This is a genomic window from Dehalococcoidales bacterium (assembly GCA_041652735.1).
Classification (GTDB): domain Bacteria; phylum Chloroflexota; class Dehalococcoidia; order Dehalococcoidales; family RBG-16-60-22; genus RBG-13-51-18.
In genome coordinates this window covers 57,190-114,860 of record JBAZGT010000002.1, presented here as the reverse complement: position 1 = coordinate 114,860, position 57,671 = coordinate 57,190, and the positions used below count along the sequence as shown (strand labels likewise).

Here is a 57,671-nt window from a genome sequence, read left to right as displayed (position 1 = left end):
GCAGGTGCAGGGGCGCTCCGGCGCTCCCCATACCATCGATATCCTGGCCACCTTGGACGACCAGATAACCCGTCACAATATCGCCATCGGCGCGCTGGCGGCGTCCCCGCCAAATACCGCGGTATCCATCGACATGCTCTTTGCCTTCGACAGCAAAATATACGATACCGGCATCGAAAATAAAATGGTCATCGCCGTGCCCGGCCTGACCCCGGAAGCTATCAGCTTCGCCAGGAGACAGGATATCAGGGTCTATTCTCTGGAAGAGCTACGGTCTTTCCTGTTCCAGAAAATCGTGGTCATCAAGGGGTCGGATTCGCTGGAAAACCCGGCTTTGAAACCGGGCAGCGTGCCGGGACTGGCCAAGCTCGGTCCCAAAGGCTGGCTGCGCTGGCTGCTGGAAAAGAAGGGCTACCAGGTAGATGAAAAGGTGAAGCTTACGGGGCGTTCCGGGGCGGAGCACATCCTGGAGTTTTACGCCCGCAAGGACGATGGTATCTCCAACTACCGGCTGACAGCCGCCGTTATCGCCAACGAAAGCCACCCGGAAAACGATGTCAACGAGGTCATCCGGTTCGATACCGCCGCTTATGACGCGGGCATACGCAACAAGGTGATTATCAGCGTTCACGAGCTCAGCGCCGAGGCCAAGCGCTTCGCCGAATACCAGCGGATAAAAGTTTTAGAAGCCAAAGACCTGGCGCAGTTCTTGAGCCAGTTCATGAAATATGACGTGCCAGCGGCGAACACCGGCGAAAAAAGGAACAGCGGCGCGGGTTCCCTGGTAAAGTAGACATGGTCAAGAACGGCATCATCGCGGCCCTGATACTGTGCCTGTTCGGCGTGTTTCTGGTTTTAATGCCTTCCCACCAGACGTATCTTTCTTTCATCCTGGGGGGCGCCAGCGCGCTGTTTATTATACTTCACTTTATAACCACCGCCGGGACCCGGAAAAAAGAGGCGGGCAGGGCTGCCTTCTGGATTCCGGTGGTGAGTCTTTCCTGTTTGTTCATTCTCATGCCCGCCGTCTTCGGGGCGGCACTATATTTCTGGCATGATTTGACCGTATACAGCTGGGTGCTGATTGTCAGCCTGACTTTTATGCTGTACTACAACTTCATCACCCTGCCGCTGGCGGTGTACCACAAGCACCGGGAAATAAATAGGACCAAAGAGGCCAAATATTATCCCTCGCTGACGGTGATGATTCCCGCCTATAACGAGGAGAAGGTCATCAGCCGGACGATAGAGTCCGTGCTGGAAGCCACCTATCCCGATAAGGAAATCATTATTATCGACGACGGCTCCAAAGACCGGACGGAGGAGATTGCCCGCAGCTACGCAAGCAAGGGCGTCAAGGTTATCCGGCGCCCCAACGGCGGCAAGGCTACCGCTTTAAATCACGGTCTGCTCTTCGCCCGGGGGGATATCATCGTTATTGTTGACGCGGACTGCCAGATATGCAAGAACACCCTGATAGAGCTGGTGCAGCCCTTCAGCAACCCGGAGGTAGCGGCGGTGGCCGGCAATATCAAAGTGCTCAACCGCTGCAACGCCATCACCCGGTGCCAGGCGCTGGAGTACATTACCGGCATTAACCTCTACCGCCGGGCGCTGGACGTTTTTGGGAGTGTTTCGGTCGTGCCCGGGGCGCTGGGCGCTTACCGGCGGGAAGCAATGGAAGGCACCGGCTTTTACGACTCCGATACCCTGGTGGAAGACTTCGACATCACCATGAAAGCCCTTAAGACGGGCAAGGTGGTACAGGCCAGTTCCGCCGCTATCTCTTACACGGAAGCCCCGCAGACCATAGGGGAGTTCGTCAAACAGCGGCTAAGATGGTACCGCGGCAATTTCCAGGCACTCTGGAAGCACCATGACGCCGCTTTCAATACCCGGTACGGCTTCCTGCAAAAGCTGTCTTTCCCCTACATGGTGGTGTCCATGACTTTCCTGCCGCTGGCCGGGCTGGCTTCACTGGCTGCCGCGGTTACCGTTTTGCTCAGCGGGCACGGCCTGATGCTGCTATTTACCCTGTTGTTTTTCTTCCTGCTGCAATTGATGCTTTCGGCACTGGCCATCAGCCTGGACGAGGAAGACCAGAAGCTGACGCCGTACGCGGTGTTCTTTGTCATCGGCTACAAACAGCTATGCGACTTCGTGATAATCAAGAGCCTGTTCGATGTGCTTTTCCACCGCAACCTCAAGTGGACCACGGTGCGGCGCATCGGCAGCCAGGCGCAGAGCAAGATATAGCTTACGTCCGGCATAAAGCTTGCTTTTACCATCCATTTTCGTGTAAAATTCAATGCGTAAACCGTATTAAGCGGAAGTAGTTCAGTGGTAGAATGCCTCCTTGCCAAGGAGGAAGTCGCGGGTTCGAATCCCGTCTTCCGCTCCATTTCCCCCCGCCCCATTTTCCACCAATTGTTTTTTTAATATTCTCTGTTTCTCCACGTATGAGTTGTAGGTAAATAGTTGTTTAATGTTTTATGTTAAGTTGGGAAAGGGAGAGTTTGACAGTATACAGTCGACAGTTAATAGTTGGGGAGAGGGAAGAACTCATCAAGCTTCTCCCCTGCCCTACCCATAGATAAAGACAAGGCGGAGCACCTGGATACCGGTTTGCACCGGGATGGTTGCGGTTAACGGCTAGGCGAAGAACTCGGCGGCCAGTTTCTTTTCTTTGGGCGCCGGGTCTTCCGCCGGGTGTCCGCAGATGACTGCCGCTACGATGGTGTGGGTGGACAGGATATGCAGCATCTCCATCAGTTTCTTGTCCTTCTCAATCAGCCGGGCCATGCCGATAAAGCAGGAACCCAGGTCTATGGACACGGCATAGAGCATGATGTTCTGCACCGCCAGCGCGGCGTCCGAGACCGCGAAGGGATTATCTTTAGGGGCGGTGAGGATAATGAGGAGCGGGGCGCTATAGAAAAAGCCGGGGCGGGCGCCGGGCGGGCCCTTTAAAGGCATACCCTCACTTTGCATGGCGGCGGCGATGCCGTCCGAAAGTTTCCCTATTAAAGCCTTATCGGTGATTACTTTGTATTCCAGCGGCTGGAGGTTGCGCGCCGAGGGGGCGTGTTTGGCGGCCTCCAGAATTGCAGCGACGGTGTCTTTGGATAATGCTTTGTCCTGGTAAGCGCGGATGCTTTTCCTGGCCTTGATGATTTCCATGATTGTTTTCATCTTTTCCCCTCTTTCTTCCTGTTTGAATGAGTGAACAAATAACCTTTTGATTTTTTTCAGGCTGCGCTCAGGACGGGCCTTTTTCAAAGGGTGACGCATTACCCCGGGATAATGAACGGAGAATATCCCCCCCACGCTAACTCTCTGCCGCGGAGGGGAGAGATAACTATAGTTTATGCCTCCCACTTTTCAATTTCAATCAGGCAGGAGTTGGGCGCCATGCCCGGCGCGTTTTTAGACAACATGCGGGAAGGTGTGAGCAGTGCCACGCAGCCTCCCCTATCGATGCTGCCGGCCTTACCCGGCTCCAGGGGGTCGTATTTAGCGGAGCCGTAGTAGGAATGCGCCACCCCCGGCCGCATGCGCTCCGTAACCTCGGCGATGCAGAGCACGGCAGCGCGGTCGTTGAACAGCTTGACGATGTCCCCGGTCTTGATGCCCCGCGCCGCGGCGTCCGCCGTGTTGAGACGGGCCGGGTGCCAGTAGTAGCCGTCTTTCAGGACTCGATGGCCGGGTATCTCCCCCAGCCACGTCGCATTCGCATCGTGGTGCGTGTGGAAGGTGTACCTGGGGTGGGGGGTGATAAGCTGGAGGGGGAATTTCTCCACCTCCGCCGAGTTATAGCCTTCCCAGCTGGGGATATAGCGGGGCAAAGGCGGCCGCTCTTCATCATCCGGCAGGTGCTTGGTCAGGCTTTGCGAGACGAACTCTATTTTGCCGCTGTACGTCCCCATCTCTTTGCCTTTGGGGGTATTGCGCTTGGGGTTAAATTGGTCCGGGGTATCGCATTCACGTCCCTCGTAAAACCAGCGCAGGCCGGGCGTAGCTTTATAGCTTTCCGGCAGGGGCACGACGAAGTAGCCCTTCTTTTTAAAATCTTCGAAGGAGATGTATTTTTTAAGGTCGGAATAATTGTAGACTTTCTCCACCCAGTCTTCTTCCGTATTGCCCTCGGTAAAGTCGTCCCTGACGCCGAGTCTTTCCGCCAGCTCGACGAATATCTGGTAGTCGGACTTGGACTCGAAAAGCGGCTCGATGCACTTTTGCTGATAGACGACGATGCGGTGGTTGCAGGCATTGGAGCCGTGGTGCGTGTAGCCGCCGGTATTGGCCCACTCGCCGATGTCCGGCCGCTCGAAGTTGGTGCAGGCCGGCAGGATAATGTCCGCCATATTGGTCTCCGTGCACCACCAGCAGTCCTGGTTGACCACGAACTCCAGCTTGGGGCTCTGGTACATTTTCACGTAGCGGTTGGTATCCGTCATGGTGCCCAGGTAAGAGCCGCCGTAGCGGTAGAACATCCTGACCTCGTTATAGCCGGGGGCGGGGTAGGTAAAGGGGATGAACTGCTGCTCCAGGGACTGCCCGCAGAAGGTCTCCCCCAGCCATTTTATAGGGGGATTCAGAATAGCCTCCGGCATGAGCAGGCGGTAAACGCGCTGCTTGACCGGGTTGACCGCCTGTTTTTTGGCGAAGCCGTTCAGGAAATTAGGCCCGAAGGTGCTGTAGCCGGGGAAATTAAAGTCGGCGGGATAAGGGGGGCCCATAGTGGTGCCCCAGATATTCACGCCGGGTTTGCCCAACCCCTGCATGGCCTGGAGCAGCACCATCAGGCGCGGCCACTCCGTGCCGTAAGCCTGGCGGCAGATGCCGGACTCGCCGCCGCGGGAGCCGCCGGCCAGCATGGTGCGGCTTTTAGCCCATTCGCGGGCCAGTCCTTTAATAACATGGGCGGGGACATCGCAAATCTCCGCCGCCCATTCCGGCGTGCGGGCGTCACCGAGTATGTGAGCTTTAAACTCCTCGAAACCGAGGGTGTGGGAATCCAGGTACTCTTTATCAAAGGTGCCTTCCGTCAGCCAGACATGGGCGATAGCCTCCGCCATGGCGGCATCCGTGCCGGGGCGGGGCGCGATCCATTTATCGCCGATAATGGTGGCGGTATAGTTGCAAAAGGGGTCGATGAAAATCTGCTTCTTGCCAAGCTGCCGCAGCCAGTAGCGCCACATCACCGACTCCTGCCCGCCGTAGATGCCGCGGGTGGAATCCGGGTCATTGCCCCAGTGAATCACCAGGTCGGTGTTCTTTAAAGCGTCCTCGAGCAGATCATACTGCTCCGGCATGCCCAGCCGCCAGTAAAATCCGTAGGTATGGGTGGCGCCCCAGTGCCAGCCTTCCCAGCTATCCGGGTTGTCCAGCACATCGGTAAAGCCGATCATATTGAAAAAACGCGCCCAGGTGGAGGTGCGGTAGCCCACATTTCCCCAGTTATGGTGGGAGGAGGCGCGGGACATGACCGCTTCCGGGCCATAGGCGGCACGGATTCTCTTCATTTCACCGGCCACGATGTCCAGCGCTTTGTCCCAGCTGATGCGTTTATAGCCGGACTTGCCGCGGTTTTCCGGGTGGCGCTGTCCCTGGGGATCGAAGTCTTCCCGGATGAGCGGGTATTTGAGGCGGATATCAGAGTAGATACGGGCTTTTTCCACCGAGGTAAAGGGCGAAACGCAGGCCTTGCGCAGCGGGGAAAAGCTACGGCCGGAAGCAACGATGGTCCAGGACGCGGCATCACTGTCTTTTAAAACCAGAGGGCTGATGCGAACGATTTTGTCGTCCTTAACGTGCACCAGCACCGGGCCGCCGTTGGTGAGATTGGTAAAGACTTTTTCCAAGATAAACACCTTTCTGATAAGACAAATATACGCCGGGATGATTTGGGGAGAAAAGAAAAACAGCCGGTGGCAATTATTGCCCTATTAAAAGTATAATAAAAAAACACGTTCAATATCAAACATTGCTCTTGATTTGACTTTTTATATAGTTAAGGATATGATAGTCATTTACCAAAATCACTTTCCTCGATTGCTTATTTATTAACAATGGAAGGAGTGAAAAATGACTGATTTGAAAAAATGCCCGTATTGCGCAGAAGAAATCAGGTCGGAAGCAATAAAATGCAGGTTTTGCGGAGAACGCCTGGATACGGTCACGCCGGCAATCAGTATCGAACCCGAAGATTTCAAAAAGCTTCCCTGGTTGTTTGTCGGCGCTTACGCTTTATACAGCGGCGCCAATTCACGCCTGGGCGCAGTTAAGTGCCGTATCGATGTTACAGCGATAGACCAGGAGAATAATAAATGGAAAGCGGCTTTAAAGACCGATATTATCAAGGGGAATTTTTTAGGGAAACCGACTGAGCGCTCCGAAGAAAATGATGATGTATGGTTTCCTATAGGCGAACTGGTTATCAGTTCCAAACAAATTACACGAACGGCTGAATACGAGGGCGTAGTACGTATCGGCGATGAAGTCCGTAAATGTATTGTCCAGGAGTATTCCAAAGGAATAAACACCAATCTTGTTTTCTGGGATAAAGAGATACGCTGGCCTTTGAGATTCCGGTGGATAACCCGCCAGGAAGATGAAAACTCCATAACCGATTGTGAAATATTACTGACAGAAACCAACATTCCGGTTTTAAAAAACCTGGTAAGTATGAACTCAGCCACGTAACTGTTGAATAGTATCTATAATATGTCTTGCCCGCAAACGGAGAACCGATGATACCAGAACTAAAGCTGCTTTCCTGGAACGTCAACGGCATAAGGGCGGTGAAAAACAAGGGGATATTCGGTGAGTTCCTCGGGAAAGAATCACCGGACATGCTCTGCCTCCAGGAGACCAAAGCCCGGCCGGACCAGCTGGACGCCGACCTTACCGAACCGCCGGGCTACCACGCCTACTGGGCCTACCCGGAGCGGAAGGGCTACAGCGGCGTGGCGCTTTATTCCAGGGAAGAACCGCTTAGTGTGAAGTACGACTTTAACGGGGGGGTGGATATGGAGGGGCGCGTGATCATAGCGGAATATCCGGCCTTCACCCTGTTTAACGTCTATTTTCCCAACGGCAAGCAGGGGCCGGAACGCCTTGGCTACAAGATGACATTTTATGACAAGTTCCTGGCCTGCGCCGACACCCTGAAAGCGTCCGGAAAAAAGCTGGTCATCTGCGGTGACGTGAATACGGCGCATAAAGAAATAGACCTGGCGCGCCCCAAAGAAAACGCCAGGGTTTCCGGGTTCCTGCCGGAAGAGCGGGCCTGGATAGATACCTTCGTCAGTCACGGGTACGTGGATACCTTCCGGCAGTTCCATAAAGAGCCGCAGCAGTACACCTGGTGGGACATGAAATCCGGGGCGCGGGCGCGGAACGTGGGCTGGAGAATCGACTACTTTTTTGTCAGCGAGAACCTGCTGCCATCACTAACTAACGCTTTCATCCTGCCGGGGGTAATGGGGTCCGACCACTGCCCCATCGGGATTACGCTGAAACAAGATTAGTTACAAGTGATTTTATACCATACAAGAGAAAACCGGCATCCAGTCGAACCCTGCCTGCGCTATTTACGTCAAGGTCAGCTTACGTCATCTCACCGGACTCCGATTTGCATCGGGATGGTCATCGTGTCGCTATAGTCCAAGACTTTTCAGTCCCCTGATAACCTCGTAGAAATCATTGAAAGGATAGTATTTCAGATATTCCGCCCGGCACTTTTCCAAAAGGTCGGCGGTGGCAAAGACGTGCGCGGCTTTACGGCACGGGTAGATGTCCGAGGTGCCGTTGCCGATATAGACCACCTGATAGCCTTCTTTAACCAGTCTCTCCGTATAGACTTCCTTAAAGCCGGCTTCCACCTCTTTCCCGTCCGGGCCTAAATACCTGACCTTCATGCCGTCCGGAGCAAAAATATTTTCCGCGGCGTGTATTTCCAGTCCGGAAACGCCGAGCTTCTGTAAAATAGCCTCGATGTAAAAGTTCAGGCCGTTGCTGACGATGATAGTTCGGTATTTCTTTCCCGCGCAATAATCTATAAGCTCCTTAAAGCCGGGTCGGACTATAACCCGGGGGCTATCGAGCACAAAATCCGTTAAAGTTTTTTCGTCTTCCTTGATCATACCGAAGACGACTTTATTGAAAGCGCCCACGGAGATATCACCGTGGCTGTATTCATCCAGGTACTGGCGCCAGCTGCCGTCCGCGTAGGTATCCAGCAGGTAAAAGCTAACATCATCCTCGGTGACGGTGCCATCGAAGTCTATTTGCACGGCGGTTTTCATCTACGGGTACACTCCTTATTACATTTGGCCGTTTTAGCTAAAGATGTTCCTTGACCTTCTCCGCCTGGACGCGGGTCATGCCGGCGGCGGCCACGATTTCCTCCACCGAGGCCTCACGGATGGCCTGGATAGTGCCGAACCGGCGCAGCAAAGCGCTCTTGCGCCGGGGACCCACGCCGGGGATGCCGTCCAGCACCGATGTAAACGTTTTCTTCCGGTGCAGGCTGGTATGATAGGTTATGGCGAAGCGGTGCGCCTCGTCACGGAGCCGCTGTAAAAGCTGCAAGCCGGGCGATGATTTGGACAATACCACCGGCAGCTTGCGGCGGGGCAGGAATATCTCTTCATGCTCCTTGGCCAGGCCGATGACGGGAACGGTCGTGCCGGTCTCGGACATAGCCGCCAGGGCGGCGTTAAGCTGCCCCTTGCCCCCGTCTATCAGGACGAGGTCGGGCCGGATAGCCCAGGTATCCTCTGCCGTACCGCTAACGATGTGTTTAAAGCGCCGCCGGAGCACTTCCTGGAGCATAGCATAGTCGTTCGCGCCCTCCACCGTTTTTATCTTAAAGCGCCGGTAATGCGCCGGCTTCGGTTTGCCTTTCTCGAAAACGACCATGCTGCCCACGGCGGAAGCACCCTGGATATTGGAAATATCATAGGCTTCCAGGCGCTGCGGCGGGCCGCTCAGCTTTAGTTCGCGCGCTATTTCCGCCAGCGCCGCATCCTGGGACTTCCCGGCGGTGATTTCTTTCAGTTTGAGCTGTTCCAGTCCCTGCCGGGCGTTCTCCGCGGCGATATCTACCAGCTGTTTTTTCAGGCCGCGGCGCGGCGTTTCGATATGCACCGCCCCGCCCCTTTTTCCCTTCAGCCATTCCTCGATGACCTCCCCGTCCTCCACGCCGTACTGGAGCAGCAGCAGTGGCGGAATCTGCGGGCTGGACGAATAAAACTGCTGGATAAAGCCGGTCATGATTTGCTGCGGCTCTTCCTGCCGCGCGCCCTGCATCATAAAGCTTTCCCGCCCGGTCAGCTTGTTGTCCCGCACGAACAGCACCTGCACGTATGCGTGGTCGCCGTCCTGGACGAAAGCGATGACGTCCTCCTCGCCGCGGATAACGGCGGCCACTTTTTCCCCTTCGATTACCTCCTGCATCGCCTGTATCTGGTCGCGGATGCGGGCGGCCCTTTCATAATCCATGTTATCGGCATAAAGTCCCATTTTTTCCTTGAGCACGCGGATGACGTTGTCCCGTTTGCCCTCCAGAAAGAGGGTAACCTCTTTGATGACCTGGCCGTACTCCTCCGGGGTAACGCTGCCGGTACAGGGCGCCAGGCAATGCCCCAGGTGGTATTCCAGGCACGGCCGGGATACTTTGCCGGTGAGGTCTTTGGCGCAAAAGCGCAGGGGGAAGATTCTCTTGAGGATGCGCAGCGTGTTTTTGACCGAGCCGGAATTGGAAAATGGCCCGAAGTAACGCCCCCCGTCATTCTCATAGCGGCGGGTGACATAGACGCGGGGGAAGCTTTCGCGGGTATCTATCTTGAGGTAAGGGAAGGTCTTATCATCCTTGAGCATCACGTTATAGCGCGGCCGGTACTGCTTGATGAAGTTAAGCTCCATGATCAGAGCTTCCTTCTCCGAGCTGGCGATGTAAAAATCAATATCGGCAATCTGTGCTACCATGCTTTGAATCTTGGGGGTATGATTGCGGTTGGACTGGAAATAAGAACGCACGCGGTGATGCAGGTTGATAGCTTTGCCCACATAGATAATATTCCGGGCGGCGTCCCGCATGAGGTAAACGCCGGGGCGGTGGGGCAAACGCTTGAGCTGCTCCTGAATCAGACCGCTGACCAAGTTAATACCTCGCCTGTCATACAGCCTAATTCTAGCATAGGCGATACCGGGAGCAAAGAGACTGCCGTGCGGCCCGGTTAAAGCCGCCCGGCTTCATTCCATATACTGTAAAAAGTACTAATATAAGATAGTTTCCCCCGCTTGCAGCCTGGGGATATAGGTGTTGATGGTGTTTACGGAAATGGTAAACCCTATGCCTTCAATACCGATCCCATACATTTTGGCGGTTACTATACCGACCACCCGACCGCGCATATCGAGCATCGGCCCGCCGCTATTGCCCGGGTTTACCGCGGAGTCAGTCTGCACCCAGGTGATGTTGCGCCCGCCGTCAAAATCCATTGACGAAACGATGCCGCTGGTAACGGTCAGTTTGGTACTGAACAAAGGATAGCCAAGCACGACCACCTGCTGTCCCAGGCTGGCGCCGCTGAAATCACTTATCTCCAGGTAAGCCAGCCCGGAGGCCGATATTTTCAGCAAAGCCAGGTCACGCATCAGGTCCCGGCCGATGACCGTCCCGTTGTATTTAGTGCCGTCTTGCAGGTACACGCTGATGGTCTGGGCATTGCTAACCACGTGGTTACTGGTCAGCAGCAGGCCGTTGGGGCTGATGAGAAAGCCGGAACCGGAGCCCAGGTTGGTCTCTATTCTTACCACCGCGTCCCCCACCAGCGCCGTTATTTTCTGGGCCGTCATCGGCTGATAATCGGCGGTAAGCGGGATGCTGATGGATAATTCAGAGACCGCCACCCCCGCCTTGCGGGGCATATATACAGGGGCATAATCCAAGGCTTGATTATGGGTAAGTTGAGTGATGTTGCTGCCATCAGCGTTGGCGATGGAAATTTCCGATTGATTGTCATCCTGCCAGGAGTGGAAAACTATTTTGCTCCCATCCGGTGACCAATAAGGGTAGCAACAGCTGTAGTTGACGTACGTTACCTGTGTGACCTGGGTCCCGTCAATATTTACGGTAAACAGCTCCCACTGATTATTTACTATTGATTGGTAGATGATTTTCTGTCCATCGGGAGACCAGCGTGCATTAGCATCAAAAACATTGTTGTTAGTTATACGCCGTAACCCGGTACCATTGATATTTTCGACGTAAATCTCCCAATTGCCGTCACGGTATGATTCGAAAGCTATCATAGTGCCGTCCGGCGACCAACTGGGAGAGATGTCCCAATCTATATGGTCCGTCAATTTGGTAACATTACTGCCGTCTACATCCATTACATATATATCCGGTTGATCATATCCTCCCAGCACATTTTCAAACACGGTATAAGCAATTTTTGTGCCATCCGGCGACCAGGCGGGTTCATATGCCTCTTGTCCAGATGTCAGCGGGAAAGCCCATTTCCCGTCATCATTGATAACGTTGATGCCACCTGATTCATCGGCGTAGGCAATAAGACTCCCTCCGGGTGATACGCCGGGATAGCTTGAATCAACGTGAGATGTGGTGATTCTTTTCTGGTTATTCCCGCTGATGTCCATGATATATATGTCAAAGACTCCATCATCATTACCGGCGTCAGACATATAAGCGATGCGGTCCGGCTCCACGGTTACGTCCACCTTCGCCGAGCGGGTGACGCCGGACAAAGCAGCTTCGGCTTTAATGGTATCCGTGTACATACCCGGCAGGGTGCCCGCGGTAAAAAGGCCGCTGCTATCTATCGCGCCGCCGCCGTTAATTACACTCCAATCCACATCCAGGCCGGAAATGCGGTTACCGTAACGGTCGGCCCCCACCGCCACGAACTGCTGCGTCATGCCTATGCCTATATCGGCGGGGTCCGGGGCAATATATATTTCGTCTAAAGCCCCCGCCGTAACGATAACCCCGGTGGCGGCGGTGCGGGTGATATTGCCCTGGGTTACCTCTACCTCTACAGCGTTTTCATACTCACCGGTTATTTCCCCGGCTTTCAGGCTGGTGCCGGATACGATGGAACCCGCTTCTGCATCAGCGACATTCCAGGATATTTCCACATTATCCAGAACGTTGCCGTATTTATCCACCGCTACCGCTTCAATGCGCTGGGTTTCACCGGCCGGCAAGGAAATGGGTGAAATGGTTACCGCGTCCAGCGGGTCAGGATTGATAGTCACCGTGGCAACACCGCTGACCGTCTTGTTATTATACCCAGCGTTAACTTCTACGTCCGAATTAAAAGTACCGGCCCGGGTGCCGGCTTCAAAACTACCGTCCGCGGAGATAGTGCCCGCCGCGGCATTCCAGGTCAGGCTGGCTTCCGCGATAGGATTGCCGTAAGCGTCTTCCACCGCGGTGGTAAATTTCTGACTATCGCCGATATCCAACTGCACCGTGGCCGGGGTAATCTGTACATGGTCCAGCGGCCCGTGAGTAACGCTGATGGATAAAGTCATGACGCTGGTCTTGGGGTCTTTATCGCCCTTCATGGCCGTCAGCGTAACCGTATAGGTGCCGGCTTTTGTATATTCGTGGGTAACGGTTTCCTCCGCCTTGGTGGTAGTTGCGGAGTCGCCATCGCCGAAGTCCCAGTTGTATTTATCAACCTTGCTGAACATACCGGTCTTGGTACCGTTGGTGAACTCGACCTTCAGCAGGGCCGTGCCGCTATCGACACTGGCAGTGAAGGTTGCCTGGGCCACCCCGCAGCCGACCGTAACCAGAACCAGTGACAGGAGAAGTAAAGTAACCCCGAAAGAACTCAGCCTCTTTCTCATTTTCCCTCCTCGCATATCTTCATCCGGCTGTTAATGCGCCGGGGGTTTTCCTACGAAACAGGCATATCGGGCGATTCGGGTGTTTTAGGTAATATCAACAGCTTTTGATATTCTTGGAATTGGTACGTGAATTTTCGTTCAATTATAGTCACATAACGTAGGATTGTCAACAAAAATTCAGGGTTTCAGGCAGAAATAACTACTTGAAGACAGTGTCGATATTGAGTTTAGCTTTACAGCAGGTGTTCCAGCAAGATGCGTATGCCGATGCCGATGAGGATAATGCCGCCGATAATCTCCGCCCTTTTACCGATAAGCGCCCCCAGCTTTTTCCCCGCCAGGAAGCCCAGCAACGTAATAATGAGGGCAACCAGACCGATGGTGACGCTGGCCAGGGTAAGGTTTACTTCCAGGAAAGCGAAGCTTAGCCCCACCGCCAGCGCGTCCAGGCTGGTGGCGATGGAAAGCGTCAGCAGCAAGAGCCAGCGGGTAATATCCGTGCGGGATTCTTTACCGGCTTTTTCATGGAACGATTCCCATATCATGCGCCCGCCCACGAATAAAAGCAGACCGAAGGCCAGCCAGTGGTCGTAACTGGAAATAAAGTCGATGACGGTGCGTCCCGCCAGCCACCCGATGACCGTCATGGCGGCCTGAAAGATGCCGAAGGAGAGAGCTACCCTGAGACCCTGCCACAGCGGCAGCTCTTTCTTTCCGATGCTGGCGCTCAGCGCAACGGCAAAGCAGTCGGCGGAAAGGCCCAGAGCGATGATGACGATGGAAAGAAAGCCGGTACCGGACACGTGTCTATTATGCCATATTACCGGTCGCTTTAAAACGTCAAAGCATTAACCAGGTCTTGCGGATTATTTTCAGGATATCTTAATCAGCCCTTGCCTGATAGCCACCACCACCGCCTCAGTGCGAGCATTGGCGTTAAGCTTTCTCAAGATGGAGGTGACGTGGTTCTTAATCGTCTGCTCGCTGATACCCAGCTCCGCGGCTATCTGTTTGTTCAAATAGCCCTGGGCGATGTATTCCAGTATCTCTATTTCGCGGGGGGTGAGGGGCGAAATATAGGCTTCCGCCTCCGTCTTGGAGGTAAGCTCCTGGAACTGCTGCAATACATGTTCCGCCAGCTTGGGGCGGTTGGTCAGGCTTTCGTTAATGGGGTGCTCTCCCCGGGCAACGCGCCGGACAGTCTCGACGAGTTGCTGCTCGGTGACTTCTTTATTGAGATAGGCCACCGCTTGCGCTTTAAGCGCCAGGAAAAGCTGGTTATCATCCGGGTTGGAGGTCAGGATGACGACGCCGATATTCGGCGAGCGCTGCTTGATACGGCGCGCCAGATCCAGCCCGGCCTCGGACGGCCCGTCCAGGTCCAGCAGCGCCACGTCCGGCGGCAGATTATCAATAGCTTTGAGCACATCATTATTAACGCCGGTAGTCCCCAGCACCACAATATCGTCGGTCTCCAAAAAAATGTTCTCCAGGGCTTTTAAAAACAGCGATTGCTGGCTGATAATAAATATTTGTATTTTGCTAATATTGTTGTTCATGATTTTTTCCTCGATCCGATTTGGTCTATCTAAACCATTTTACTTCCTCGTCTGTTTTTTTGCTATCTTTATCTGCCTTTCAAAGATAGCCACGAAATGCTCGGCCATTTTCGGGTCGAACTGGGTGCCGGATTTGCGCTGTATTTCCTGTAAGGCGATTTCATGCGTTTTCACCTCAGAATATGACCTTTCCGAGGTCATGGTAGCAAAGGCATCGGCGATAGTCAGCAGGCGTGCTTCCATCGGTATCTCATCGCCTTTCAGCCCGTCCGGGTAGCCACTGCCGTCATACCATTCGTGGTGATGCAGAATAGCACCGATGCAGGGTACCAGCGGCGGGATATTCTTTACCATATCAGCGCCGACCTGCGGATGGCGCATCATCAACTGATATTCCGCCGGCGTAAGTTCTTTCAGCTTATTCAGCAACTCGCTATCCAGTGCTACTTTGCCAATGTCATGCAGGAAAGCGCAGTACTCAATTACTTTCATTTCATTAATGTCCAGGTTCAGTTCCTTGCCCAGAGCCACCGCGTAATCCTTCACCTTCTTGGAATGGCTGAGGGTATAGTAACTCCTGGAATCAACTAAATCAGAGAAGGCCCGCACAATGCCGGAGAACTTGCTGCAAAAACTGTCTTCAGTATCTTCGGGTTTATTTTCTACTTCCACCCCATCCGGCGGACCGGAGGCGTACAGGCACAGGTTGCCGCCGTTGCGTTTCGCCCGGTAAAGCGTTACATCTGCCGAGGCGATGATATCCGTGTGGCTGATGCCATCATCCGGCCAGTTGGCCAGGCCGATACTGGCGGAAACGGGGATTTTATCCGAGTTAGTCCCGGAGGCGATTTGCTTGCGCACCCTTTCCACCACCTGCATGGCGGCTTCGATGGTAGTTTGCGGGAGCAGGACGGCGAATTCATCGCCTCCGTAGCGGAAAGCGTAGTCCGACGTCCTGATGGCGGACTTGATGTTGCGGCCTACTTCCTGCAATAAACCGTCACCAGCCAGGTGGCCGTAGGTATCATTGAAGGTCTTAAAAGAGTCCAGGTCCAGAATAGCCAGCGAGAAAGAACCGCCGTAGCGCGAGTGACGGCTGATTTCACTGTCAATCATTTCATCCAGCGAGCGTCGGTTGTACAGGCCGGTCAGCTCATCGATACGCGCTTTCTTTTCTGCTTTAACATAGAGCTGCGAGTTTTCCAGCGGCATGGCCATCTGCGCCGCGAGCTGCTCCAGCAATTTGATATGACGCTGGGTGTAGCAGTTGGGCGTCTTGCTGGCCACGATGAAACTGCCGATAACCACACCCTTGGCTATCAGCGGCAGGTACGCCGTATTCCGCAAGCCCTGGGCGTAAAAATGCTCGCTGGTATTGAAACACCTTTCTTTGGCGAGGTCAGGCTCGATAAACGTTTTCTTCTGGGTGACCACCCAGCCCGTGCCGGTCCCCTCCATCGGGACTCTTTCACCTATCTGGTAGGCTGAATTTTCCGGCGAGGTCAGCGCCATGCACAGGAGATTTTCGTCTTCAATAAGCACGATGGTAGCCCAGTCCACCTCCACCACTTTCTTGAGCTCGCCGGTAAAGCTGCCGAATATTTGCTGTATATCCAGGCTCGAGGACAAGATGGCGCTGGAATTGTTGATAACCGAAAGCTCTTCTTCACGTTCTCTGAGTTGCTCTCTCAGGTATTCCTTCTCGATGCTGACCGCCACGCGGCTGGTGGCGTTCTCGACGATATTGATGTCTTCCAGGGAATACCGTCCGTTGCGTTTCCCCCCCAGCACCAGAACGGATACCAGGCGGTCGCGGCTGATGAGCGGTATGAACATGGAGATATTTCTAACTTCAATTTCTTCTCTTTCCTGGGGCCATAAACTCAAAAAGGCCGGCAGAATGTCCAGGTTTTCCCTCTGCAGCGTTTTTTGTTCTCTCTCCAGGTATTTGACGATGGGATTGTTCGACCGCAATTTAAAGTCGGCCAGCTGATTGTTCTCCTCCTTGGGCTCGGAGAACTGACACTGGTAATAGTCATTCCCGGAATCAGGGAAGAGCAGACACGCCTCCTTAAGGTTGAGGGCTTTTAATATCAGTATCAGCAGCTCGCCGCCCTGCTCCTTGAGGCTGAAGACATTGTGTATTTTGTTGGTAAACTCGTTCAGTCTCTGGTGGTAGTCATAAGCGGAGCCCTGGAAAGCCCGGCTCAATATCCTGAAAATACGGCCTCTTACCTTATAAATCAGGATGGAAATGGCAAAGCCCAGTACCGAGGCTACCACTGAAGCGACGATATCAAGGTCGAATTTGAAAATACTGTGGAGGCCGATCAGCATTAACCAGTAAAGGGTTATACCAAAAATGGAGAGGCACAGCCAGGCGGTGCCCCGGCGTATCACTATCCGGATATCCATCAACTGGTGACGGAGTACCGCGTAGCTCAATAAAAAAGCGACGATGAAGTTCCCGAAGTTGCTGATGGGGTATTCTTTGCCGTAAGGCAATAGATGGACGAGGGTAAAAAAGGCTAATACCGATATGCTGATTATCAGCGTCAAGGCCTGATTGTGTAGAACCGGGTTATCCAGCGATTTTAACATTTTGATAAACACATAAAGGTTCCGTATCACCAGCACCATTAAAGGCACGGCAATAAAAACAACGCCTATGCCGTATTGCGGATATACTTTTTCGCCTTCAGTGGTAACGCCGTCCAGAATCACACCGGAAGCGGTAAGCGCTATAATCAGTAAAAGAGAACCGTAAGCAAATATCAGCCAGCGCCGGTACTGCTTGTTAAAGAAAGAGGAAGTGAACAGATGGAACTGCACTGACATGATGACGAAGAACATTACGGTGGCTTTCCAGATTACTAGATTGGCGCCGGGGAAGATATCACCGCGGAAAAAATAGGTCAGGAGGTTCCACACCATGGCACTGATGAGGAAGATTAAAAAATAGGCGTGTCTCCTGGTCCAGGGACGCGTACCGGCGGTAGTGAAAAGAAGGGGTATATACGCGAAGGCTGTTATTAGCGGCGCCAATGCATATGCGTTCATATATGGGAATTATCAGCCCAAATGTGCATACTGTCAAGGGGTCACTAAAGTAGGAACACCAATGTAAGGGGCACTAAAGTACTAGGCTACCGGCACCGTTTCCTCGCCCTTTTTTTCCGACGTTCTTACCCCTGTTTTAGTCACGATAATGGTCTCTTCCGCTGCCGGCGCCAGCATGGCCAGCACTTTATCCGGGGGGTTGATGTGGGGCGGCTTTAGGTGGGCCAGGTCAGCGCCCTCCGCCTGTCTTTTGGCGGTGTACTCCGCGAAAGTGCCCTCCGGCAATACATTGACGTTGATTTCAAAACCAACCATGTCCATGAGGTCTTCATGGGTGGCGGAGGAGGTAAAATCATCTTCACCCTGGGTGAGGCTGTTATATATGGTAGCGGTCAGCTCATTTTCCTTTATCCGGGAACCGTTCTTAAGCTCGATGTACAGGTTGAGCGACTGCTCTCCCGGGATTTTGTAAGCGAACCAGTCCTCATACTGGATGCCGGACTTTTCCAGGGCCTGCCAGATGGATTTTTCCGTGAAACGGATAACATTGAAATCGATAATATCGGTTACCCTTCTTTCGAAGGACATCTGCGGCGTGGCAATGCCCAGCTCATTATTATGTAAAGACTCAATCCTGACCATGTCCCCCAGCCGGTACCTCACCATGGCCCCGCCGTGGAAACTGGTGATGATTATCTCGTAAGCTTCGCCGGCTTTCACTTCATTAAGCAGCAGCGTCTTCGGGATATAGGTGCGATCCATTTGCAGCTTCAGCTGCTCGTCTTCCGGTATGAACTCCAGGAAATTGAGGTTAGGAATAAAGGTCATATTTTTATAGTCCCAGGCCTGGACGGCGATAACCCCGCCCTCGGTGCAGGAATACAGGTCCAGGGGGCTTCTCCCCCAGAGCTGCTTTATTTTATTCTTGTAAACCGAGCTGTCTATGCCGCTGCCGATAATGCCTCTTATCGTCCACAGGTCTTTAGGCAGCATGGGGCGGCCGGCCAGCATGCTTTTGGCCTTGCCCCTGGCCAGCCTGAACATGGCTTTGGGGCTGCCCAGGTACGGGCGTATATCTATCTTGCCGGAGCCGTTGCGTATCTTTTCTCCCACTTTCTCCAGTACCAGGGAAAGCCCGAAGAAATAGTCCAGCCCGTCCGCCATGGCGCAGGCGAAGCCTTTCTGTATTCTTTCCTCGAAGGAAAGCGTATCCGTCTCTTCCAGGGGCGGCATATATTTTATGGGCGATTGTTTGGTGAGCATATCGGCGAAAACGCCGGAGATATAGGGCTTGCGGGCCACGGAATATAGGACTTTGATGGTCTCCGGTATGTGGGAGGTATCTCCCCAGTAGCTGGCGCAGGAAATCATCCCGATGCCGTATAGCGCCTTGCTCAGCTCCCAGGCATAATCGGCGGTGAGCGGTATCCACTTGCAGGGGTATTCCCCGGAGCGTCCGGCGCTATGCCCCCAGAGCAGTGGTTTCTCCGGCAAAATGTCTTCCCTTTTATCCAGCAGCTCCGGCGTGTAATCTTTATAGCTGGTGAGCGGCACCCGCTGCCGGAACTCCGCCACCGTCCGGGGCTTAACTCCCCGCATTATTTTATTGCCCAGAGGGCTTTTGTTCAGCAGCTCAATCTGCTGCAGCATCAGATTTTCCTGGATATCCATGAAGCTTTCCATATCCAGGCGGAGAAAGCCGCAGCACATCTGCCACAGCTCTTCATGCTTACCCTGGCGCAGTAGGTCAATTGCTTTTATCATAATTCACTCCCCTGGCCGTAACGCGGTAAAAAAAGAGACAAAGGCCCCATAGTTAACAAATGTCACTACAGAATCAGCCTATGCTATCGGGGGCGGCTTGGGAAGTGATTGAGTACTAGAACATAGTTCTAGTGAATCTAAACAAGGAATAATGCGGGGATAATTGAAAGCGGGAGGGGGGAATCCGGCTTACTGGTTTTCGGTTTCTTCATCGGGGCCGAGTAAGGATTCCAGCTGCTGGTTCAGCGCCTGGACGTCCGTGTTGTGCTGCCCTTTGCCCATGGCCATGCCGTAGCTGACGAAGAACTGGAGGAAATTGTGGAGGAGCTCCATCATCTGGCGGGAAAAATACTCGAACTCTTCCCGGGAGATGCCGTTTTTCTGCTCCAGTTTTTCTCTCAACTGGGCTTGAATAAGGTAGTTGACGAACTCCGTGCGGTTCATCTCACCGCGGTTTTCGTCTATCTGCTTGACGACGTCTTCCTTGACGATCATGATTAAATCGTCTTCATCAAGTAAAAGCGTTCTTTTCATGGGCGGATGCTACCTCATTATTATTCCCCGCCGGCGGGGGGCTTACATTCATTATTACCATCAGTCTAGCATCCAGGCATAAATATCCCCGTAAAATAAATAAACGAAACATAAAGATTTGCTTAAAGTTTCATTAATAGTTGGCGGAGAGTGGAAAGAAACATCGAGGACCAAAATAAAAAAACCCGGAGTCGCGTTTATCTCCAGGCTATGATGACTTTAAGGAGCGTACCGTTTTTACATGGGGGGTTCCGCGGCATCCAGCATGTGCATCAGGGCGTCTATGGCTTTAAGCAGTTTCAGGCCGTTTTCCGTCACCTGGTAAGCAAACATGGTATTGTCCATGCTGACCCGGTTAACGAATCCCTGGTTCACCAGATAATCCAGGTACTTTTGTATCTGGCTGTAGCTCAGGTTGGCGGTGTACATTATTTCCGTCTTGCCCGCGCCGTTTTCCCCCACCCGCAGCATGTCCGCGATAATCTCTATATTGGAGCGCCGCCGCCCTACCGCCACCCTCTGGCCCGCCGCGCCGCCGATAATCTGCCCGCCGTTCAATATCGCCCTCATACAGGACTATTGTACTGCGGTACATAAGTACTGTCAATGAAAGCAGGAGGAATAATAGCTTGAAAGAAGCGGCGGCGGCGCTTAAAAGAACTTTAGATACCAGTCCACAATCTGGCGCTCGAAGATCAAAGCTATGATAGGCCCGATGGCCAGGAAAGTGCCGTAGGGAATGACGTCTTTGCGGCCCTTTTTACCGGCGGCCAGCAGGTATATGGCCACCACGCCCCCGATAACCACCCCGATAAGCATGGAAAATACCACCAGCGGGAAACCGCTGACAAACCCGATGAGCGCCACCAGTTTGACGTCACCCATGCCCATCGCGCCCGGCCGGATGATGGCGATCAACAGGAAAAACACGAGTATCACCGCGCCGCTGGCCAGGCCGCTGTATAAGCCGTTATCCGGGTAAAATATCCGGCCCGGGAAAAAATCCGCGCCCGGCACGAAGGAGTTTACCGCCATGATGACCAGGGCGATGCCCGCCGCCGGATAGGTAATCCGGTTCAATATCAGCTGGTGCTCCCAGTCTATGAACATGATTACCAGGAAAACGCAGCCCCAGAAAACGGTAATGCCGAACCAGGCGCTTAACCCGTACTGCCAGTAGGCCAGGAAAAAGAGCAGCCCGCCGGCCGCTTCCACCGTTAGCATTCTTAGGGGCAACCGGGCCCGGCAGTAGCGGCAGCGCCCGCGTAAAAAAAGGTAACTGGCGATAGGGATAAGATCCGTCAGCTTGAGCGGGTGCTGGCAGGCGTCACAGTGAGAAGCCGGAAAGTTCAATGACTTGCGCCGCGGCAGGCGGTCGATGCAGACATTGAGAAAACTGCCCGTGGCGATACCCACCAGGGTGAAGAGGATGGCCAGTTGGATTATCATATATTTTACAGGTCATTGCTCCGCCCGCAATGACGTTTCTCATCTTTCGTTACATTGTGACGGGTTTCGCCGTAAGAGTCAACAGCAGCCCTCCCTCTAATTTTGCGGAAAGTCACTCTTTACAAATCAGGGATAACCCTCAATCAAAATAAGGGTCAGTATTATAGTCGTCCCCCGTCAGGATTTTATAAGCTATATCTGCATGTCACTTTACTTACCACAATTACCACCGGGCCGATGATAGGACTTTATTCCCATCATGGCGTGGGACTAATACGTCATTGAAGTAAAAATCCATTGTGCTAAGCTTGAATTAGAGAAATAAATAAAAAAAAAGGCGAATCTTGCAGGAGGTACTCAGAATGAAAAAGTTTCTCAAAAAGTTCCGCTATGGACAAAAAGGCTTCACCCTTATCGAGTTGCTGGTGGTCGTAGCCATTCTCGGCGTGCTGGCAGCCGTGGCCGTGCCTAACGTGGGCAAGTTCATCGGCAAGGGCAAGGCCGAGGCCAAGGAGACCGAGCTGGCCAACGTGGTCACCGCCGTCACCGCCGCTATGGCCGACGCCATTGTCGGTACTATTCCCGGCGAGGCTCCTTTTTCTTTCGGCAACGGCGACTATGATACCACAACCCCCGGAGTAGATGTAACCGTCGGTACGGGCATCACTGTAGGGCAGTATCTCGCCGGTGGGGTTAATAAGGTTACCGGCGCTTACTCCATCGCCGCCGATGGCACCGTTACCCAGCTCTGGTTCACCGGCGACGAAACACCCACCACCGGCGACTAATGACAATATAGAAATAATGTAGCCAAAAAGCCAAAGAGCCTGCCAGCCGATCATTCTGAATACCGCTGGCAGGCTTTCCGTTGTCATTACGGGGAGTCCCGCTCACCCTGAGTGAGCGACTTTGTCGCCATCCCGTATGACGCAGGAATCGGGACCTGTCGAAGGGTCCAGCGCAGGCTGGAATCCATCTTTGGAATACGTGAATGCCCGGTAATCATAAATGAATTCTGGCCGGAGTTTACACTGAACGGAGTGAATGCGCCAGAATGACAACCCTTGCGGCCATCCCGCCGCCTTATCCACCCCCGCTCACCCTGAGTGAGCGACTTTGTCGCCATCCCGTATGACGCAGGAATCGGGACCTGTCGAAGGGTCCAGCGCAGGCTGGAATCCATCTTTGGCATACGTGAATGCCCGGTAATCATAAATGAATTCTGGCCGGAGTTTACACTGAACAGAGTGAATGCGCCAGAATGACAACCCTTGCAACCATCCCGCCGCCTTATCCACCCCCGCTCACCCTGAGCCCTGTCGAAGGGTCCAGCGCAGGCTGGAATCCATCTTTGGAATACGTGAATGCCCGGTAATCATAAATGGATTCTGGCCGGAGTTTACACTGAACGGAGTGAATGCGCCAGAATGACAATCCCTTGCAACCATCCCGCCGCCTTATCCACCCCCGCTCACCCTGAGCCCTGTCGAAGGGTCCAGCGCAGGCTGGAATCCATCTTTGGCATACGTGAATGCCCGGTAATCATAAATGGATTCTGGCCGGAGTTTACACTGAACGGAGTGAATGCGCCAGAATGACAACCCTTGCAACCATCCCGCCGCCTTATCCACCCCCGCTCACCCTGAGCCCTGTCGAAGGGTGAGCTTGTCGAAGGGTGAGTCTGTCGCAGGGTCCAGCGCAAGCGGGAATCCATCGCATCCTCTCCCTTTCGTAAAGTCGCAGATTCCGCATGAAATCGGAAAGGGATAAGAGGGAGATTTAAACCCGCGTCACCATCCCCTTCCTTTTCTCCGCTAACCCCTATATACTAAAAACTGTCAACTCTAAACCGTAAACTCTTAACTATTAACTATTAACTATTAACTGTTAACTCTTCCTTATACCCGCTTACCATAAATTAAAAAACAATTACCCCGGAATTTGTAGCTGGCTTAACATATAACAAAAAACAATTATTACCTACGCCTTATACGTGGAACATTAACAAAAAATATAAAAAACAAATACAATTATTTCCCGGTATTCCCCCTGCCCTGTTTACTCTTTCGTGTACATATCCAGCTCCGCCAGGCAGTCCACGATTCTGGGCAAAGCGTAGGAGGTGGCGTGGGGCGGAGCGTTGCAGCAGGTCTTGACGAGCAGTTTGCCCCCGCAGGCCTGCTCGGCGGTATCTTTGATAATCTCCGCCAGCCGGGGATAGGCCTTTTCCGTCAGCGCCCGGGTGCCGTAGCTGTCCTGGTGGGTATCCATGCCGCAAATCCAGAAAAGCATGTCCGGTTTAAAATCCTTCACCCTCTCCGGCACGTTCTTCCGCACCAGAGCGATTTCCTCTTCATCCGAGTAGCCGTGCCCGAAGCAGAGCTTGGTAGCACTGGCCGTCAGGCTGCCCGGCTCGTAGTCCCAGCCGTAGTCGTGGCAGAAGCAGATGTGCAGCACCTCGTCATCGTCCTTAAAGATATCCCTGACGCCGTCGGCGTGGTGCGTGTCCGTGTCCACGATGGCGAAGCGTCGGGCCCTGGATTTTTCCCTGGCGTGGGGAATAGCCAGCCCGGTGACGCTGAAATAGCAGCCGCCCCAGGCGCTGTCCCGGTGGGCATGATGGCCGCCCACCCCGGCGATAGCCAAGGCATTGTCCAGCTCGCCGGAAAGCACCTTTTCCGTGGCTTCCAGCACCCCGCCGATGGAATACAGCGAGCAGCGCCAGTACTCGCCGCGCTTGACCTCATCAATCCACTTTGGCGTGTGAATGCGGGCTATCTCTTTTTCCAGCGCCGGGCGGGACTCATAGTACTTGACGTTGGGACGGGAGAACAGCCCGGCCTTCTTAATGCCCATAAAGCCGTCCGCCACGCCCATAGCCAGGCTGGAATAGGCTTCTTTGCCGCAAATATCATGGTAGAATACACCGGTCTTTTTCATGCAAGCACCCCCTGTTGAAATTATAGCAAATTGGGGGGTAAGTAGGGAAAAGAGCACACTGTCATGCTGAGGGAGCGCTACGACCGAAGCATCTCGGAGAGGCGGAAGGGGAAAATCCTAAGCTCTAAGCTCTAAACTGGGGAAACTGCACACTGTCATGCTGAGGGAGCGCTACCACCGAAGCATCTCGGAGAGGCGGAAGGGGAAAATCCTAAGCTCTAAGCTCTAAACTGGGGAAACTGCACACTGTCATGCTGAGGGAGCGCTACCACCGAAGCATCTCGGAGAGGCGGAAGGGGGGAATCCTAAGCACTAAGCTCTAAACGGGGGGAAAAGAGGGGTGTTTAGGATTTAGATATTAGCTATTAGATATTTAGCTGAACTGCGTGGTCAGCACCGGCTCCGGGCTGTTCTTCTTGGTTTCCGGTTTTTCACCGGTAAGCCGGATGATTTCATCATGGTCGTTACAGAAATCAAAGACCTGTTGCTGGGTGATGCTGCCGGCGCGGTAGAGACGGACCAGCGACTGGTCAAGCAGCTCCATACCCTGCTGGGTGTTCATGCGGATGGTGTTGGGCAGCTGGAATGTCTTGCCTTCCCTGATAAGGTTCCGGACGGCGGCGTTGGCCAGCAAGACCTCGATAGCCGCCACCCGGCCGGTGCCATCGGCTTTAGGCACCAGCGCCTGGCAGAATATGCCCAGCAGCAGCGAGGCGATACGGGTCTGGGCCAGGGAACGCTCGTGGGGAGGGAACATGTTGGCGATACGCTCCACGGCCTGGGCGGTGCTGGGGGCATGGCCGGTAGTCAGGACAAGGTGGCCGGTCTCCGCCACGGTCAGCGCCGTCGAGGCGGTTTCCAGGTCACGCATTTCACCGACGAGTATGACATCCGGGTCCTGCCGCAGCACGTGCCTTAAAGCCTCGGCGAAAGACAGCGTGTCACGCCCCAGTTCGCGCTGGGTGATGGTGCATTTTTTATTTACATAGGTGTATTCGATAGGGTCCTCGATAGTTATCACGCGGCGGTTTTCCTTGCTGTTCAGGTAGTCAATCATCGAGGCGAGCGTGGTGGACTTGCCGCTGCCGGTAGGGCCGCTGATAACCACCAGGCCGCGCGGCCGCATCACTAGCTCTTTACAGACCTTGGGCAAGCCCAGGTCCTCCGGGGTGGGAATCGCGGCCGGCAATAGACGGGCGACCACGCTGGTGGTATCCTGCTGCTTGGCGGCGTTAAAACGCACCCGGCCGACTTCCGGGACAGTGCGCCCGAAATCCAGCTCCAGGTTATTATGAAAATCGGCCATCTCTTTCTCAGTAGCAACGTGTTTCAAAGCCTCCTCGATATCATCGGCGGAAAGCACCGGCATATCCGTCGCCGCCATCAGGCTGCCGTGCACGCGGTACAGCGGCGGGCTGGACACAACCATGTGAAGGTCAGAGGCATTTTTTTTCTTACCGAGCTGTAATAAAGCTACAATGTCTGTCAATTTCTATTCTCCTCCAGGATGCAGGTAAGGGAATAATCCACGTAAGTTTCTTCTTCATCCTCGCTGAGTTTAATTGAAGCGATGGTTATTTCCGAGAACCTGCCGGTATCTTCAAGATTCCGGACAAACTCCAGGACTTCCTGCTCGGTAGACGCTTTGCCGTTAATGCTTAACTCGCCGCCGTTATGGTTGACAGCCTCCAGGTACAGGTCCGGGACCATGTTATCAACGGTGGCGCCGATATCCGTGTTCATCAATTCCCCGGTCTTGTTCAGGCTCTTGAGCGCGCTGGAGTACACCTGGTAAGCCTGTTCCGCGTCAGTCAGCTGCGCCTGCGTATCCGTGATGGCCTGCAATATCGTTTTCTTGTCACTCTGCTTTTTTTCCAGGATGAACTGGGTATTCTGGAGCTGGCTCTGGGCGGTATTGATATCCGCCGCAGCGTTTTGCACCATTACCGTCAGCAGAATGATAATACCTATAGCGATGCCGGTGGCCGGTATCGCCATCAGGCGGCTCATGGGCACCTGCTTGGGTAAATACGGCTCCGGCAAGGTGTTGAAATTGGGAAGCAGCACGCCGCCCTCTTTGTATATCTCTTTAAGGGCCAGTCCCGCGTTAACCAGATACCGCGAGGGGTCAAGCTGCTTGATGCATTTTAAGGGGGAAGTGAGTAATACGGGTGTGAAACCCAGGTCATGGGCCAGGGACTCATAAATATCCGTTTCATCGGCCATTTCACCGGATACATACATCGTGGTACCCGGCTGAATCTGGTTTTCATTATTATTGGAATTGAAGAACTGGACCGTACGCTTAACGTCTTCTTTAACCATGTCCAGTTTTTCCTGTGTCGGCAGCGATTCCTGGGGGAAGGAGACGGTACGTATCGGCTGGGGCATGCCCTGCTGCATGATGATAATGTCGAACTCTTTGGACTGCACGTCAACGATAAGCGCGGTGCTTTCCTTGGCCAGCCTGGCCAGGGCCAGGGGTTTAATATCCATCAGGTAAGGCTTACAGCCGGCCTGAGCGAAAACCCGCATTACCATGTCTGCTATCTGGCGGGGCATGGCCACCAGGAAAGCCTGAATTTTTCCCTGGGTGGTGGAAACTATCTGCCAGGATATATAGAGCTGTTCCAGCGGCACGGGCAGCACCCGCCTGGCTTCCCGGGTGATGGCTTCTTTCACCATCGGCCGCGGCAGCTCAGGCAAAATGACGGGGCGGGTCAAACAGTGCAGGCCGCTAATGCCGAGAATGATTTTCTTTTCATTGACCTTGTTGGACTTGAGGAGGAAGGAGATTTTCTCGGCCAGCTGATTCTCTTTTTCCGGAGTATCGATATCAGCAAGACCAATGTCCAGCGGCATATCCGCCAGCTTGGTAATGCGCCGGCCACGGGTAACCATCAGGCGGATGCTGGTATCGTTAATGTAAATGGATGTGGAATTATTAGCCATATCTAGCTTCCCTCATACGTATAAACGATGAAGTTGATACTGGCCTCGCTCAGCTCATCGGTTTCAATCGCGGCGACCTTTATCTGGACGGACTGGATAAAGCCGGTGCTGAAATTGTTATTCATGCCGGCGATAAAGTCGATAATATCCGTCAGCTCACCCGCGGCGGTGGCCCGGAGAGAAATCACCGCGCAGGGGACGCCCTGGTAGTTGTCCGAGCCTATCTGGCTGGTGCCCATGACGGTAACTTCAACGCCGTAGTACGCCGCTATTTCATACAGCTTATCGGTGACATCCACGCTGTTAATCTGCTGGCGCAGCTTGTTTTTTACTTCCGCCAGCTGCTGCTCGGTGTCTTCAAGCTGCTGGGTAAGCTCTTCCATCTGTATCTGGAACTGGGTGGTATCCATGTTGTTCACCCTCATTTGATACGCAGACAGATCTGTGCCCAGTTTGCCCTGCTCTTTGACCTGCCCGGAACGGGTGATGCCCAGTCCCGCCAGCACGACCACGAAGATACCGGCGGAAAGTATTATCAAGCCCGGCTTGCTGAATTTTAAACTTTTTATTTTCTTAATCATAATGTTAACTAAAATGTCTGCCCGTACATCGAATACATAGCCGATACCATGGAAAGCGCGATAAGGCCGACAACCCCGCCGATAAATATGGTCATCACCGGCTGAATCATGCTGATCAAACTCTTGGTCTTGTCCTGCGCTTCAGCTTCATAGTTATTGGCGACCGCCTGCAAGGAGGCGTCCAGACTGCCGGTCTCTTCCCCCACCTTGACCATCTGCACCATCATCGGCAGGAAAAGCGGGCTCTTGGACATCGGCTTGGCCAGCCCTTCGCCTTTGAGCATCTCCGTCTGCACATTGTAAAGCGCCTGCGCCATGACCCGGTTGGTACTGCCCTGAATTACCAGGGGCATTATCTCCGTCAGCGGCAGGCCGGCGGTATAAAGCAGGGAAATGCTGCGCGAGCAGCGGGCAAGCTCGTTAAGGTGCCGGACTCTGCCCAGTATCGGAATACGGAGCATGATACGGTCCAGGTTATATTTGCCGTCTGATGTTTTGAAATAAATCATAAGCAGAGCGGCCGTGATAAAAACACTGAGAATGATAACCATGAAATATTGCTTGAGAATCACCGAGGCGCTCAACATCATCCTGGTGAGAGCGGGCAGCTGCGCCCCGAGGTCGCTGTAAAAGCCGGCGAATGCCGGTAATACGAAGAACATAAGCAACATCACCACCGCCATCGCCACGAACAGGGCGACAGCCGGATACATCAGGGCGCCCTTGATTCCCTTGCGGGTCACCTGTTCCTTCTCCATATATTCCGCCACCTGCCGCAGCATGGTTTCCAGGCCGCCGGTCTGCTCGCCGATGCTCAGGGTACGGCAGCTCAGAGGATTAAAAACCTCCGGGTGGCGGTTCATGGCCACGGAGAGCTGGTTGCCGGCACGGATATCGGAGATGACTTCCATAACCACTTTCTTCAGATTATGGTTGGATATCTGGTCTTTTAAAAGCTCCAGCGCGGTAACGATGTTGACGCCGGACTCTATCAGCAGGGCGAGCTGACGGAAAAGCATGATGATATCCGTAGTTTTAACGGGGAACAGCCCGGCCGTCAGATTGCCCAGGCTGAAGAAAGGCATGTAAGGGTGCAGGTTAATCAGGCGGTAGCCGGCAAAGCCGAGCATCTCGGAAATGGCTTCCTCGCCGACAGCCGTCAGTTTCCCTTTAACAATTTCGCCCGATTCACTACAGGCTACGTACTGATAAATCATCCGTCTTTCTTGTTTTTCCCTTGCTGATTCAGGTCTCCGTTATTTTATCAGACCACGGAATAGGTATTGCGCAGGACTTCCGCGGGGGTGGTAATGTTTTTCCGTACCTTTCTCATGCCGTCTTTCAGCAGCGTGTCCATGCCGTCTTTGATAGCCTGAGTTCGCAGCTCGCCGGCGTTAGCCCCTTTTACCAGGAGGGATTTGAAGGCATCGGAGGTGCAGAGTATTTCAAATATACCCGTCCGTCCCCGGTAGCCGCTGTTGGCGCAGGACTTGCAGCCGGCGCCGTGGTAGAACTCGCTCTTCTCCTCCCCTATTTCCTGGCTGTAAATAACGTTCTCTTCCGGGGAGGCTTTCACCGGGCGGGAGCACTTGGGGCAGTTACAGCGCACCATGCGCTGGGCCACCACGCCGATTAAAGCGGAGGAGACCAGGAAAGGCTCCACACCGAGGTCGAGCAAACGCGTGACCACGCCCACCGCGTCATTGGCATGGATGGAGGAAAGCACCAGGTGGCCGGTAAGGGCCGACTGGATAGCGATATTGGCCGTCTCCGCGTCACGAATCTCACCGATTAATATGACATCGGGGTCAAGCCGGAGAATGGACCTCAAGCCGCTGGCGAAAGTGACGCCGGCGCGCTGGTTTACCTGTATCTGATTGATGTTGGAGAAGCGGTATTCCACCGGGTCTTCCACGGTGATAATATTGCGTTCCGACTGGTCCAGGGAGTTAAGCGAAGCATACAGCGTGGTGGTCTTGCCGGCGCCGGTGGGGCCGCTGACCAGAATTACACCGTAGGGGACTTTGAGCATCTTTTCATATATGACCAGACTATCCGGCAGGAACCCCAGCTCCGAAAGATTCAGGCTGGCCCTGGACTTGTCCAGGAGACGAAGCACCGCCATTTCCCCGTATACGGTAGCGATGATGGCGACACGGATATCTATCATCCGCCCCTTGGCCTTAACGGAAAACTGCCCGTCTTGCGGGCGGTGATGTTCGGCGATGTTCATATTGGCCAGAATCTTGATGCGGGAAATAAGCTGCGTCAGGGTGGTGAGGGGAAGGGAGAACATGTCATGCAGCGTGCCGTCAATACGATAGCGCACCCGCAGGTTATCTTCACCGGGGTGGAGGTGGATATCGGACGCCCGGGCTTTCACGGCTTCATCGATAATCAGCGTCAACGCCTGGGCCACCGGAGCTTCCGTATCCGTGTTGATCACGAACTGATTGTTGGCCTTGCTGTCAGCGGCGAAAGGAATACTGGATATCTGCTTCTCTATCTGCTCGTAGTCTTTGTAATTGAGGTCGATAGCTTCATTGACTTCATCCGCCGGGGCGGCTTCGGCCTCGATGCGCATCTGGCTCCAGCTGGCCAGCGCTTCCAGGGCGAGGATATCGGACGGGTTAGCCATAGCCACCCGCAGGATATTGCCTTGAATATCCACCGGTATGGCCAGGTGCTTACGCGCCATCGTCTCCGGAATGAGACGTAAAGCCTCCGGCTCAGGTGATTTTCTGCGTAAAATGTTTCTGGCTTCTTCGATAGGTACTACCATAACAGGAATGCCTTAATGAATTTATACGTGATTACTACTGAATCCATCATATCTATATTTCGTACGGTAAACAATAGCCATTTGGTAATAGTACCGGTGAGCGTATTTTGCAGGTAAAGATACGCTTCCCTGTTCCAGGGGTTACTAGAGTACCGGGTGCCGCCATTACATTTTTCTGCCGGCAGTATTATAATGTTTTAGACTTAAAAAATATCCCGTACTTATCAGCAGGTGGTTTCGCCCTTTTTTATGTTAAAATATTATGTTAAAATAGGGATTGAAAACCTGAAAGACAAGGTCGGCGGATAATCCGGCCGCGAGGAGACATGATGAAAGAGCCAATCGAAAGCTTTCTGCATTACCTGGCAGTGGAGAAAGGATATTCGGAACATACCATATCCGCCTACCGGAACGACCTCACCGGGCTAACGGAATTTGCTCTGAAGCAAGCCAACCTTCAGCGTTCCCCCTCCTGGGCCAATTTCACGCGGCAGGAAATGCTGGGCTATATGCTCGACCTCAAGGAAAGGGGCTACGTGGCTACCACCATGGCCAGGAAGGTAGCGGCGTCCCGCTCTTTCTTCAGTTTCATGGTGGCGGAAGGGCAGATAAAGACCGACCCCACGGAAAATATGAGCTCCCCCAGCGTGGGCAAGGCGCTGCCCAAGCCGATACCGCTGGCGCAGGTGCGTCTGCTGCTGGAACAGCCGGCCAAACTCAGCACCTCCGAGGCCCGGCGGGACCGCGCCATGCTGGAACTACTTTATGCCAGCGGCATGAGGATAAGCGAACTGGTGGCGCTCAACATGGGCGATGTCAACTTCGAGGGGGACTACTTCGTGCGGTGCCTGGGCAAAGGCAGAAAAGAGCGCATCATACCCCTCTACCAGAATATCGCCGCGGCGGTAAAAAAATACGTTGACGAAGACCGTCCCAAGCTGGCCCACGGGCATAAAGAGACGGCGCTTTTCCTTAACGCACGCGGGGACAGGCTGACCCGGCAGGGGTTCTGGCAGAAGCTGAAGGAATACGCCAAGTCCGCCGGCCTAAGCCCCCAGATCAGTCCGCATACCCTGCGGCACAGCTTCGCCACGCACATGCTCAGCGGCGGCGCGGACTTAAGGTCGGTGCAGGAACTGCTGGGACATGCCAACATTTCCACCACCCAGGTCTATACCCACCTGACCACCGAAGAAGTGCGGCGGTCTTATGATAAGTCTCATCCCAGAGCTAAATAGAAAATAACCGGAGGTAACGGATGCCCGCAAAATCAAAACACGGCAGAGGCAAGCATCCTCACAAGAATAAACTCAGACAGCGGCCCGCCGGGACCGGCCTGCCGCAGCAGCAGGTCACCCAGGATGCCGTCAAACCGGTGGCGGCGCCCGTCCGTACCGTGAGCACGGCCGGAGCCAAGGCGGCCGCGCCGGCTGCCACGATAGATACCTCATACATCGTCGGGGAACTAAAGCGTATCGGCATTCTCACGGCTATTACCGTCGTCCTGTTGATTGTTTTAACTATCATCTTCAAGTAGTTTTTCACGGCGAGTATGATGGATTTTGCAGCAGCCCGGGCCGGACTGATAGCGCATCTTGGTTCCGAGATTAAAGACGAGCGGGTGCTGGCGGCCATGTCCCGCATTCCCCGCGAGCTATTCGTGCCGGAGCAAAGCCGCAGCCTGGCTTATGAAGATAGCCCGCTGCCAATCGGCTGGGAACAGACTATTTCCCAGCCCTTTATTATCGCCCTGATGACGGAAGCGCTGGAGCTTACCGGTAAAGAGAAGGTGCTGGAGATAGGCACGGGCAGCGGCTACCAGACGGCCATCCTGGCGGAACTGGCGGCCAAAGTGATATCCGTGGAACGCATCCCCGCCCTGGCGGAGTCCGCCGGGAAAGTGCTGGACCGCCTGGGCTATAACAACATCGAGATATACCCGGCGGGAGAAAGGCTGGGCCGGGAACAGGACGCCCCTTATGACGCCATACTGGTAACCGCCGCCGCCCCGGAGATACCGGAGACGCTTATAGCGCAGCTGGCGGAAGGCGGCAGAATGGTAATACCGGCTGGCCCGCGGCATGTCCAGGAACTATATAAGGTAATCAAGGAAAGAGACGGCCAAACCGTCCGTAAGCTCGGCGGCTGCCGTTTCGTGGCATTGATAGGCAAAGACGCCTGGGAAAATTAACCGAATAGCTTGCGGAGGACGACGATGGATGTTTTAGACGCCATTAAAAACCGGAGAAGCATACGGCACTATAAAAACGACCCGGTAGATGACGCCAAGGTCCGGGCGGTCCTCGAAGCAGCGCACTGGGCCCCCTCCTGGGGCAACTTCCAGTGCTGGCGCTTTATCGTAGTGCGGGACGCCAAAACCAAAGCAGAGGTCGCCGGCTGCCTGATGAAAGAAAAGGTAGACAACGAGTGGCTGGAAAGCGCCGCCAGTTTATCCATCAAGCAGGCCCCGGTGCTGATAGTAGTCTGCGCCGAGAAAGCCAGGGCCGGCTGCAACGCCGAAGGCACCCCCATTACCGATAAAGGCGAGTACTGGTTCATGTTCGATATCGCCCTGGCTACGGAAAACCTGGTGCTGGCCGCCCACGCCATGGGGCTGGGTACGGTTATCGTGGGGGGGTTCGACGCTGTCAAGGCGGCTAAAATCCTGGAGGTGCCGCTGGAATACGCGGTGGTCACGATGACGCCGATGGGCGTGCCCAACCATAAAGGTCAGGTATCCCCGCGCAAGCAGCTTTCAGAAGTGCTCTTCAACGAAAAATACGGCCGTTAGCCATATACCTATTAATAGTGAAGGAGAATCACATGGAAGTATTCGAGGCTATTAAAAGCAGGCGGAGTATCCGGAAATACAAGGCCGACCCCGTGGACGACAAGAAAATAGACGCCATCCTGGAAGCCGGGCGCTGGGCGCCTTCCTGGGCGAACACCCAGTGCTGGAAGTTCGTGGTGTTACGCGATGCCAAAGTAAGGGCGGCGCTGGGCGAAAGCCTGAGCAATATAAAGCTGCCGGACAAGGAAATACCCAATCCCGGCACCCTGGCCATCAATACCGTGCCGGTGGTTATAGCCGTATGCGCGGAAATAGGCAAGTCCGGCACCAAGCCGGGGGCGGGGGGCGGCGGCGAATACGTTACCGATAAAGGCGACTGGTTTATGTTCGATACCGCTCTGGCGGTGCAGAACATGGTGCTGGCCGCCCACGCGCAGGGGCTGGGGACGGTGATTATCGGGGCTTTTGACGCGGCCAAGGCGGAGAAAGCCATCAATGTGCCCAAGGGCTACCGTATCGTCACTTTCTTCCCGGTAGGCGTACCGGCCCAGGAAGGCAAAGCCCCGCCGCGCAAGGAACTGGCGGATATCGTCATCAAGGACAAATTCGGGAAATAGGAGTGCTTGACCGCTCATCCTGAGCCTTGTCTAAGGATGGATTTTACAGTCGAGACCTCATGGTCCAACGTGCTCATCATGAGCGTAATTATATAATTCATAGTTTGTCGACAGGATATTGCCGTCCGTTGCTTCGCTTGCCGCGCGCGGGTGACTGCGGTTATAATAGTACACGAAAACTATAGAGAGCAGGTGGATTCATGCCTAAATACGGTCCGGATAACATTCATAACGTCGTTCTTCTATCCCACGGAGGTGCCGGCAAGACATCAATATCCGAGGCGATGCTGTTCAACGCCGGTGTTATCAACCGTATCGGCAAGGTGGATGAGGGCTCTTCCACATCCGACTATGAACCGGACGAGGCCAAACGCCGCATCAGCATCAACCTTTCCATACTGCCCATGCCCTACCGGGACAAGAAAATCAATGTCCTCGACGCTCCCGGCTACACCGACTTTGTCGGGGAGGTAAAGGCGGGGATGCGCGTCAGCGAGAGCGCGATAATCGTTATCTGCGCCGCTTCCAGCGTGGAAGTGGGCACGGAAATGACCTGGGGCTACTGCGAAGAAGCCAAACTGCCGCGCCTTATCGTGGTCAACAAAATGGACCGGGAGAACGCGGACTTCGCCAAGGTGGTCAACGACGCCAAGAACAAGCTGGGCGCCAAGTGCGTCCCGCTGCAAATACCCATCGGCGCACACACCAGCTTCCAGGGAGTGGTGGACCTGCTGACGATGAAAGCCTATACCGGCTCCCCCACCCAGGAAGTGGAAGTCCCGGCGGACATCAAAGACCAGGCCAAGGCCTACCGCGAAAAACTGGTCGAGTCCATCGCGGAAAATGACGATACATTAATCGAGAAATACCTGGGCGGCGAAGAAATCGGGCTGGACGTGCTCAACGCCACCCTGAGAAAAGCGGTTATCAGCGGCAGTATCGTGCCGATGCTGGCCAGCTCGGCGCTGCAAAATGTGGCGATTAACCGGGTGCTGGAAGCCATCTGCGACTACCTGCCGCTGCCCAAGGAACAGAAAATTTCCACCGCCAGCGGCGAAATAGACCCGTCGGACAGCGCTCCCTTAGCGGCGCTGGTGTTCAAGACCACCGCCGACCCCTACGTGGGCAAGCTGACCTATTTCCGCGTTTATAACGGCGTTATCACCAGCAACTCTCAGGCTTACAACGCCAACCAGGGCGCGGTGGAACGCATCGGGCAGCTTTATTTCATGCGCGGCAAGACCCAGGAACCGGTAGCCGAGGTCAGGGCCGGGGACATCGGGGCGGTAGCCAAGCTGAACGTGACCGCCACCGGCGATACGCTGTGCGCCCAGGACAAACAGCTAAAGCTTACGCCCATCGTCTTCCCCACCCCCATTTTCCGCGAGGCGGTTTATCCCCGGACCAAGACGGACATAGATAAAATGGGGTCGGGTCTAACCAGGCTGGCGGAAGAAGACCCCACCCTGAAAGTACACCGCGAGCTGGGCACCGGCGAGATGATTATGTCCGGCATAGGAGACACGCACCTGGCGGTAGCGGCGGAGAAAATGCAGCGCAAGTTCGGGGTGAACGTGGACCTGGCCACCCCCAAGGTGCCTTACCGCGAGACTATCACTACATCGGCCAAGGCGGAATACAAGCACAAGAAACAGTCCGGCGGCCACGGGCAGTACGGCCACGTGCTGCTGGAGCTGGAGCCGCTGCCGGAGCGCGGCGAGAATGAATTCACGGAGAAAGTGGTGGGCGGCAGAGTGCCCAGGAATTTCTTCCCGGCGGTGGAAAAGGGCGTGGTGGAAGCCTACAGCGAGGGCAGTCTGTGCGGCTACCCGGTGGTAGGCATTAAAACGACGCTTTACGACGGCAGCTACCACGAGGTGGACTCATCGGAAATCTGCTTCAAGATAGCGGGAGGCGGGGCATTCAAGAAAGGCATGTTGGAGGGACGGCCGATTCTGCTGGAGCCGATTATGAATTTAAAGGTCACCGTGCCCAACGACCTCACCGGGGACATCATCGGCGACCTCAACACCAAACGGGCGCGCGTCTTGGGGATGAACCCGCAGGGCGATATCAATACCATCGAGGCGCAGGCGCCGCTGGCGGAAATCCAGCGCTACACCATCGACCTGAAGTCCATGACACAGGGACGGGCTTCCTATACCGTGGAGTTCGACCATTATGAAGAGGTGCCGGCTAATATCACCCAGAAACTGGTAGCCCAGAGACAGGCGGAGAAAGCGGAAAAGACCTAGTCCGTCACTCTAGCTGATTCAGAATAAACGAGGCGTCCCGCCCAAAACGGGGCGCCTTTCTTTTCAGGCGGCGGCCAGATCTTTGAGCTTCTGGATAAATGCCGGCAGCACTTTCTTCCAGTCCCCCACCACCCCGAAGCGAGCCTGCTTGAAGATATTGGCCTCTTTATCTTTATTGATAGCGACGATGGTCTTGGAGCCGGAGCAGCCGCTCATGTGCTGGCTGGAGCCGGAGATAGCCACGGCGATATAGACCTCCGGGGCGATTATCTTGCCGGTCAGGCCGATTTGCGCCGTGTCCGCAATCCAGTTATTGTCGCAAGGGGGACGGCTGGCACCCACCGCGCCTTTCAGCAATCTGGCCAGCTCGTCAAGCTGTTTGAAGCCGTCAGCCCCGCCGATGCCCCTCCCCCCGGAAACGACCACCTGGGCGTCTTCCAGCTTGATGCCGGCTACCTCTTCCACCACCCTTTCCGTGATTTTTGCCTTGATAACGGCGGCGTCTATCTCCACCGGCAGGTTAACCACTTCTCCCTTGCGGGCGGGGTCCGGGGCTAGAGCGGCCATCGCTTTAGTGCGGATAGTCACTATCTGGGGGTCGGCGGCGGCGGTAAAGACAGCCTGGGCGTTGCCGCCATAGACCGGCTTGGTCTGCAAGAGTCGCCTGGTATCAGCGTCAATCGCCAGGTCGACGCAGTCCAGGGTAGCGGCGGCGCCCAGCCGGAAAGCCAAGCGCGGCGCCAGTTCGCGCCCGGAGTCCGTCTGCCCCATGATGACGATAGCGGGTTTTACCTGATTGACGGCTTTTTCCAGCGCCGCCAGGTAAGCGTCCGCCTGATATTCTTTAAGCTGCGGCGTATCGATGACATAGACTTTATCTGCGCCCTGGGCGACAGACTGCGGGGCGACAGCGGCGATGCCGCCGCCGATGATAACGGCCGCCAGCTCCTGCCCCAAGTCGTCCGCCAGCTTGCGGCCGATGCCCAGGGCTTCCGCGGCGATGGGCAGGATTTTATCGCCTTTTATTTCACAGTAAACGACTACACCCTTAAAGTCAGACATGATTGGTTTACTCCTACCGTTAATATACGATATTAAAGAACTTTAGCTTCCCGCAGCCGGACGGCCAGGTTAGCCGCCATTTCTTCCGGGGTATCTCCTGCGGCGATTTCACACTGGCCCTCATGCACCGGCTGGAACAGCTTACGCAGCGCTGTCTTGCGCCCGGAGGCGCCCGCCTCGGCAGGCGCGATGCCGATATCCGCGGGTTTCCAGACCAGCGGTTCTATTTTCTTGGCGGTCATGATGCCCTTGATGGTGGGGTAGCGGGGCTGGCCGATTTCATTGCTCACGGTGACCACCGCCGGCAGGGATGTCACTACCACATCATAGCCCTCCGAGTTTACCCTCTCCACCCTCAGTCCATCGTCCTTGGCCTCAATCCGGCGCGCCAGGGTGACACAGGGCAAACCGAGTATTTCCGCGATAGCGGGGCCGGTCTGCCCGGCGTTAGTGTCCGAAGCCTCACGCCCGCACAGGACTAGATTATAGTCGCCCTTCTTTTGAATAGCGGCGGCCAGGGCCGCGGCGGTAGCGTAAGCATCGCCGCCAGCGTAGGCCTCGTCCTCAAGCAGGATAAGCTCATCGGCGCCCATGGCCAGCGTTTTCTTGACGACCTCCCGCAGCAGGTTAACACCCAGGCTCAAAACGGTCACTTTACCGCCGCCGGCTTCCTTAAGCTTTAAGGCGGCCTCCACGGCAATCTCGCCATAGGGGTCCAGCACCGGGGGCACGCCGCGCATTTCCGCTTTATTGGCGGCGGCGTCTATTTTAAAGCTGGCCGGCGGCGCCTCGGGGTCGATTACCTGCTTAACGCAAACGATAATATTCATGTTAACAGTGTTTTCCTTAAAGATTTTTACCGGGGAATTCCAGAATAATGTAACATCGCCGGCAAGGCTATGTCAAACGTAAATTTATCAGGCGCGCGATGCCGGCCAGGTCGCGGCTGATTTCTATCTGCCCGGAGGGCAAAGCCTGCCGCAGCATGGTAAACACAGCGTCCGCCTGCCCCTGCCCGATTTCCAGAATGAGGTGACCGCCGGAATTAAGCTTTGTCCCCGCCCCGCTACCAAGCTCCCTTATTTTGTCCAGCCCGTCCAGGCCGCCGTCCAGCGCCAATAAAGGCTCAAAGCCGCCCAACGATAAGTCGGCTTTATTAACATACGGGAGGTTGGCTACTATTATGTCAACCGGCTGCGGCAAAGGTTCCAGCAAATTCCCCCTCAAAAAGGTAATCCTGTCCCCTGCCCCGTGTCCGGCGGCGTTTTGCGCGGCTACCTCCAGCGCTTCCGGCGAGATATCCGTGGCGTAAATGCTAACCGACGGGACATTAACCGCCAGGCTGACGGCGATAGCGCCGCAGCCGGTGCCGATGTCTGCGATAGTTTGAATTGAACGGGCGCGGCAGATTTCTATTGTTTTTTCCACCAGCATTTCCGTTTCCGGTCGGGGGATAAGGACGCGGGGGTTAACGTTAAAGTCCAGCCCGTAAAACTCGCGGCGGCCGGTGATATAAGCGGAAGGCTCGCCCTGAAGGCGCCGCTCAATTAATGCCCGCAAATCTTTTTCCTGAAGGGGGGTAAAATCCAGAGCAAGCTCGGCGAAGAGACGGGCTCGGCCAATGCCCAGCACATGTCTCAAGAGGATTTCAGCCTCAAGGGAGGCATCTTCGATACGGGCGTCAGCAAGCAGAGAGCGGGACAGGGTCAGCACCTGCCGGCGGTTCACACCTGCTGTCCTTCAAGGTGCAGGGACTGTTCCTCGGTCAGCAGGGCGTCAATAAGCTCATCGAGGTCGCCGTCCATGAGGCGGGGGAGGTTATGGAGGGTAAGGTTGATACGGTGGTCGGAGATGCGGTCCTGGGGATAGTTATAGGTTCTAATCTTTTCCGAGCGTTCCCCGCTGCCCACCTGGGAGCGGCGCTGGGAGGTTATCGCTTCTTCCTGCTTGCGACGTTCCATGTCCAGCAGGCGTGTGCGCAGGACGGAGAGGGCTTTGACTTTATTCTGGAGCTGGGAGCGCTCGTCCTGGCAGACGACCACCATGCCGGTGGGCAAATGGGTGACGCGTATGGCCGAGGCGACCTTGTTAACGTTCTGGCCGCCGGCGCCGCCGCTGTGGAAAATGTCTATGCGCAGCTCGTCCGGGTTGATATCGATATCCACTTCCTCCGCCTTGGGCAGCACGGCCACGGTAGCGGTGGAGGTATGAATGCGGCCGGAGGCCTCGGTAACGGGAACGCGCTGGACGCGGTGCACGCCGCTTTCATATTTCATGCGGCTGTACGCCCGCTTGCCCCGCACCTCGAAGATGATTTCCTTAAAGCCGCCGAAGCCGCTTTCACTCATGCTGATGACATCTATTTTCCAGCCCAGGTTCTGGGCGTAGCGGCTGTACATGCGGTAGAGGTCGGCGGCGAAAATAGCGGCCTCGTTGCCGCCGGTGCCCGCCCGGATTTCCACGATGATGTCCCTCTCGTCATTGGGATCGCGGGGGATAAGCGCCACCTTCAGCTCTTCCGTCAGACCGTCCAGCCTGGCCTGGAGCGCCGCCGCTTCCTGCTTGATGAGCGCCGCCATTTCCTCGTCCCCTCCGGAGGCACCCATCGTTTTTACGTCTTCCAGCTCTTTAGCGGCTTTCTTATATTTGCGGAACTTGATGACTACGTCCTCCAGCCCCGCCCGCTCCCGGGCCAGCGTCTGCACCTGGGCCATGTCCGTGGCTATTTCCGGCTGCGCCAGTTTTTCTTCTATCTCCCGATAGCGCTTTTCTATTTTTTCCAGCTGCTCAATCATTTTATGTCTCTCCAAAGATTATAGCATAGAGACAGATGCCTCTCAAAGCTAAACAAATTGACATATTTTGTTTTGATAGACTATAATCAGACGGATTAATTATACCTGAGAAAAGCCATTGAACTATTTGCTTCAATCATGATACCAAGCTTGCACCCGATTCCCGTTCTTCCCGGGGTAATCCCCGACCTCATACCGTCCATTCTTAACTCTAAAGGAGATGGTCTATGACCATTACAGAAATTCTCGCCAGGAACGCCAGGCTGATACCCGGCGCCACCGCCCTGGTGGAAATAACGCCGAGCAAGGGCCTGAGAAAGTCGGTCACCTGGAAAGAGTTCGACGACCGGGCCAACCGCGTAGCCAACGCCCTCATCAGCCGGGGCATCAAAAAGGGCGACGTAGTCATGCACCTGATGATGAACTCCATCAACTGGCTGGAAGCCTACTTCGGCATTTTGAAAACGGGCGCGATAGCCGCCCCCCTGAACTTCCGGTTCATCAGCCGGCAGATTAAGTACTGCACGGACATCGCCGCGCCGAAGATAATGATGCTCGACCAGGAATTTATCGACAGAATCAATGAAATACGGCCGGAGCTGAAAACGGTGGAACACTTCATCTTTTCCGGCGAGAAAGTCCCGCCGGACATGGAGTCTTTCGAGCAGGCCTTGGCGCAGGCGTCAGCGGCCGCGCCGGAAATAACGCTCAGCGGCGATGACGAAGCCGGTTTATACTTTACCTCCGGCACCACCGGCGACCCCAAGGCGACGCTGCTGTGCCACGGCAACCTGGAGCACACCGCGGTGAACGAAAACGCCGCCCACCACGAGACCCGCCACGATACCTTCCTGCTGCTACCTCCGCTTTACCATACCGGCGGCAAGATGCACTGGTTCGGCAGCCTTATAGGCGGGGCCAGGGCGGTAATGACCACCGGCACGGAGCGGGTCACCGCCAGAGTTATCCTGGATATCATACACGCGGAAAAGATAACCCTGTGCATGTTGCTGGTGCCCTGGATACAAGACATCGTGGCGGCGCTGGACAAGGGCGAGCTAAAGCTGGCCGATTACGATTTCAGCGCCCTGCGGCTGATGCATTCCGGCGCGCAGCCCATCCCGGCGGTGCTGATACGGCGCTTCCTCAAATACTTCCCCGATATCTCCTTCGATGAAAATTACGGCCTGACCGAGAGCTCCGGCCCCTGCATGCACCTGGGACTGGAAAACCTGCACAAGCTCGGCTCCTTCGGCTATCCCAAGCTTAACCTGGACGCCCGGGTGGTGGACGATAAAGGCAATGAGGTGCCGCGGGGAACGGTGGGAGAAATTATCCTGCGCGGCGGCAACGTGATGAAGTGCTACTACAAAAACCCGGAAAAGACCGCCGAGACGCTCAAGGACGGCTGGCTTTACACCGGCGACATGGTCAAGCAGGACGAGGAAGGCTTTATTTTCTACGTCGACCGCAAGAAAGATTTAATCATCAGCGGGGGAGAGAACATCTACCCGGTAGACCTGGAGTCCGTGCTTATCGGCCAGCCCAAGGTCAAAGACGTGGCGGTCATTGGCGTGCCGGACGAAAGGTACGGGGAGGTGGTGGCGGCTATCGTGCAGGCCAGGGAGGGCGCCGCCCTGACCGAGGAAGAAATGCGGGCTTATTACGAGCCCAAGCTGCCCAAATACGCCTGGCCGCGCTTCATCCTGTTCGATAACGTGCCGCGCAATCCTACCGGAAAGATAGAAAAACCCAAGCTGAGAGAAAAATACGCTGACATCAAATGGAATACCAAAAGCAAATAAACTGAAAATATTTTGAGAGGAGACAGAGATGGACTTTAAAGAGTGCGTAAAATTCGCCAATGATAACAAGACCTGCTACCTGGCGACAACAGAAGGCGACCAGCCACGCGTGCGCTGCATGGGGATGTGGTACGCGGACGAGACGGGAATCTATTTCCAGGCACAGTCCGTAAAAGCGCTGCACAAGCAAATAGAGAAGAATCCCAAGGTGGAAATCTATTTCCAGGCCAAGGACATGAGCAAAATCATGCGGGTCTCCGGCAAGGCTAAAATCGTGACGGACAGCAAAATCAGGGCCAAGTGCATCGAGGAGCGGCCGTTCGTGAAGAACTTTGGCATTACCGAGCCGTCCAACCCGCTGCTGGCCGTGTACCATGTTTACACCGGCGAAGCCTACTTCTGGACGATGGCGGACAGCATGAAAGAAGCCAGCCTGCCCCGGATTAAGTTCGGTAAATAAAATATATCGCCGGGTTTGGTTTTCCCGGATATCAAGGCGAACTAGATACCATTGGACAATATTGCCTAAGCAGTCTATAATCATTAATGACCATGTTCTCGAAAACAGTTTGTCATAGAGCAGGTGGAATTATCCCCTGCTCTATTATTTTTTCATAATCACTCAAAATAAGCCGCGCGTACTTTAATTAAAAAGGATAAAGTCCGGCGGAAATCATAAAAGGTCGGCATAACCGTCTAAAAATATACAGGTAATAAGAGAGGAGATATGTCACTACCAAACATCTTCTGGGTTGTACCTGCCGCGGGCGTCATCACCATCATCTTCGCCATCTTTCTAATCCGTAACGTGATGAAGCGCCCCACCGGCACCCCCAAAATGAAAGAAATCGGGGATATCATCTTCCAGGGCGCATGGGCGTTCCTTAAACGCCAGTACAGCACCATCGCCATGTACTCGGTGGCCATCGCCATCATCATCGGCGTGCTGGTGGGCGTCCTGGGGCATACCGGCGTAGAGCAATATGGCTACTCCGGCCTGGACGTAGGCTGGCGTACCGGCGTCGCCTTCCTGGTGGGAGCTTTATGCTCCGGCCTGGCGGGCTTCATCGGCATGTATATCGCGGTGAAGTCCAACGTCCGCTGCGCCGCGGCCGCACAGCGCAGTCTTAAGGAAGCGGTGGAAGTCGCCCTGCGCGGCGGCGCCGTTTCCGGTTTCCTCATCACCGCGCTAAGTCTCATCGGTGTCACGGTAATCTTTTTCGCTTATGGCGGGAATACTCACCCGCAAATCGCCCCCCATCTCATTGTCGGCTTCGGTTTCGGCGCCAGCTTTGTCGCGTTGTTCGCTCAGCTCGGCGGTGGCATCTACACTAAAGCCGCCGATGTGGGCGCCGACCTCGTAGGAAAGGTGGAGTCCGGCATACCGGAAGACGACCCCCGCAACCCCGCCGTCATCGCCGACCTCGTAGGGGATAACGTGGGCGATTGCGCCGGACGCGGCGCCGACCTTTTCGAGTCCACCGCCGCCGAGAACATCGGTGCGATGATTCTCGGTGTGTTTGCCTACATGGCTACCAATAATATAGCCTGGATACTGTTCCCGCTCTGCGTGCGCGGCTTCGGCATGTTCGCCAGCATGATAGGCCTGCTTTGCGTGCGCGCCAAGGAGAACGAGAACGCCATGAACGCCCTTAACCGCGGCTACTTCGTCGCCATCGGTCTTTCCGTGGTAGGGTTGGCGGTCACCGTTTACTATATGCTGGATAACTGGTGGCTTTTCGGCGCCGGACTGGTAGGCATCGCTGCCAGTATCGTGATTGTTTTCGTTACCCAGTACTATACGGATTCGAAATACCGGCCGGTGCGGGATATAGCAGAGGCTTCCAAGACCGGGCCGGCCACCAACATCATCATGGGCATGTCAGTCGGCTTTTCCACCACTTTCGCCACCGCCATTATCATCGGCGTTTCCCTGATCCTGGCGTACTGGATGGGCGCGCAAAGCGGCGTCCAGGGGGCCGGGGCTTTCGGCACCGCGGTGGCTACCATGGGCATGCTGATGACCTGTCCTTACGTGCTGTCCATGGACACCTTCGGTCCTATCACGGATAACGCCAACGGCATCAACGAGATGGCCGGGGCCGGACCGGAAGTCCGCAAAATAACCGACAGGCTGGACGCCGTGGGCAATACCACCAAAGCCCTGACCAAGGGCTATGCCATGGTTTCCGCCGGTCTGGCAGCCTTCCTGCTGTTCCAGGCTTACCTGGACCGGGTTTCACTGATCAAGTTCGGCACGGAAGGTATGTACAATGTCGTTAACCTCGCCAACATTTCTGTATTCGTGGGAGCGCTGCTGGCCGCGATGATTGTTTACCTCTTCAGCGCCTGGGCCATCAAGGCGGTGGGCAAGACCGCTTCCAAGATTATCGAGGAAGTGCGGCGCCAGTTCCGCGCCGACCCCGAGATTCTGCATCCTAAAGACCCAGAGCACCCGCACATGCCGGACTACGCCAAGTGTGTGGATATCACCACCCGGGCCGGGCTGCGGGAAATGATCGCCCCCGGACTGTTGCCGGTGCTGGGACCGATTGTCATCGGCGTGGCTTTCAAATACATCGGTAAAATCCCATCCTTCGCATCGATGAATATCGACGCGGCGATGGTTGTCGCCGGCGTGCTGATGGTAGGCACCATCAGCGGTATCCTGATGGCGTCTTTCATGAACAACGGCGGCGGCGCCTGGGATAACGCCAAGAAAATGATCGAGGACGGGCAGCTTAAAGATGAAAACGGCGCCGTTCTCGGCAAGAAATCGTTCGCGCACCAGGCGGCCGTGGTCGGCGATACACTGGGCGACCCGCTCAAAGATACCGCCGGTCCTTCCCTGCACGTACTGGTAAAACTGCTGGCCACCATCACCCTGGTGATGTGCCCTCTCTTTATTTAGGGGGTAGAGATTAGAGATCAGGGGTGAGGGTGGAGGCTTGAAAAGAAAAGGGGCATGGCTCGAAAGGGCTGTGCCCCTTATTCTTGTAGCTTCGATTCGTTTTGTAAAATGGGCGTTTTTTAGTTTTTTATTTTTATATCTAATGTTGTTCTTTTTTTAGTGTTTCAGATTCAATTCGTTTCGTCATTTTTTACCACTTATTCTAAATTCAGCTACGATTCGTTCCGGCAATCTTTGTTAACTCTCATTCGTTTTATGATTTATAGTAATTCAACTACAAATCCAGAGTATTCGATATTAATGTTATGTTAAGCTTAATAATTCTCAGACCCTCATGTTGATAACTACATAATGGGCGGAAAAGTCAGAGAAAGCAACACGATTTTGTCAGGTAAAGACAGAATAGCCATTATAACACGGATATACAAATTACAAACATCTCACGGCCTATTATTAATATCAGCCTTATCTCAAGAAGGTGTTGGCGCGTTTTTCCGTGGCGATGGTGGAGTCCGGGCCGTGGCCGGGGTGGACGACCGTTTCCGGCGGGAGAGTTAGCAGCTTGGTCTTGATGCCGTTTATCAGCGCATGGTAGTCCCCGTCAATCAGGTCATAGCGGCCGATGCCGTAGTTGAAAAGCGTATCCCCGGTAAAGACATGCCCCTCCCCGTAGAGGCTGATGCCGCAGGGCGTATGCCCCGGCGTGTGCAGGACTTTAAAATGCAAATCCCCTATATCTATAATGTCCCCGTCCGCCAGAATGCGTTCTGGCTTGGGAGCGCCCTCGAATGGCTCTTCAAATTTGTAGCTGGGGGACTGGGGGAGGTACTTGGCGCACTCGGCGTGGGCGGCGAGGGGGGCTTTGAACGCGGCCTTGACCTGCGCCGCCGCGCCAACATGGTCGGGGTGGCGGTGGGTTAAAACGATAAGGTCTATTTTCAGCCCCAGCTTTTCCACGGTGCGGATAATTTCCGCGCCATTAGCGCCGGGGTCGATGACCATGCCGTCTTTAGTCGCTTCCGAGCCTACGATATAGCAGTTGCTGGCGTAAGGCCCGACCACTAGTTTTCTGATTATCATGCCGGCTTTCACTAATACCAGTATAAAAGCAACAAGCAACAAGTAGCAAGTGGCCAGGAACTGTAAATCATAAAGTGAAAAGGGCAAGATTCTGTTTCTTTACTTTTCATTTTCTCTTTTTTGATACTTGTAAGTTGTCAGTTGCTACTTCCATCACCACTTGCACCTTTTCAACGCTATAGGCTAAACTTGAATATACAATTCTCGCAAAAAAAGGAGCCTATTTTGGCGGAGATACGTCCGTTCCACGGCGTGCATTACAATACCGCGCAGGTAAAAGACCTGGCCAAAGTCATCTGTCCCCCCTACGATATTATCTCCCCCCGCTTGCAGGAGGAGCTTTACCGCCGCAGTGAAAACAACTTCGTCCGCATAGAGTACGGCAAGGATCTGCCGCAGGACAATAGCACCAGCAACAAATACACCCGCGCCGCCGCCACCATGCAGCAGTGGCTGGAACAGCGGGTATTGGTGGCCGATGCCAGTCCCGCTCTATACCTGGACGAGCATCAGTTCACCTGCCACGGCCAGACGGTACGCCGCCGCACCATCAACTGCATCGTCCGGCTGGAGGACTGGAGCAAAGCGATTATCCGCCCCCACGAAGGGACACTGACCAAGGCCAAGAGCGACCGTCTCAGTATGCTGTGGACGCTGCAGGCCAATACCAGCCCCATCATGGCCATTTACGAGGACAACAGCGGGGAAATCAATACGCTGCTGACCAAGGAAATGAAGAGGAAACCGGCATTCAGCGTCGGCAATATAGACGGGGAAAGCCACCGCGTCTGGGCGGTCGATGGCGAGCCATCCATCAAGACGATACACGATATATTGAGCGACCAGCCGCTGTACATCGCCGACGGTCACCACCGCTACGAAAGCGCCCTGGCCTACCAGCGCGAAAGACACAGCTCCGAGCCGGGCGACGGAGAGCAGCCTTACGACTTTGTCATGATGACGCTGCTGGACATAGCCGACCCGGGACTCATTATCCTGCCGGCCCACCGCCTGGTGCGCGGCCTGGCGCCCTCCGCTCTGGACGAGCTGCCCGCCGGTCTGAATACCTTCTTCGATGTCCGGGAATATACCGTGGACAAAACCAGAGTAGAGTCGCAGGTAATAGGGCTGCTGGCCGCCAGCGCCGATATCGCCGGACTCGTGCTCTGCGGCTTGAAAAAAGGGCGCATCCAGCTGTTAACGCTGCGCGATGCGGACGCCGTCCGGCCCATGTTCCCGGCCTTCCATTCCGAGCTTTACCAGAAGCTGGATGTCAGCATCGTCGACCATATCATACTGGAGGAACTGCTCGGCCTTTCCCACGAGAAAGCCGGTACTTTCCTGGACTATGTCAACGAGGCCGCGGATGTCCTGAAACGGGTGCAGGACGGGGAATACCAGCTGGGCATTATCGTCAATCCGGTCAAGCCCGGGGTTATCAAAGCCATCGCGGACAGCAACGACCGCATGCCCCGGAAGTCCACCTACTTTTACCCCAAAGCGCCGGCCGGTCTGGTCTCTTACCGCTTCGCCTGAAACCAGGGTTTCTCCCGGGCGCTGCCGCCGGTTCTCCAGGCGTTATTATCAGTTAATTACCCGTTTTTACGTTTGACGCTAATCTGGGCATATGATAACATGATATTGATTGGCCGGGTCTATTTCCCCGAGGGTATTATTTTCCCCTATTCGTTAAAAACCAATACCCGGCTCGAGGAGTAGAAGGCGTGCTGGTTGAGGAAGAGTTAGCCAGGTTCTCATCCGAAGAAGAATCCGTGCTGACTATCGGCGTTTTTGACGGGGTGCACCTCGGTCACCGGCACCTGCTCGCGGAACTGCTGCGTCAGGCCAGGGGAAAAAAAATGCGGGCCGGCGCGGTGACTTTCCGCCAGCACCCGGAAGACCTGCTTTCTGCCGGTAAAAAGCTGCCATTCCTGACGGACATCGAGACCCGGGTGAAGCTGCTTAAAGCGGCCGGGGCGGACTACGTGGTGCCTCTTTCCTTTAACGAAGAACTGTCCGGCCTGGATGCCCGCGTTTTTATCGGGCTGCTGCAAAAATACCTGAAAATGCGGGGACTGGTGGTGGGGCCGGACTTCGCCCTGGGCAAAGCCAGAAAGGGCGATATCGAGACACTCAAGGAATTGGGGATTGAGCTGGGTTTCAGCGTGACTATCGTGCCGCCGCTGAAGCTTGACGGCGAGGTGGTCAGCTCCACCGCCATCAGGAAGTCGCTGGCGGACGGGGACATGGAAAAGTACCGCCGCCTGACCGGGCATCCTTTCATCCTGCACGGCAGAGTGGTCACCGGGGCGGGGCGGGGCGAAGGGATGGGCTTTCCTACCGCCAACCTGGACGTGAGCCAGGGGCAGGCGGTGCCGCCGGACGGCGTTTATGCCGGTCTGGCCCATATCAACGGCAAGGTATTCCAGGCCATGACCAACATCGGGCGCAACCCGACCTTCGGGAAGAATGAACGCACCGTGGAGTCTTTCCTGCTCGACTACAGCGGCGACTTGTACGGGCGGGAGCTTTCCGTGGACTTCGTGGCCAGGCTGCGCAAAGAAATAAAGTTCAAGACCATCGACGAGCTGAAATATCAGGTGGCTGAAGACGTGCGGCAGGGCCGTATGATTTTAGAAGCGGCCAAGGCCGATAAATAGCACCTCTGAAGGGGGTATTCCCGGTGGACACCATAGATAGACAGGTCATAACCTTGATGCAGGGTTCCGAATTCGGCGACCCGCAAATCAAGGAAATGATGACCAAAGAGCTGCGGCAAAGATTGATAGAAGCCAAAAGCGAAGGCCGCCCGCTCCGCGTCTATTGCGGCTATGATGTTACCGCGCCTGACCTGCACCTGGGACACACGATTACGATACGCAAACTCCGCCAGTTCCAGGACTACGGGCACGACGTGACGTTTCTCATCGGGACTTTTACGACACTCATCGGCGACCCGAGCGACCGCGATGAAGCGCGCGCCATGGCGCTGGAGGAACTGGTCAGGAAGAACGCCAAGACCTACTCCGACCAGGCATTCAAGATACTCGACCGGGAAAAGACATCGGTAAAATATAATTACGACTGGTTGAGCAAGCTTACATTCATGGATGTTATCAGCATGGCTTCCTGTTTTACCGTGCAGCAGTTCATGGTCAGGGACAGGATACGGGCCAGGCTGGATAAAAACGACCCCATCTGGCTGCGTGAATTCCTGTACCCGCTGGCCCAGGGCTATGACGCCGTTCACCTCAAAGCGGACGTGCAGCTGGGCGCGACGGAACAGCTTTTTAACCTGATGGCCGGGCGGCGTTTACAGGAATCCTTCGGGCAAAAGCCGCTGGTCTGTCTTACCTTCCCGGTGCTGGTGGGGACGGACGGCGTTAACCGTATGAGCAAAAGCCGCGGCAACTACATCGGCATTGCCGAGTCGCCGGAAAATATCTACGGCAAGACCATGTCCATTCCGGACGCCATAATTTTTCAGTATTACGAGCTTTTGACCGGTGTCTCGCCCGAAGAACTGGCGGAAATTAAACAACAGCTGGACAGCGGCGTCAATCCCATGGCGCTGAAAAAACGCCTGGCCAAGACCCTGGTGACGCAATATTATAATGAAAAGGACGCCGATGCCGCGGAAACGTATTTTGAAAAGACGGTGCAGAACAAAGAGCTGCCGGACGACATCACGGAGTATGCCTTACAAGGCGATATTTCCCTGAGCCAGCTTCTAGCCCAGTCCGGACTGTGTGCCAGCCGCAGCGAGGCGGTACGGCTTATCAAACAGGGCGCCGTGACCCTGGACGGTCAGAAAGCGGCGGACGCCAACCAGGACGTGGCCAAAGGCGTCACCATCAAAGTAGGCAAAAGACGTTACCTGAAAACAACATAAATTATATAATATCATCAAGGAGAAACAAATGACACAGCTGCGCGTTCCCGGCCCTACCCCCTGTCCCCCGGAAGTACTCAAAGCCATGGCCTGGCAGATGGTCAACCACCGCGGCCCGGAGTTCCACCAGATGCTCACGGACGCGACGGAGGACCTGAAAAAAGTATTCCAGACCAAGAGCGATGTCCTGATGCTCACCGGCTCCGGCACCGGCGGACTGGAGTCCGCGGTAGTGAATACGCTCTCGCCGGGAGACAAGGTGCTCTCGGTCAGCATCGGCGTCTTCGGCGACCGCTTCGCCAGCATCGCCAAGACCTTCGGGGCGGACGTCGTCAATCTCAAGGTGGAGTGGGGCAAAGCCGCCGACCCGGACGCGGTGAAGAAGGCGATTAAAGACAACCCCGGCGTTAAAGCTGTGCTTATTACCCATAATGAAACATCCACCGGCGTCACCAATGACCTGGCCGCGCTGAGCAAGGTAGTGAAAGACGCCGGCAAGCTATTAATCGTGGACGCCATCAGCAGCCTTAGCTCCATCAACCTGCCGGTGGACAAGTGGGGCTGCGACGTAGTTATCTCCGGCTCGCAGAAGGGCTGGATGGTGCCGCCCGGCATGGCTTTCGCCAGTGTCAGCGCGGCAGCGTGGCAGGCCAAGGCCGCGGCCAAGATGCCGTGCTTTTACTGGGACTATGCCCGCGCCAAGAAAAACTACGACGAGAAGAAAGAGAACCCCTGGACGCCGGCCATATCCATCGTCTATGCGCTTACGGTAGCGCTGAAGATGATGCTGGCGGAGGGCATCGAGAATATCTTCACGCGGCACACGCGGATAGCGCAGATGGTACGCGACGGCATAAAAGAGATGGGATTGCCCCTCTTCGCCGACGAAAAATACGCCTCCAACACGGTCACGGCCGTGGGAATCCCGGCCAGCCTGGACGGCAAAAAGCTGCGCCAAGTACTCCGGGAAGAATATAAAGTGGTGCTGGCCGGCGGACAGCAAACACTGGACGGCAAGATATTCCGCATCGGCCACCTGGGCATGGTGACGGAAAAAGACGCCAAAGAAGTGCTGGCGGCCATACAGAAAGTCTTACCGCTGGCCGGATTTAAAAAATAGCTGACAATAAGGAAGGTCCTCATGGCGGACAAACGTAAAAAAGTACTGGTTACCGACCCTATTTCCGAGGAAGGCATAGATATCCTACGCCAGCAGGCGCAGGTGGACATCAAGACGAACCTGAAGCCGGATGAGATAATCGCCATTATCGGCGATTACGACGCCCTGATGGTGCGCAGCCAGACCAAGGTCACGGCGGCCATCATCGAGGCGGGGAAGAACCTCCAGGTCATCGCCCGCGCCGGCGTGGGCATCGACAACGTGGACGTGGAAGCGGCCACGCGCTGCGGGGTGGTGGTGGTCAACGCCCCCACCGGCAATACCGTCTCCGCCGCCGAGCATGCCTTCGCGCTGATGCTGGCGCTGGCGCGCAATATTCCGCAGGCCAACGTCTCCCTGAAAGCCTGCCAGTGGAAGCGCAACGAGTTCATGGGCACCGAGCTGCGGGGCAAGACGCTGGGCATTATCGGGCTGGGCAATGTGGGGTCGGAGGTGGCCAAGCGCGCCGCGGCTTTCGAGATGAGGCTTATCGGCATCGACCCGCTGGTGTCCGAGGAATACGCCAAAAAGCTGGGCGTGACGCTGGTGGAGCTGCCGCAGCTGATGAAAGAGTCGGACTTTATTACCCTCCATATCCCCCTGACCCCCCAGACCAAGGGGATTATCGGGGCTAAAGAGCTGGGCATGTCCAAACACGGGATGCGCATCGTCAACTGCGCCCGCGGCGGCCTTATCGACGAAAAAGAGCTGGTCAAAGCCATCCACGAGAAAAGGGTGGCCGGGGCGGCCGTGGATGTATTCGAAAAAGAGCCCTGCACGGAGAGTGTGCTCTTCGGCGAGGACAACATTATCGTTACCCCCCACCTGGGCGCCTCCACCGCCGAGGCACAGGTGCTGGCGGCGCGGGACGTAGCCGAGCAGATAGCCGATATCTTTAAAGGCCTGCCGGCCAGGGCGGCCATCAACGTCCCCTATATCCCGTCCGAAACGCTAACGGCGCTGACGCCCTACATCAAGCTGGCGACATCATTATGTAAACTGGCCTACAAGCTGGCCGAGGGGCAGTCCAAGACCATCCGCATCAAGTACAACGGGGACATCGCCAACTATGACACGAGCCTGCTGAAATCGGCGGTGGTGGGCGGTCTGCTGTCAGGCATGAGCGAAGAGAGAGTCAATATCGTCAACTGCAACGTAATCGCCGCCAAACGCGGTCTGACTATTATCGAGGAAAAAGAGACTACCTGCGTGAACTATACCAGCCTGCTGACACTGGAAATTTCCAGCACCAAAGGAGTCTGGACGGTGGCGGGCACCATCATGAATAATGAGTCGCACATCGTGCGGGTGAATGATTACTGGCTGGACATCGTGCCGGCGCCCGGCGCCTACTTCCTGTTCAGCGACCACCGCGACCGGCCGGGATTCATCGGGGCGGTGGGTAAAATCACCGGGGACGCCAACGTGAACATCAGCTCCATGCACCTGGGCCGGCTCAAGCCACGCGGCCAGGCACTGCTGGTATTGATCCTGGACGAGCCGCTGCCGGAAAAAGCCCAGCAGCAGATTCTGGCCATCCCGGACGTTTATTCCGTCAAGCTGGCGGCACTGTAACTGCATGAAAAAAAACCGGATAATATTTGTTCCTGCCCTGCTCCTGGCGCTGGCATTAGCGACCGGCGGCTGCGGCTATATCACCGGCGAGGCGGTGGATTTTTCTTACCAGAGTCCGGTGACCGAGCAGTTCGCCGCAGATGTCTCCGTCACGGAAGCGTATGCCATAATTGCTCAACACGCCGGGCAGCACGGATTCACCATCCTCGACGTGAGGATGCCGGAAGAGTTTGCCGCCGGGCATATCCAGGCCGCACTGAACCGGGACTACTATGCACCGGATTTCAAGGATGACCTGGGGCAGTTCGACAAGGCCGATTTGTACATCGTCTACTGCCGTACCGGGGCCCGCAGCGCCGCCGCCCGCGATATCATGCGGGAGATGGGTTTTCAGCACATATACAACATGAGCGGCGGCATTACGGACTGGACGGCGCAGGGTTTCCCGGTGGTCAGGTAGCTTCTCTATTGATATATCCGATTGACTTGACATATTTCCGGTGCTATCATACTTCCAGAGATAATAGACATGTCCGCACTTACTGAGCTTTACCAGCAAATAGCGCTTTGCCATAAATGTGATATAGCCAGATTGCGCACCAAGGTCGTGCCCGGAGAGGGCGCGGAAAACGCTGAAATCATGTTTATCGGCGAGGCCCCGGGCTGGCACGAAGACCAGCAGGGTCGCCCGTTCGTGGGCCAGGCGGGGCAATTCCTGGACCGGCTGCTGGCTTCCATCGGCCTTGACCGTAAACAGGTATATATCGCCAATGTTATCAAGTGCCGCCCCCCGGATAACCGCGACCCTTTGCCCACGGAAATACAGAACTGCGCCGACTGGCTGGATAAACAGATCGCCATCATCAAGCCCAAGATGATTGTCACCCTGGGGCGCTATTCCATGGCCAGGTACTTCCCGGGCAAGACCATCAGCAAGATACACGGCACGGCGGTAAAGCGGGACGGCGTGCTTTACTTTGCCATGTACCACCCCGCCGCCGCTTTGCACCAGCGCAGTCTGCAGCAGGCGATAGAAGCGGACATGCAGAAGATAACCGGCCTGCTGGCGGAGGCCAAAAGCGTGCAGGAAGAAAAACCGCCGCCGCCACCGGCGCAGCAACTAAATATGTTTGAGGTTTAAGTAAAATATAATGTCCAAATCAAAACTAAAAGTTATTCCTCTCGGGGGCCTGGGAGAAATCGGCAAAAACATGATGGTGCTGGAGTATGAAAACGACATCATCATCATCGACGCAGGTCTCATGTTCCCGGAGGAAGAAATGCTCGGCATAGACTTGGTCATACCGGACTTCAGCTATGTCACCGAAAGAAAAGAAAAGGTCAGAGGCATCATCATCACCCACGGCCACGAAGACCATATCGGCGCGCTGCCCTATCTGCTGCCGCAGCTGGATAACGTGCCCGTTTACGCCACCAAGCTGACCGAAGGGCTTATCCGCGTCAAGCTCAAGGAGAGAAGGACGCGCGAGGGCGTGAACCTGAAGGTGCTGGCCACCGGCAAGGAAGTGACCCTGGGCAAGTTCCGGATAGAGCTTTTCCCCGTCTGCCACAGTATCCCGGATGCCTGCGGCATCATTATCCACACGCCTGAGGGCATCGTCATCCACAGCGGCGACTTTAAAATCGACCATACGCCGGTTAGCGGCAAGCCGACCGACCTTTCCCGCCTGGCACAGCTGGGCGCGCAGGGGGTTTTGCTGCTGCTTTCCGACTCCACTTACGCCGAGCTGCCCGGCTACACGCCTTCCGAGCAGTCGGTCGGCGAATCACTGGAGCACTTTATCGCCAACGCCCAGGGCAGGGTAATCGTGACTACCTTCTCCTCGCTGATATCACGCATCCAGCAGGTAATCGACGCCGCCGCCCGGCACCAGCGGCGCGTCTTCGTGGTGGGGCGCAGCATGACGGAAACGGTGCGCATCGCCCTGGAGCTGGGCTACATTATCGCGCCGGACGGCGTCATCGGCAGAATCGAAGATATGAAGGGCCTGCCCAACAATAAAATCGTCCTGGTAACCACCGGCAGCCAGGGAGAGCCTACCTCGGCGCTGGTGCGAATGGCCAACCGCGACCATAAGCACGTGCATATCCAGCGCGGCGATACCATCATACTGTCTTCCACGCCCGTTCCCGGCAACGAGTCCCTGGTCAACCGCACCGTGGACAGCCTTTTCAAACAGGGCGCCCAGGTGATTTATAACAAGCTGGGGCAGGTGCACGTGCACGGCCACGGCAGCCAGGAAGAGCTCAAGCTTATCCTCAGCCTGGTCAAACCCAAGTTTTTCGCCCCGGTGCACGGGGAATACCGCCACCTCAGCCTGCACGCCCGTCTAGCGGAGTCGGTCGGCGTACCTGCCGCCAATATCTTCGTGATGGAGGACGGGGACGTGCTGGAGATTAACGCCAACAGCGCCAAGGTAAACGGCAAGGTAAGCACCGGGCATGTTTACGTGGACGGCCTGAGCGTGGGGGATATCGGCGGGGTGGTGCTGCGCACCCGTAAAATGCTTTCCCGCGACGGCATCGTGGTGGTCATCATCGCCGTGAACAAGCAGACCGGCAAACTGGTAGGGCGCCCGGATATCGTCACCCGCGGGTTTATCGACCCCAAGGATTTCGGCGATATGATGGAAGAAAGCCGCGAGATGCTGGTCAAAGTGCTCGACCACAGCGGCGGGCGCGTCAGCGAATGGAGTTTTATCAACACCAAAGTGAGAGATACTCTGGACAAGTTCTATTACGACCGCACCAAGCGCCGCCCTATGATTCTCCCGTTTATGGTCAAAGTATAACCGTAAACAGGATACCTGTTCAGGAGCTTATGGCCAAAAAAAAAGTTAACGCTAAAGCCAAGTCCCGCCCCAAGAGCCGGCCGGTAAAACGGGGCTCTTCCGGCGGGCTGAAGTTTTTTGCCTCCGGGCCGTTCTGGCAGCTGGTGGTGCTTTTCACCATCATCGCGCTGGCGGCGGTGTTCCGCGACCCGCTTTCCGACTTTTTCAAGAGTGTGTGGACGGGAATACGCTTCGGCGCGATATTCATCGCCGGGATAATCATCCTCATCGTGGTCATGACCTGGAAGCGCCAACTGGGCTCTTTCTTCACCTACTGGAACCGCTGGCTGGGCGGCGCCGTCTTTGTCCTGGCGGCCTGGGCTTTGCTGGGCATTATCAGGTATAACACCGGCTTCGAACCCAATGTACTGGGGGGCAGCTTCGGCTTTGGCCTGGCCGGCAGCCAGGAGCCTACCGGGCTGGGCGTGTTTACCGGCATCTTGTGCATGCTGGGATTTTTTATTCTGGGTATCATTTTCGTCCTGCCGCGCCAGAGCTTCCTTTTGCTCCAGAAATTCGCCAACTGGGTTTGGGCGCTGACCCACCGCCGCGCCGACCGCGAGGGCCCGGCCAAGGATATAAAGCAGCCCGCCATGCCGCGGGGCATGCAGCCGCGCCATTCTTTCGAGAGGCCTTCCCAACCGAGAGATATGGAAGGACCGCTGGTACCGCCGGAAGTCACTTTGTCCCGTAAAAAGCTGGAAGACCTGGCGGAAAAGGCGGTATCCTTAAAGCCCTCCCCCAGGCCGCCGGCGGAGCCCGACGCGCCTTTCAAATCAGACCTGAAACAGGTGGCCAGCGATGTCTGGAAGAAATACGGGCAATCGTCCGACCTAGTGGTGGTGGACGGCTGGAGCCTGCCGCCGGTGGATATCCTGGATACATCCCCGGAGGTACAGTTCAGCGAGGCGGACAACTTACAGCGCGCCAAGCTGATAGAGGACACACTGGGCAGCTACGGTGTGGACTCCAAGGTAGTGCAGATTAACGCCGGTCCTACCGTTACCCAGTTCGGGGTGGAGCCGGGCTGGGACGTTAAATACAAAGAGATAAAGGAAAAAGACCGCGACGGCAAGACCCAGGTCAGGCGAGAGGAAGTATCCAGGACCAGGGTCAAGGTGGAAAGAATCAACTCCCTGTCCAACGACCTGGCGCTGGCGCTGGCGGCGCCTACCATCCGCATCGAAGCCCCGGTGCCGGGGAAGTCCTTCGTGGGGGTGGAGGTGCCCAACACCACCTCCGATATGGTCAGCCTGCGCGGCGTGGTGGAAACCAGCAACTTCCAGAAGCTGGTAGCCAAAACGAAAATGGCGCTGGCTTTAGGCAAGGGCGCCGGGGGCGAGGCTATCGCCTCCGACCTCACCAAGATGCCCCACCTTTTGATTGCCGGCGCTACCGGCAGCGGCAAGACCGTCTGCCTGAACACCATCGTTTGCTGTTTGATGATGCACAATACCCCCAATGACGTACGCTTCATCCTGATAGACCCCAAGCGGGTGGAGCTGACCCAGTATAACAGCATACCGCACCTGGCCACGCCGGTTATCGTGGATACCACCAAGGCGCTGGCTGCCCTGCGCTGGCTCTGCCAGGAAATGGACGACCGCTACCGCAAACTGGCGGCCGCCGGGGCCAGGCACATCGAGGGGTACAACAAGGACAAAAAGGGCACCGACATACTGCCCTACCTGGTGCTGGTGATTGATGAGCTAGCCGACCTGATGATGGCCGGCTATGACGAGGTGGAGACCAACCTTTGCCGCCTGGCCCAGCTGGCCCGCGCCACCGGCATTCACCTGGTGGTCGCCACGCAGCGTCCCTCGGTGGACGTGGTCACCGGCCTGATTAAAGCCAACTTCCCCACCCGCATCAGCTTCGCCGTAACCTCACAGGTGGACTCACGCACCATCCTGGACGGGGCCGGCGCGGAAAAGCTGCTGGGGCGGGGAGACATGCTTTTCATGCCGACCGAGGCCGCCAAGCCCAAGCGTTTGCAGGGCTGTTTCCTCTCCGACGCCGAGATAGACCGGCTGGTCTATTTCTGGGGCAGCCAGAAGAAGGAAGAACCGGACAAGCTCAAGATGGAAACGCTTATCGCCACCACGCCGTCCGGCACCATCGGCGGCTTCCCGCGCGACCCGCTGCTGGAGCAGGCCAAAGAGCTGGCGCATGAAAACGATGATGTTTCCGTTTCTTTCCTCCAGCGCAAGCTGCACATCGGCTACCCGCGGGCGGCGCGTCTCAAAGACCAGCTGGATGCCGTGTTATCCAAAGAAGGGGACGTGGCGGAAAGCACCGCCGAAAGCATCGACGAGGAAGAGGGCGGAGAGGCGCGGGAGGACTTGTCCTAAAGTTTTCTACACCA

The 57,671-nt window shown here is 55.5% G+C and carries 47 protein-coding genes and 1 tRNA gene (2 of these 48 only partly in view); 24 read left to right on the top strand and 24 right to left on the bottom strand.

Annotated elements, in window-relative coordinates; genetic code table 11:
• The 3 genes from WC370_01285 to WC370_01275 form a co-directional block, all read left to right on the top strand.
• Nucleotides 1–793, top strand: the final stretch of a protein-coding gene (locus tag WC370_01285; protein ID MFA5308104.1) for a restriction endonuclease. It extends 1,100 nt beyond the left edge of the window; only the last 793 of its 1,893 coding nucleotides appear in the window; the start codon falls outside the window, past its left edge; it ends in the stop codon at nt 791–793.
• A gap of 2 nt (nt 794–795) precedes the next feature.
• The gene (locus tag WC370_01280; protein ID MFA5308103.1) at nt 796–2,256 is read left to right on the top strand and encodes a glycosyltransferase family 2 protein; all 1,461 of its coding nucleotides are present in this window, start codon (nt 796–798) and stop codon (nt 2,254–2,256) included.
• A gap of 70 nt (nt 2,257–2,326) precedes the next feature.
• Nucleotides 2,327–2,401 (top strand) — tRNA-Gly (locus WC370_01275).
• Nucleotides 2,402–2,652: 251 nt separating this feature from the next.
• Here WC370_01275 and WC370_01270 read toward each other — a convergent pair.
• Together WC370_01270 and WC370_01265 are read right to left on the bottom strand one after the other, a co-directional pair.
• Nucleotides 2,653–3,192 (bottom strand): nitroreductase family protein, encoded by a 540-nt coding sequence (locus WC370_01270; protein MFA5308102.1) that lies wholly within the window; start codon nt 3,190–3,192, stop codon nt 2,653–2,655.
• A gap of 173 nt (nt 3,193–3,365) precedes the next feature.
• Nucleotides 3,366–5,864, bottom strand: a complete 2,499-nt coding sequence (locus WC370_01265) for a molybdopterin-dependent oxidoreductase (protein ID MFA5308101.1) — start codon at nt 5,862–5,864, stop codon at nt 3,366–3,368.
• A gap of 223 nt (nt 5,865–6,087) precedes the next feature.
• Between WC370_01265 and WC370_01260 the strand changes: the two genes are divergently transcribed.
• Nucleotides 6,088–6,705, top strand: coding sequence for a zinc ribbon domain-containing protein (locus WC370_01260; GenBank protein MFA5308100.1), 618 nt, complete (start codon nt 6,088–6,090; stop codon nt 6,703–6,705).
• Between the two features lie 47 nt (nt 6,706–6,752).
• The gene (locus WC370_01255; protein ID MFA5308099.1) at nt 6,753–7,532 is read left to right on the top strand and encodes an exodeoxyribonuclease III; all 780 of its coding nucleotides are present in this window, start codon (nt 6,753–6,755) and stop codon (nt 7,530–7,532) included.
• Between the two features lie 129 nt (nt 7,533–7,661).
• On the opposite strand, the gene WC370_01250 is transcribed toward WC370_01255, so the two are convergent.
• The 10 genes from WC370_01250 to WC370_01205 form a co-directional block, all read right to left on the bottom strand.
• On the bottom strand, nt 7,662–8,309 hold the full coding sequence (locus WC370_01250; GenBank protein MFA5308098.1) for an HAD-IB family phosphatase: 648 nt from the start codon (nt 8,307–8,309) through the stop codon (nt 7,662–7,664).
• A gap of 37 nt (nt 8,310–8,346) precedes the next feature.
• The gene (uvrC, locus tag WC370_01245; protein ID MFA5308097.1) at nt 8,347–10,167 is read right to left on the bottom strand and encodes an excinuclease ABC subunit UvrC; all 1,821 of its coding nucleotides are present in this window, start codon (nt 10,165–10,167) and stop codon (nt 8,347–8,349) included.
• 117 nt (nt 10,168–10,284) lie between these two features.
• Nucleotides 10,285–12,891 carry a trypsin-like peptidase domain-containing protein gene (locus WC370_01240; GenBank protein ID MFA5308096.1) on the bottom strand — a complete coding sequence of 869 codons (2,607 nt, stop codon included), beginning with the start codon at nt 12,889–12,891 and terminating at the stop codon, nt 10,285–10,287.
• 233 nt (nt 12,892–13,124) lie between these two features.
• Nucleotides 13,125–13,694, bottom strand: a complete 570-nt coding sequence (locus WC370_01235) for a manganese efflux pump MntP family protein (GenBank protein MFA5308095.1) — start codon at nt 13,692–13,694, stop codon at nt 13,125–13,127.
• Between the two features lie 69 nt (nt 13,695–13,763).
• Nucleotides 13,764–14,450: a response regulator transcription factor gene (locus WC370_01230; protein ID MFA5308094.1), complete on the bottom strand. Its 687-nt coding sequence runs from the start codon at nt 14,448–14,450 to the stop codon at nt 13,764–13,766.
• Between the two features lie 39 nt (nt 14,451–14,489).
• Entirely contained in the window at nt 14,490–17,384 is a 2,895-nt protein-coding gene (locus WC370_01225; protein MFA5308093.1) for a diguanylate cyclase, read from the bottom strand.
• 207 nt (nt 17,385–17,591) lie between these two features.
• Nucleotides 17,592–19,274, bottom strand: a complete 1,683-nt coding sequence (locus tag WC370_01220) for a GH3 auxin-responsive promoter family protein (GenBank protein ID MFA5308092.1) — start codon at nt 19,272–19,274, stop codon at nt 17,592–17,594.
• A 189-nt stretch (nt 19,275–19,463) separates the two neighbouring features.
• A complete protein-coding gene (locus tag WC370_01215; protein MFA5308091.1) occupies nt 19,464–19,808 on the bottom strand; it encodes a hypothetical protein in 345 nt (114 codons plus the stop codon).
• A 237-nt stretch (nt 19,809–20,045) separates the two neighbouring features.
• Nucleotides 20,046–20,366: a winged helix-turn-helix domain-containing protein gene (locus tag WC370_01210; GenBank protein ID MFA5308090.1), complete on the bottom strand. Its 321-nt coding sequence runs from the start codon at nt 20,364–20,366 to the stop codon at nt 20,046–20,048.
• A 93-nt stretch (nt 20,367–20,459) separates the two neighbouring features.
• Nucleotides 20,460–21,257 carry a prepilin peptidase gene (locus WC370_01205; protein MFA5308089.1) on the bottom strand — a complete coding sequence of 266 codons (798 nt, stop codon included), beginning with the start codon at nt 21,255–21,257 and terminating at the stop codon, nt 20,460–20,462.
• A 362-nt stretch (nt 21,258–21,619) separates the two neighbouring features.
• Between WC370_01205 and WC370_01200 the strand changes: the two genes are divergently transcribed.
• Entirely contained in the window at nt 21,620–22,045 is a 426-nt protein-coding gene (locus WC370_01200) for a type II secretion system protein (GenBank protein MFA5308088.1), read from the top strand.
• A gap of 1,270 nt (nt 22,046–23,315) precedes the next feature.
• On the opposite strand, the gene WC370_01195 is transcribed toward WC370_01200, so the two are convergent.
• The 6 genes from WC370_01195 to WC370_01170 all read right to left on the bottom strand — a co-directional run bounded on the left by WC370_01195 (nt 23,316) and on the right by WC370_01170 (nt 30,512).
• Nucleotides 23,316–24,197 (bottom strand): hypothetical protein, encoded by an 882-nt coding sequence (locus WC370_01195; GenBank protein MFA5308087.1) that lies wholly within the window; start codon nt 24,195–24,197, stop codon nt 23,316–23,318.
• Between the two features lie 373 nt (nt 24,198–24,570).
• Complete coding sequence (locus WC370_01190; GenBank protein MFA5308086.1) at nt 24,571–25,686, bottom strand: PilT/PilU family type 4a pilus ATPase; 1,116 nt, start codon at nt 25,684–25,686, stop codon at nt 24,571–24,573.
• Complete coding sequence (locus WC370_01185; GenBank protein ID MFA5308085.1) at nt 25,683–27,149, bottom strand: PilN domain-containing protein; 1,467 nt, start codon at nt 27,147–27,149, stop codon at nt 25,683–25,685. The genes WC370_01190 and WC370_01185 overlap by 4 nt, the downstream gene beginning before the upstream one ends.
• 2 nt (nt 27,150–27,151) lie before the next feature.
• On the bottom strand, nt 27,152–27,688 hold the full coding sequence (locus tag WC370_01180) for a hypothetical protein (GenBank protein MFA5308084.1): 537 nt from the start codon (nt 27,686–27,688) through the stop codon (nt 27,152–27,154).
• A gap of 50 nt (nt 27,689–27,738) precedes the next feature.
• Entirely contained in the window at nt 27,739–28,947 is a 1,209-nt protein-coding gene (locus tag WC370_01175) for a type II secretion system F family protein (GenBank protein ID MFA5308083.1), read from the bottom strand.
• A gap of 47 nt (nt 28,948–28,994) precedes the next feature.
• Nucleotides 28,995–30,512, bottom strand: a complete 1,518-nt coding sequence (locus WC370_01170; protein MFA5308082.1) for a GspE/PulE family protein — start codon at nt 30,510–30,512, stop codon at nt 28,995–28,997.
• A gap of 329 nt (nt 30,513–30,841) precedes the next feature.
• Between WC370_01170 and xerD the strand changes: the two genes are divergently transcribed.
• The 6 genes from xerD to fusA all read left to right on the top strand — a co-directional run bounded on the left by xerD (nt 30,842) and on the right by fusA (nt 36,175).
• Nucleotides 30,842–31,750 (top strand): site-specific tyrosine recombinase XerD, encoded by a 909-nt coding sequence (xerD, locus tag WC370_01165; GenBank protein MFA5308081.1) that lies wholly within the window; start codon nt 30,842–30,844, stop codon nt 31,748–31,750.
• Between the two features lie 20 nt (nt 31,751–31,770).
• A complete protein-coding gene (locus tag WC370_01160; GenBank protein MFA5308080.1) occupies nt 31,771–32,049 on the top strand; it encodes a hypothetical protein in 279 nt (92 codons plus the stop codon).
• A gap of 18 nt (nt 32,050–32,067) precedes the next feature.
• Nucleotides 32,068–32,703, top strand: coding sequence for a protein-L-isoaspartate(D-aspartate) O-methyltransferase (locus WC370_01155; GenBank protein MFA5308079.1), 636 nt, complete (start codon nt 32,068–32,070; stop codon nt 32,701–32,703).
• A 24-nt stretch (nt 32,704–32,727) separates the two neighbouring features.
• A complete protein-coding gene (locus WC370_01150) occupies nt 32,728–33,303 on the top strand; it encodes a nitroreductase family protein (protein ID MFA5308078.1) in 576 nt (191 codons plus the stop codon).
• A 32-nt stretch (nt 33,304–33,335) separates the two neighbouring features.
• Nucleotides 33,336–33,920, top strand: coding sequence for a nitroreductase family protein (locus WC370_01145; protein MFA5308077.1), 585 nt, complete (start codon nt 33,336–33,338; stop codon nt 33,918–33,920).
• 200 nt (nt 33,921–34,120) lie between these two features.
• Nucleotides 34,121–36,175: an elongation factor G gene (fusA, locus tag WC370_01140; GenBank protein ID MFA5308076.1), complete on the top strand. Its 2,055-nt coding sequence runs from the start codon at nt 34,121–34,123 to the stop codon at nt 36,173–36,175.
• Nucleotides 36,176–36,238: 63 nt separating this feature from the next.
• Here fusA and WC370_01135 read toward each other — a convergent pair whose 3' ends face one another.
• The 4 genes from WC370_01135 to prfA all read right to left on the bottom strand — a co-directional run bounded on the left by WC370_01135 (nt 36,239) and on the right by prfA (nt 40,032).
• Entirely contained in the window at nt 36,239–37,237 is a 999-nt protein-coding gene (locus tag WC370_01135; GenBank protein MFA5308075.1) for an electron transfer flavoprotein subunit alpha/FixB family protein, read from the bottom strand.
• 32 nt (nt 37,238–37,269) lie between these two features.
• On the bottom strand, nt 37,270–38,067 hold the full coding sequence (locus tag WC370_01130; protein ID MFA5308074.1) for an electron transfer flavoprotein subunit beta/FixA family protein: 798 nt from the start codon (nt 38,065–38,067) through the stop codon (nt 37,270–37,272).
• 67 nt (nt 38,068–38,134) lie between these two features.
• On the bottom strand, nt 38,135–38,965 hold the full coding sequence (gene prmC, locus WC370_01125) for a peptide chain release factor N(5)-glutamine methyltransferase (GenBank protein ID MFA5308073.1): 831 nt from the start codon (nt 38,963–38,965) through the stop codon (nt 38,135–38,137).
• Entirely contained in the window at nt 38,962–40,032 is a 1,071-nt protein-coding gene (prfA, locus tag WC370_01120; GenBank protein MFA5308072.1) for a peptide chain release factor 1, read from the bottom strand. The genes prmC and prfA overlap by 4 nt, the downstream gene beginning before the upstream one ends.
• Before the next feature lie 227 nt (nt 40,033–40,259).
• On the opposite strand from prfA, the gene WC370_01115 reads away from it, so the two are divergent.
• The 3 genes from WC370_01115 (at nt 40,260) to WC370_01105 (ending at nt 44,748) form a co-directional block, all read left to right on the top strand.
• Nucleotides 40,260–41,837, top strand: coding sequence for an AMP-binding protein (locus tag WC370_01115; protein ID MFA5308071.1), 1,578 nt, complete (start codon nt 40,260–40,262; stop codon nt 41,835–41,837).
• A gap of 28 nt (nt 41,838–41,865) precedes the next feature.
• A complete protein-coding gene (locus WC370_01110; protein MFA5308070.1) occupies nt 41,866–42,297 on the top strand; it encodes a pyridoxamine 5'-phosphate oxidase family protein in 432 nt (143 codons plus the stop codon).
• Between the two features lie 267 nt (nt 42,298–42,564).
• Nucleotides 42,565–44,748, top strand: coding sequence for a sodium-translocating pyrophosphatase (locus WC370_01105; GenBank protein MFA5308069.1), 2,184 nt, complete (start codon nt 42,565–42,567; stop codon nt 44,746–44,748).
• A gap of 465 nt (nt 44,749–45,213) precedes the next feature.
• Here WC370_01105 and WC370_01100 read toward each other — a convergent pair whose 3' ends face one another.
• Nucleotides 45,214–45,828, bottom strand: coding sequence for an MBL fold metallo-hydrolase (locus WC370_01100; protein ID MFA5308068.1), 615 nt, complete (start codon nt 45,826–45,828; stop codon nt 45,214–45,216).
• A 225-nt stretch (nt 45,829–46,053) separates the two neighbouring features.
• Between WC370_01100 and WC370_01095 the strand changes: the two genes are divergently transcribed.
• The 9 genes from WC370_01095 (at nt 46,054) to WC370_01055 (ending at nt 57,657) form a co-directional block, all read left to right on the top strand.
• Complete coding sequence (locus WC370_01095; GenBank protein MFA5308067.1) at nt 46,054–47,364, top strand: DUF1015 domain-containing protein; 1,311 nt, start codon at nt 46,054–46,056, stop codon at nt 47,362–47,364.
• Between the two features lie 188 nt (nt 47,365–47,552).
• Nucleotides 47,553–48,488 carry a bifunctional riboflavin kinase/FAD synthetase gene (locus tag WC370_01090; protein ID MFA5308066.1) on the top strand — a complete coding sequence of 312 codons (936 nt, stop codon included), beginning with the start codon at nt 47,553–47,555 and terminating at the stop codon, nt 48,486–48,488.
• Nucleotides 48,489–48,511: 23 nt separating this feature from the next.
• Nucleotides 48,512–49,720, top strand: a complete 1,209-nt coding sequence (gene tyrS / locus WC370_01085; protein MFA5308065.1) for a tyrosine--tRNA ligase — start codon at nt 48,512–48,514, stop codon at nt 49,718–49,720.
• A 28-nt stretch (nt 49,721–49,748) separates the two neighbouring features.
• Nucleotides 49,749–50,840: an alanine--glyoxylate aminotransferase family protein gene (locus WC370_01080; GenBank protein ID MFA5308064.1), complete on the top strand. Its 1,092-nt coding sequence runs from the start codon at nt 49,749–49,751 to the stop codon at nt 50,838–50,840.
• A gap of 21 nt (nt 50,841–50,861) precedes the next feature.
• Nucleotides 50,862–52,454 carry a phosphoglycerate dehydrogenase gene (gene serA / locus WC370_01075; protein MFA5308063.1) on the top strand — a complete coding sequence of 531 codons (1,593 nt, stop codon included), beginning with the start codon at nt 50,862–50,864 and terminating at the stop codon, nt 52,452–52,454.
• A 4-nt stretch (nt 52,455–52,458) separates the two neighbouring features.
• On the top strand, nt 52,459–52,914 hold the full coding sequence (locus WC370_01070; GenBank protein ID MFA5308062.1) for a rhodanese-like domain-containing protein: 456 nt from the start codon (nt 52,459–52,461) through the stop codon (nt 52,912–52,914).
• 69 nt (nt 52,915–52,983) lie between these two features.
• Nucleotides 52,984–53,595, top strand: coding sequence for a uracil-DNA glycosylase (locus WC370_01065; GenBank protein ID MFA5308061.1), 612 nt, complete (start codon nt 52,984–52,986; stop codon nt 53,593–53,595).
• 10 nt (nt 53,596–53,605) lie between these two features.
• Nucleotides 53,606–55,267 (top strand): ribonuclease J, encoded by a 1,662-nt coding sequence (locus WC370_01060; protein MFA5308060.1) that lies wholly within the window; start codon nt 53,606–53,608, stop codon nt 55,265–55,267.
• A 29-nt stretch (nt 55,268–55,296) separates the two neighbouring features.
• A complete protein-coding gene (locus WC370_01055; GenBank protein ID MFA5308059.1) occupies nt 55,297–57,657 on the top strand; it encodes a DNA translocase FtsK in 2,361 nt (786 codons plus the stop codon).
• Between the two features lie 6 nt (nt 57,658–57,663).
• On the opposite strand, the gene WC370_01050 is transcribed toward WC370_01055, so the two are convergent.
• Nucleotides 57,664–57,671, bottom strand: partial view of a hypothetical protein gene (locus WC370_01050; GenBank protein ID MFA5308058.1) — the end only. Its footprint extends 577 nt past the window's final position; 8 of the gene's 585 nt are visible here — the last part of the coding sequence; its start codon lies beyond the right edge, outside the window; the stop codon is at nt 57,664–57,666.

What these genes read in the sequence shown, in the direction of transcription:
- WC370_01280 (MFA5308103.1), top strand. Translation starts at nt 796, where the DNA reads ATGGTCAAGAACGGCATCATCGCGGCCCTGATACTGTGCCTGTTCGGC.
- WC370_01270 (MFA5308102.1), bottom strand. Translation starts at nt 3,192, where the DNA reads ATGAAAACAATCATGGAAATCATCAAGGCCAGGAAAAGCATCCGCGCT.
- WC370_01260 (MFA5308100.1), top strand. Translation starts at nt 6,088, where the DNA reads ATGACTGATTTGAAAAAATGCCCGTATTGCGCAGAAGAAATCAGGTCG.
- WC370_01255 (MFA5308099.1), top strand. Translation starts at nt 6,753, where the DNA reads ATGATACCAGAACTAAAGCTGCTTTCCTGGAACGTCAACGGCATAAGG.
- WC370_01250 (MFA5308098.1), bottom strand. Translation starts at nt 8,309, where the DNA reads ATGAAAACCGCCGTGCAAATAGACTTCGATGGCACCGTCACCGAGGAT.
- WC370_01240 (MFA5308096.1), bottom strand. Translation starts at nt 12,891, where the DNA reads ATGAGAAAGAGGCTGAGTTCTTTCGGGGTTACTTTACTTCTCCTGTCA.
- WC370_01230 (MFA5308094.1), bottom strand. Translation starts at nt 14,450, where the DNA reads ATGAACAACAATATTAGCAAAATACAAATATTTATTATCAGCCAGCAA.
- WC370_01225 (MFA5308093.1), bottom strand. Translation starts at nt 17,384, where the DNA reads ATGGTGTGGAACCTCCTGACCTATTTTTTCCGCGGTGATATCTTCCCC.
- WC370_01220 (MFA5308092.1), bottom strand. Translation starts at nt 19,274, where the DNA reads ATGATAAAAGCAATTGACCTACTGCGCCAGGGTAAGCATGAAGAGCTG.
- WC370_01215 (MFA5308091.1), bottom strand. Translation starts at nt 19,808, where the DNA reads ATGAAAAGAACGCTTTTACTTGATGAAGACGATTTAATCATGATCGTC.
- WC370_01205 (MFA5308089.1), bottom strand. Translation starts at nt 21,257, where the DNA reads ATGATAATCCAACTGGCCATCCTCTTCACCCTGGTGGGTATCGCCACG.
- WC370_01200 (MFA5308088.1), top strand. Translation starts at nt 21,620, where the DNA reads ATGAAAAAGTTTCTCAAAAAGTTCCGCTATGGACAAAAAGGCTTCACC.
- WC370_01195 (MFA5308087.1), bottom strand. Translation starts at nt 24,197, where the DNA reads ATGAAAAAGACCGGTGTATTCTACCATGATATTTGCGGCAAAGAAGCC.
- WC370_01185 (MFA5308085.1), bottom strand. Translation starts at nt 27,149, where the DNA reads ATGGCTAATAATTCCACATCCATTTACATTAACGATACCAGCATCCGC.
- WC370_01175 (MFA5308083.1), bottom strand. Translation starts at nt 28,947, where the DNA reads ATGATTTATCAGTACGTAGCCTGTAGTGAATCGGGCGAAATTGTTAAA.
- WC370_01170 (MFA5308082.1), bottom strand. Translation starts at nt 30,512, where the DNA reads ATGGTAGTACCTATCGAAGAAGCCAGAAACATTTTACGCAGAAAATCA.
- xerD (MFA5308081.1), top strand. Translation starts at nt 30,842, where the DNA reads ATGAAAGAGCCAATCGAAAGCTTTCTGCATTACCTGGCAGTGGAGAAA.
- WC370_01160 (MFA5308080.1), top strand. Translation starts at nt 31,771, where the DNA reads ATGCCCGCAAAATCAAAACACGGCAGAGGCAAGCATCCTCACAAGAAT.
- WC370_01155 (MFA5308079.1), top strand. Translation starts at nt 32,068, where the DNA reads ATGGATTTTGCAGCAGCCCGGGCCGGACTGATAGCGCATCTTGGTTCC.
- WC370_01150 (MFA5308078.1), top strand. Translation starts at nt 32,728, where the DNA reads ATGGATGTTTTAGACGCCATTAAAAACCGGAGAAGCATACGGCACTAT.
- WC370_01145 (MFA5308077.1), top strand. Translation starts at nt 33,336, where the DNA reads ATGGAAGTATTCGAGGCTATTAAAAGCAGGCGGAGTATCCGGAAATAC.
- fusA (MFA5308076.1), top strand. Translation starts at nt 34,121, where the DNA reads ATGCCTAAATACGGTCCGGATAACATTCATAACGTCGTTCTTCTATCC.
- WC370_01135 (MFA5308075.1), bottom strand. Translation starts at nt 37,237, where the DNA reads ATGTCTGACTTTAAGGGTGTAGTCGTTTACTGTGAAATAAAAGGCGAT.
- WC370_01130 (MFA5308074.1), bottom strand. Translation starts at nt 38,067, where the DNA reads ATGAATATTATCGTTTGCGTTAAGCAGGTAATCGACCCCGAGGCGCCG.
- prfA (MFA5308072.1), bottom strand. Translation starts at nt 40,032, where the DNA reads ATGATTGAGCAGCTGGAAAAAATAGAAAAGCGCTATCGGGAGATAGAA.
- WC370_01115 (MFA5308071.1), top strand. Translation starts at nt 40,260, where the DNA reads ATGACCATTACAGAAATTCTCGCCAGGAACGCCAGGCTGATACCCGGC.
- WC370_01110 (MFA5308070.1), top strand. Translation starts at nt 41,866, where the DNA reads ATGGACTTTAAAGAGTGCGTAAAATTCGCCAATGATAACAAGACCTGC.
- WC370_01105 (MFA5308069.1), top strand. Translation starts at nt 42,565, where the DNA reads ATGTCACTACCAAACATCTTCTGGGTTGTACCTGCCGCGGGCGTCATC.
- WC370_01100 (MFA5308068.1), bottom strand. Translation starts at nt 45,828, where the DNA reads ATGATAATCAGAAAACTAGTGGTCGGGCCTTACGCCAGCAACTGCTAT.
- WC370_01080 (MFA5308064.1), top strand. Translation starts at nt 49,749, where the DNA reads ATGACACAGCTGCGCGTTCCCGGCCCTACCCCCTGTCCCCCGGAAGTA.
- serA (MFA5308063.1), top strand. Translation starts at nt 50,862, where the DNA reads ATGGCGGACAAACGTAAAAAAGTACTGGTTACCGACCCTATTTCCGAG.
- WC370_01070 (MFA5308062.1), top strand. Translation starts at nt 52,459, where the DNA reads ATGAAAAAAAACCGGATAATATTTGTTCCTGCCCTGCTCCTGGCGCTG.
- WC370_01065 (MFA5308061.1), top strand. Translation starts at nt 52,984, where the DNA reads ATGTCCGCACTTACTGAGCTTTACCAGCAAATAGCGCTTTGCCATAAA.
- WC370_01060 (MFA5308060.1), top strand. Translation starts at nt 53,606, where the DNA reads ATGTCCAAATCAAAACTAAAAGTTATTCCTCTCGGGGGCCTGGGAGAA.
- WC370_01055 (MFA5308059.1), top strand. Translation starts at nt 55,297, where the DNA reads ATGGCCAAAAAAAAAGTTAACGCTAAAGCCAAGTCCCGCCCCAAGAGC.